The 57,671-nt window shown below is 73.9% G+C and carries 43 protein-coding genes (1 of these 43 running past the window's edge); 23 read left to right on the top strand and 20 right to left on the bottom strand.

Annotation, left to right across the window (positions count from 1 at the left end; all coding sequences use genetic code 11):
• The 4 genes from ABT095_RS27360 to ABT095_RS27345 form a co-directional block, all read left to right on the top strand.
• A protein-coding gene (locus ABT095_RS27360) for a cupin domain-containing protein (protein WP_350532183.1) crosses the window boundary here: on the top strand, positions 1-265 show its 3' portion. The gene continues 38 nt to the left of window position 1, outside the view; 265 of the gene's 303 nt are visible here — the last part of the coding sequence; its start codon lies beyond the left edge, outside the window; its stop codon occupies positions 263-265.
• A 51-nt stretch (positions 266-316) separates the two neighbouring features.
• A complete protein-coding gene (locus ABT095_RS27355) occupies positions 317-1,399 on the top strand; it encodes a hypothetical protein (protein WP_350532182.1) in 1,083 nt (360 codons plus the stop codon).
• An 81-nt stretch (positions 1,400-1,480) separates the two neighbouring features.
• Positions 1,481-2,449, top strand: a complete 969-nt coding sequence (locus ABT095_RS27350) for an alpha/beta fold hydrolase (RefSeq protein WP_350532181.1) — start codon at positions 1,481-1,483, stop codon at positions 2,447-2,449.
• Between the two features lie 4 nt (positions 2,450-2,453).
• Complete coding sequence (locus tag ABT095_RS27345; protein ID WP_350532180.1) at positions 2,454-3,227, top strand: SDR family oxidoreductase; 774 nt, start codon at positions 2,454-2,456, stop codon at positions 3,225-3,227.
• A gap of 15 nt (positions 3,228-3,242) precedes the next feature.
• On the opposite strand, the gene ABT095_RS27340 is transcribed toward ABT095_RS27345, so the two are convergent.
• The 7 genes from ABT095_RS27340 to ABT095_RS27310 form a co-directional block, all read right to left on the bottom strand.
• On the bottom strand, positions 3,243-4,061 hold the full coding sequence (locus ABT095_RS27340) for a hypothetical protein (protein ID WP_350532179.1): 819 nt from the start codon (positions 4,059-4,061) through the stop codon (positions 3,243-3,245).
• Positions 4,058-4,288 (bottom strand): hypothetical protein, encoded by a 231-nt coding sequence (locus ABT095_RS27335; RefSeq protein ID WP_350532178.1) that lies wholly within the window; start codon positions 4,286-4,288, stop codon positions 4,058-4,060. The genes ABT095_RS27340 and ABT095_RS27335 overlap by 4 nt, the downstream gene beginning before the upstream one ends.
• Positions 4,289-4,434: 146 nt before the next feature.
• A complete protein-coding gene (locus ABT095_RS27330; RefSeq protein ID WP_350532177.1) occupies positions 4,435-6,240 on the bottom strand; it encodes a non-ribosomal peptide synthetase in 1,806 nt (601 codons plus the stop codon).
• A 63-nt stretch (positions 6,241-6,303) separates the two neighbouring features.
• Positions 6,304-9,153 carry a condensation domain-containing protein gene (locus tag ABT095_RS27325; RefSeq protein ID WP_350532176.1) on the bottom strand — a complete coding sequence of 950 codons (2,850 nt, stop codon included), beginning with the start codon at positions 9,151-9,153 and terminating at the stop codon, positions 6,304-6,306.
• Positions 9,154-9,241: 88 nt separating this feature from the next.
• On the bottom strand, positions 9,242-10,480 hold the full coding sequence (locus ABT095_RS27320; RefSeq protein ID WP_350532175.1) for a cytochrome P450: 1,239 nt from the start codon (positions 10,478-10,480) through the stop codon (positions 9,242-9,244).
• Between the two features lie 99 nt (positions 10,481-10,579).
• A complete protein-coding gene (locus tag ABT095_RS27315) occupies positions 10,580-11,371 on the bottom strand; it encodes a hypothetical protein (RefSeq protein ID WP_350532174.1) in 792 nt (263 codons plus the stop codon).
• Between the two features lie 30 nt (positions 11,372-11,401).
• Complete coding sequence (locus tag ABT095_RS27310; protein WP_350532173.1) at positions 11,402-12,637, bottom strand: cytochrome P450; 1,236 nt, start codon at positions 12,635-12,637, stop codon at positions 11,402-11,404.
• Between the two features lie 184 nt (positions 12,638-12,821).
• On the opposite strand from ABT095_RS27310, the gene ABT095_RS27305 reads away from it, so the two are divergent.
• On the top strand, positions 12,822-14,045 hold the full coding sequence (locus ABT095_RS27305; protein ID WP_350532172.1) for an RNA-guided endonuclease InsQ/TnpB family protein: 1,224 nt from the start codon (positions 12,822-12,824) through the stop codon (positions 14,043-14,045).
• A 135-nt stretch (positions 14,046-14,180) separates the two neighbouring features.
• On the opposite strand, the gene ABT095_RS27300 is transcribed toward ABT095_RS27305, so the two are convergent.
• Entirely contained in the window at positions 14,181-14,354 is a 174-nt protein-coding gene (locus ABT095_RS27300) for a hypothetical protein (RefSeq protein ID WP_350532171.1), read from the bottom strand.
• A 186-nt stretch (positions 14,355-14,540) separates the two neighbouring features.
• Here ABT095_RS27300 and ABT095_RS27295 point away from each other — a divergent pair, with 186 nt between their 5' ends.
• The 8 genes from ABT095_RS27295 to ABT095_RS27260 are packed head-to-tail and all read left to right on the top strand — an operon-like array spanning position 14,541 to position 25,614.
• The gene (locus ABT095_RS27295) at positions 14,541-16,364 is read left to right on the top strand and encodes a fatty acyl-AMP ligase (protein ID WP_350532170.1); all 1,824 of its coding nucleotides are present in this window, start codon (positions 14,541-14,543) and stop codon (positions 16,362-16,364) included.
• Positions 16,361-18,091: an acyl-CoA dehydrogenase family protein gene (locus tag ABT095_RS27290; protein WP_350532169.1), complete on the top strand. Its 1,731-nt coding sequence runs from the start codon at positions 16,361-16,363 to the stop codon at positions 18,089-18,091. Before ABT095_RS27295 ends, ABT095_RS27290 begins: the two co-directional genes overlap by 4 nt.
• A 32-nt stretch (positions 18,092-18,123) precedes the next feature.
• Complete coding sequence (locus tag ABT095_RS27285; RefSeq protein ID WP_350532168.1) at positions 18,124-18,420, top strand: acyl carrier protein; 297 nt, start codon at positions 18,124-18,126, stop codon at positions 18,418-18,420.
• On the top strand, positions 18,420-21,548 hold the full coding sequence (locus ABT095_RS27280) for a type I polyketide synthase (protein ID WP_350532167.1): 3,129 nt from the start codon (positions 18,420-18,422) through the stop codon (positions 21,546-21,548). The genes ABT095_RS27285 and ABT095_RS27280 overlap by 1 nt, the downstream gene beginning before the upstream one ends.
• Before the next feature lie 16 nt (positions 21,549-21,564).
• Complete coding sequence (locus tag ABT095_RS27275; RefSeq protein WP_350532192.1) at positions 21,565-22,593, top strand: 3-oxoacyl-ACP synthase III family protein; 1,029 nt, start codon at positions 21,565-21,567, stop codon at positions 22,591-22,593.
• Positions 22,590-24,476 carry an HAD-IIIC family phosphatase gene (locus ABT095_RS27270; RefSeq protein WP_350532165.1) on the top strand — a complete coding sequence of 629 codons (1,887 nt, stop codon included), beginning with the start codon at positions 22,590-22,592 and terminating at the stop codon, positions 24,474-24,476. The genes ABT095_RS27275 and ABT095_RS27270 overlap by 4 nt, the downstream gene beginning before the upstream one ends.
• Positions 24,473-24,769, top strand: a complete 297-nt coding sequence (locus ABT095_RS27265; protein ID WP_350532164.1) for an acyl carrier protein — start codon at positions 24,473-24,475, stop codon at positions 24,767-24,769. Before ABT095_RS27270 ends, ABT095_RS27265 begins: the two co-directional genes overlap by 4 nt.
• Positions 24,766-25,614 carry a 4'-phosphopantetheinyl transferase family protein gene (locus tag ABT095_RS27260; RefSeq protein ID WP_350532163.1) on the top strand — a complete coding sequence of 283 codons (849 nt, stop codon included), beginning with the start codon at positions 24,766-24,768 and terminating at the stop codon, positions 25,612-25,614. Before ABT095_RS27265 ends, ABT095_RS27260 begins: the two co-directional genes overlap by 4 nt.
• Here the strand turns inward: ABT095_RS27260 and ABT095_RS27255 are convergent.
• A complete protein-coding gene (locus ABT095_RS27255) occupies positions 25,586-26,566 on the bottom strand; it encodes a hypothetical protein (protein ID WP_350532162.1) in 981 nt (326 codons plus the stop codon). The genes ABT095_RS27260 and ABT095_RS27255 overlap by 29 nt on opposite strands.
• 233 nt (positions 26,567-26,799) lie before the next feature.
• Between ABT095_RS27255 and ABT095_RS27250 the strand changes: the two genes are divergently transcribed.
• Positions 26,800-27,042 carry a hypothetical protein gene (locus ABT095_RS27250; protein WP_350532161.1) on the top strand — a complete coding sequence of 81 codons (243 nt, stop codon included), beginning with the start codon at positions 26,800-26,802 and terminating at the stop codon, positions 27,040-27,042.
• Here the strand turns inward: ABT095_RS27250 and ABT095_RS27245 are convergent.
• Positions 27,039-27,764 (bottom strand): 4'-phosphopantetheinyl transferase family protein, encoded by a 726-nt coding sequence (locus ABT095_RS27245; RefSeq protein ID WP_350532160.1) that lies wholly within the window; start codon positions 27,762-27,764, stop codon positions 27,039-27,041. The genes ABT095_RS27250 and ABT095_RS27245 overlap by 4 nt on opposite strands.
• Before the next feature lie 416 nt (positions 27,765-28,180).
• Here ABT095_RS27245 and ABT095_RS27240 point away from each other — a divergent pair, with 416 nt between their 5' ends.
• Positions 28,181-30,856: a helix-turn-helix transcriptional regulator gene (locus ABT095_RS27240; RefSeq protein WP_350532159.1), complete on the top strand. Its 2,676-nt coding sequence runs from the start codon at positions 28,181-28,183 to the stop codon at positions 30,854-30,856.
• A gap of 191 nt (positions 30,857-31,047) precedes the next feature.
• Entirely contained in the window at positions 31,048-31,995 is a 948-nt protein-coding gene (locus ABT095_RS27235; protein WP_350532158.1) for a polyprenyl synthetase family protein, read from the top strand.
• Between the two features lie 181 nt (positions 31,996-32,176).
• Here ABT095_RS27235 and ABT095_RS27230 read toward each other — a convergent pair whose 3' ends face one another.
• From ABT095_RS27230 to ABT095_RS27200, 7 genes are all read right to left on the bottom strand, one after another.
• Positions 32,177-33,871 (bottom strand): AMP-binding protein, encoded by a 1,695-nt coding sequence (locus ABT095_RS27230; protein ID WP_350532157.1) that lies wholly within the window; start codon positions 33,869-33,871, stop codon positions 32,177-32,179.
• Complete coding sequence (locus tag ABT095_RS27225) at positions 33,871-36,108, bottom strand: helix-turn-helix transcriptional regulator (RefSeq protein ID WP_350532156.1); 2,238 nt, start codon at positions 36,106-36,108, stop codon at positions 33,871-33,873. Before ABT095_RS27225 ends, ABT095_RS27230 begins: the two co-directional genes overlap by 1 nt.
• A 169-nt stretch (positions 36,109-36,277) precedes the next feature.
• Entirely contained in the window at positions 36,278-38,824 is a 2,547-nt protein-coding gene (locus ABT095_RS27220) for an AfsR/SARP family transcriptional regulator (RefSeq protein WP_350532155.1), read from the bottom strand.
• Between the two features lie 20 nt (positions 38,825-38,844).
• Positions 38,845-39,858 (bottom strand): AfsA-related hotdog domain-containing protein, encoded by a 1,014-nt coding sequence (locus tag ABT095_RS27215; protein ID WP_350532154.1) that lies wholly within the window; start codon positions 39,856-39,858, stop codon positions 38,845-38,847.
• Positions 39,859-40,027: 169 nt separating this feature from the next.
• Positions 40,028-40,978 carry an AIR synthase related protein gene (locus ABT095_RS27210; RefSeq protein ID WP_350532153.1) on the bottom strand — a complete coding sequence of 317 codons (951 nt, stop codon included), beginning with the start codon at positions 40,976-40,978 and terminating at the stop codon, positions 40,028-40,030.
• A gap of 143 nt (positions 40,979-41,121) precedes the next feature.
• Positions 41,122-41,706 (bottom strand): DegT/DnrJ/EryC1/StrS family aminotransferase, encoded by a 585-nt coding sequence (locus ABT095_RS38890; protein WP_502885024.1) that lies wholly within the window; start codon positions 41,704-41,706, stop codon positions 41,122-41,124.
• Positions 41,707-41,742: 36 nt separating this feature from the next.
• A complete protein-coding gene (locus ABT095_RS27200) occupies positions 41,743-42,612 on the bottom strand; it encodes a glycosyltransferase (protein ID WP_350532152.1) in 870 nt (289 codons plus the stop codon).
• Between the two features lie 63 nt (positions 42,613-42,675).
• Here ABT095_RS27200 and ABT095_RS27195 point away from each other — a divergent pair, with 63 nt between their 5' ends.
• Positions 42,676-43,029, top strand: a complete 354-nt coding sequence (locus tag ABT095_RS27195) for a zinc ribbon domain-containing protein YjdM (RefSeq protein WP_350532151.1) — start codon at positions 42,676-42,678, stop codon at positions 43,027-43,029.
• Positions 43,030-43,093: 64 nt separating this feature from the next.
• Here the strand turns inward: ABT095_RS27195 and ABT095_RS27190 are convergent, their stop codons facing one another.
• Entirely contained in the window at positions 43,094-44,896 is a 1,803-nt protein-coding gene (locus tag ABT095_RS27190) for an ABC transporter substrate-binding protein (protein ID WP_350532150.1), read from the bottom strand.
• Between the two features lie 363 nt (positions 44,897-45,259).
• On the opposite strand from ABT095_RS27190, the gene ABT095_RS27185 reads away from it, so the two are divergent.
• A complete protein-coding gene (locus tag ABT095_RS27185; RefSeq protein ID WP_350532149.1) occupies positions 45,260-45,991 on the top strand; it encodes a GNAT family N-acetyltransferase in 732 nt (243 codons plus the stop codon).
• 49 nt (positions 45,992-46,040) lie between these two features.
• Here the strand turns inward: ABT095_RS27185 and ABT095_RS27180 are convergent, their stop codons facing one another.
• Entirely contained in the window at positions 46,041-48,518 is a 2,478-nt protein-coding gene (locus ABT095_RS27180; protein ID WP_350532148.1) for an RICIN domain-containing protein, read from the bottom strand.
• A 182-nt stretch (positions 48,519-48,700) separates the two neighbouring features.
• On the opposite strand from ABT095_RS27180, the gene ABT095_RS27175 reads away from it, so the two are divergent.
• On the top strand, positions 48,701-49,705 hold the full coding sequence (locus tag ABT095_RS27175; protein ID WP_350532147.1) for a LacI family DNA-binding transcriptional regulator: 1,005 nt from the start codon (positions 48,701-48,703) through the stop codon (positions 49,703-49,705).
• 32 nt (positions 49,706-49,737) lie between these two features.
• Positions 49,738-50,262: a hypothetical protein gene (locus ABT095_RS27170; RefSeq protein ID WP_350532146.1), complete on the top strand. Its 525-nt coding sequence runs from the start codon at positions 49,738-49,740 to the stop codon at positions 50,260-50,262.
• A 62-nt stretch (positions 50,263-50,324) separates the two neighbouring features.
• On the opposite strand, the gene ABT095_RS27165 is transcribed toward ABT095_RS27170, so the two are convergent.
• Positions 50,325-51,917 carry a M4 family metallopeptidase gene (locus tag ABT095_RS27165; RefSeq protein ID WP_350532145.1) on the bottom strand — a complete coding sequence of 531 codons (1,593 nt, stop codon included), beginning with the start codon at positions 51,915-51,917 and terminating at the stop codon, positions 50,325-50,327.
• Positions 51,918-52,241: 324 nt separating this feature from the next.
• Between ABT095_RS27165 and ABT095_RS27160 the strand changes: the two genes are divergently transcribed.
• The 3 genes from ABT095_RS27160 to ABT095_RS27150 form a co-directional block, all read left to right on the top strand.
• Positions 52,242-53,201, top strand: a complete 960-nt coding sequence (locus tag ABT095_RS27160; protein WP_350532144.1) for a LysR family transcriptional regulator — start codon at positions 52,242-52,244, stop codon at positions 53,199-53,201.
• A gap of 197 nt (positions 53,202-53,398) precedes the next feature.
• A complete protein-coding gene (locus tag ABT095_RS27155; RefSeq protein WP_350532143.1) occupies positions 53,399-55,987 on the top strand; it encodes a collagenase in 2,589 nt (862 codons plus the stop codon).
• A gap of 133 nt (positions 55,988-56,120) precedes the next feature.
• A partial coding sequence (locus ABT095_RS27150; RefSeq protein ID WP_350532142.1) for a carboxylesterase/lipase family protein occupies positions 56,121-57,671 on the top strand: 1,551 nt, incomplete at its 3' end.

Raw genomic sequence — 57,671 nt, 5'->3', positions numbered from 1 at the left:
GCCGCAGGCCTGGCGTTCCCGGTTGCTCGGGGAGTTCGGGACGGCCCGGCTGAAGGTGCTGCGGATGGACGAGCTGCCCGTGGTGGAGGAGGAGCACGCCGAGGCCGAGGCGCTGCTGGTGCTGGACGGGCGGTTGGAGCTGGTGGTGGCGGGCGAGGCGGTGACGGTGCGGCCGGGCGAGCTGTACGTGGTCCCGGCCGGGGTGCGGCACGCGGTGGCACCGGGCAGCGGCGGGACGCTGCTGCTCGTCACCACCGATGACTGATGATCCGTTAAATCGGATGACCATGGGCGGGCCGGCTGCCAGGATGCCCGGATGGACGAGATCATCCGCGCCGCAGGTGCCCTGCTGGGTCAGCCCCTCCGGGACCCGGTCGACCTGGGCGGCAGCCCGCGCAGCAGCGTGCTGCGCTGCCGGACGGCCGAGGGCGGCAGCGTGGTGGTCAAGTCCTTCGCCGACGACGAGGACGCCCGGCGGGCCTACTCCGGCGAAGCCGCCGGGCTCTCGCTCGGCCTGGCCGGGCCGGAGCTGCTCGCCGCCGACCCCGTGCAGCGACTGCTGGTGATGGCCGATCTCGGCACCGCGCCGACCCTGGCCGACCTGCTGCTCGGCCAGGACCCCGAGGCGGCCGAGCGCGGCCTGCTGGAATGGGCCGTGGGCCTCGGCCGGCTGGCGGCCGGTTCGGTGTCCCGGCGGGCCGAGTTCGCCGAGCTCTGGCGGCGGCACGACCAGGGCCTGCCGAGCTGGGGCGACGACCCGTGGAGCCTGCGGAACATCGACGGCTTCCTCGACCTGCTCGCCGAGCTGGGCCTGACCGCCCCGCCGGGGCTCGCCGAGGAGCTCACGCTGGTCGGCACCGCCGGCGGCGAGCGCTACCCCGGCTTCACCCCGGGCGACACCTGCCCCGACAACAACCTGATCACCCCGGACGGCCTGCGGCTGATCGACTTCGAGGCGGCCTGCTACGAGTCCGTCTTCCTGACCGCCGCCTACTGCCGGATGCCGTTCTCCAGCTGCTGGTGCGTCTACCGGCTGCCCGCCGGCCTCGCCCGCCGGATCGAGGAGACCTACCGCGCCGAGGTGGTGACGCAGTACCGGGATCTGGCCGAGGACACCCTCTGGCAGGCCGGCATGGCCCAGGCCACGGTGGTCTGGACGGTCGACTCGACCCTCCATCTGCTGCGCCGCGCCCTCCCCGAGGACGGCCCGATGCACCGCACCCGCCGCCCCGTCCCCACCCGCCGCCAGGTGCTGCGCCACCGCTGGTCCCACGCCGCCGCCGAACTGACCGGCTACCCGGCCTTCACCGCCACCGTGCGGCTGCTGCTGGCCGAGACCGCCGCCACCTGGGACGCCCCTGAACTGCCGGGCTACCCGGCGTTCGGCGGGAAGGCCTGAGCCGAGAGGTCTGCGGAACTCGGAGCGGTTACCCGGTCGTTCGGTGAGTGTCGGGACCATCGCACGGACGGGGAGCGTGAGTTGAACGACGCGGTCGAGCACAGGCAGGTCGAGGTGAACGGGGTGCGGCTGCACCTGGCGGAGCAGGGGGAGGGCCCGCTGGTCCTGCTGCTGCACGGGTTCCCGGAGAGCTGGTACTCCTGGCGGCACCAGTTCGCGCCGCTGGCGTCGGCCGGGTACCGGGTGGTCGCGCCGGACCAGCGCGGGTACGCCCGCAGTGCGCAGCCGGAGGCGGTGGGCGCGTACACGCTGCTGCACCTGGTGGGCGATGTGACGGCCCTGATCCGGGAGTTGGGCGCCGAGCAGGCGGTGGTGGTCGGGCACGACTGGGGTGCGATCGTCGCCTGGGCGACGGCGGCGCTGCGGCCGGACTTGGTGCGCGGGGTGGCCGGGCTGAGCGTGCCGCCGTTCCCGGTCGGCGGGCCGCCGCCGCTGCGGGCCCTGCGGCAGGCGTACGGGGAGGGCTTCTACCAGGCCTACTTCCAGGAACCGGGTCGCGCGGACGGCGAGTTGGCAGCCGACGTGACCTCGAGCCTGCGGCGCATCCTGTGCGGGGTGCAGCCCGACGGCGTGCCGCGCCCGTGGATCGTCCCCGAGGGCGGCAAGCTGCTCGACACCGTCCCCGAGCCCGAGCAACTCCCGCACTGGCTCACCGAAGCGGATCTCGACGCCTTCGCCGCCGACTACGCCCGGCACGGCGACCGCGCCTTCACCGGAGGCCTCAACTGGTACCGCAACCTGGACCGGAACGCCGAGCTCCTCGCCCCCTTCGCCGGGTTGACGGTCGAAGTCCCCGCTCTGTACGCGGCGGGCGAGCAGGACCTGGTCAACGCGATGGTCCCGCCGGAGGCACTGGCCCACCTGCTCGGCCGCCTGCCGAAGCTGCACCGCCACCTCCGCCTCCCGGAGACCGGCCACTGGACCCAGCAGGAGCGCCCGGCCGAGGTGAACGCGGCCCTGCTCGACTTCCTGCGGACCCTGGAGGGTTAGGAGCATGCGGCACAGCAGGACGGCCCTGGTGACGGGCGGCTCGCGCGGGATCGGGCGGGCCGTCGCGCTGCGGCTCGCCGCCGACGGGGCGCTGGTCGCGGTGCACTACGGCGGCAACGAGGAGGCGGCCGCGGAGACCGTGGAGTCGATCGCGAAGGCGGGCGGCCGGGCGTTCGCGGTTCGGGCCCGGTTCGGCGAGGAGGGCGCGCTGGACCAGCTGTTCGAGGGGCTCACCGCCGGGCTGGCCGCGCACGGCGAGGACGGTCTGGACGTCCTGGTCAACAACGCCGGTATCCACCTGACCGGTTCGATCGAGCAGATCACCGAGGAGGAGTTCGACCGGGCGATGGCGGTCAACGTGCGCACGCCGGTCTTCGTGATCCAGCGGGCCCTGCCGCTGCTGCGCGACGGCGGCCGGATCGTGAACGTCGCCTCGGCGGCCACCCGGGTCGGCTCGCCCGTCCAGATCGGCTACACCGTGAGCAAGACGGCACTGCTGGGCCTGGCCGCCCCCCTCGCCAACGGCCTCGGCCGGCGCGGGATCACCGTGAACACCGTCAACCCCGGGGTGATCCGCACCGACATGACCTCCGACTGGACGGGCGACCCCCAGGCGCTGGCCGGCCTGGCCTCGATCACCGCCCTGGGCCGGATCGGCCTCCCGGAGGACGTCGCGGACGTGGTTGGCTTTCTCGCCTCCCCCCAGGGCCGCTGGATCACCGGCCAGACCGTCGACGCCTCCGGCGGCACCTACCTCGGCCCGATCCCGCAGGGGTGACCCGTGCGCCCGCGGCTACGGGAACAGCTTCTGGAAGGTCGTCGCCGTCAGCTGAAGGCCGGGGCCGGTGAGCTCGTACGCCGGCAGGCCGGGCGCCGCCGCGCTCGCCGGGTACCCGGCGCCGCTGTCGTCCAGGACCGTCCGCCCGTTCTTGCCCGCGACCGTCCAGTCGACCTCGATGGAGTAGGTGCAGAAGCAGACGGTGTCGTCGGTGGTCAGCCGGAACACCTCCGGCTCGGACGGCAGGACCTTGAACGGGAAGGTGACCGGTGGGTGGGGCGAGGCGTCCGGGCCGCCCGGGTCGGGCTGGGCGTAGATCGGCGCGTCCGGCCGGTCCAGGGTGGTGCGGAACGGCCGGGCGGCCTGGCCGACGCCGCAGCCCCCGGTCTTGATCAGGATCCCGGTGGTGGGCAGCGGGTCGCGGTGCAGCGGGTGGATCTGCAGGCCCGTCAGCAGGACGGCCTCCTGGGAGGAGGACTGGACGGAGACGTCCACCGCGGCCGGCCCCACCAGCCGCTCACCGGTCTCGTCGCCGGACTCGAACTGCTGGGCCGTCACGGCGAAGTAGTTCACGCCGGTGCAGCCCGCACTGCTCCGCTCCCCGGAGATGTGCACGTCCGGTGGCAGCACGGCGTTCCCGGGGTCGAGCGGGTGGGTGACCACGACCCCGCTCGGCGAGCCGCCCGGGCGGGCCGCGGCCGTCCCCTGCACGTTACGGGTGCCGCAGACGGACTGCCCCGAGCAGCTGTTCTCGGTGCAGGCGTTCAGGTTCAGCAGGCCGGCGAGAGCAAGGAACGCGAGGGCAGCGGGTCTGCGGCCGCCCACCGCGGTCACGGCTGCCCGCCGACGGTCACCGAGATGGTGGAGGGAGCGGCCGAGGGGATCGGCGTGGAGGAGGTCGGCTGCACACCGACCTGGTTGCTCTGACCGCAGACGGAGTGGTCGCTGCAGTGGTTGTTGTACCCCGCCTGGACGGCGAAGAGCGCCCCGACGATGGCGACGATCCCGCCGATCAGGGCGAGCAGTACCTTGCGGAGATCCTTGCTGTCCATGATCGCCACGGCGTGGCCTCCAGCTCCCTCGGCGGCAAGGTACTGGTTATCAGATGAACAGTCACATATGGAGATTTACCGTCAACTTGGTGGAATTGAGCACCGTGGGACGCCTGGGGCCCCGCCGGTCCGGCGGGGCCCCAGGGGGTGCGGGGTCAGTCGACCCGGGCGGTGTCCAGGACGGTGGCGAGGTCGCGGATGGTGGGGGCGTCGAAGATCTCCGCGAGGCGCAGGCGGGTGGCGAACTGCTGCTCGAGGCGGCCGGCCAGCTGGGCGGCGGTGAGGGAGGTGCCGCCGAGGGCGAAGAAGGAGATGTCGCGGGGGACGGCGGCGATGCCGAGGATCTCGCGGAAGAGGTCGGCGAGCAGCTGCTCGGTGGCGCCCTGGGGGGCGTCACCGGTGGCGCCCTGGGTGCGCAGCCGGACGGCGAGGGAGCCGAGGGTGTGGCGGTCGACCTTGCGGTCCTCCAGGACGGGCAGCTGGTCGAGGCGGTGGATCTGGCCGGGGACGAGGTAGCCGGGCAGCCGGGCGGCCAGCGCGGTGCGCAGCTGCTCCTGGGGGAGGGCGCCCACGTAGAAGAGGGTGAGGTCCTCGCAGGAGCCGTCCGGGCCGGTGAGCGGCACGACGGCGCAGCTGCCGACGCCCTCGGTGGTACGGGCGGCCTGCTCGACGTCGTCCAGCTCGATCCGGAAGCCGCGCAGCTTGACCTGCCGGTCGGCCCGGCCCTCGAAGTGGATGACACCCTCCGGCGACCAGCGGCCCAAGTCCCCGGTCCGGTAGGCCAGGACGGGCGCGCCGCCGGGCCCGAGCGGGAGGGTGACGAAGCGCTCGGCGGTCAGCTCCGGGTCGTCCAGGTAGCCGAGGGCGAGGCCGGCTCCGGCGAGGTGGAGCTCGCCGGTCTCGCCGACCGCGCAGGGCCGCTGCTCGGGCGAGAGGATGTGCACGGCGGTGCCGGGGTAGGGGCGGCCGATCGGGACGCCGGCGCTCTCGTCGCAGTCGGCGAGGGTGACGAGGTGGCCGGTGGCGGCGATGGTCGACTCCACCGGGCCGTACATGTTGTGCAGCGGGATGCCGGGGTGGCGGGTCAGGAAGCGGTGGGCGTGGGTGGCGGAGAGCCGCTCGCCGCCGGTGCCGAGCACCTTGAGGCCGGTGAAGGCGTCCAGGTCGCTGTCCACCACCAGGTGGAAGACGGCGGTCGGCAGGAAGACCGTGTCCACGCCCTCCTCGGCGATCAACTCGCGCAGGCGGCGGGCCAGTTCGAGCGAGTCCTGCTGGATGATGATCGTGCCGCCGCCGAGCAGCACGGCCCAGGAGTCCAGCCCGAAGGCGTCCCAGGTGGCGGCCAGGGACTGCGGCATCACGGCGCCCTCGCCGACCGGCGCGAAGGCCCAGTCGTCGAAGAGGCGGACGTTGCCGCGGTGCGCGGTGAGCACGCCCTTGGGGGTGCCGGTGGAGCCGGAGGTGAAGAAGACGGCGCTCGGGTCGTCACCGGTGACCCGCACCGGCCCCGGGCGGCGGCCGGCCTCGACGCTCTCCAGCGCGGGCGGCGCCCAGACCGGCTTCGCCCACGGGCCCGCCTCGGTGGTCACCAGGACGGGGCCGCCGAGGCGGGTCAGCAGCGAGTCCAGCCGGGGCCGGGGCCAGCGCGGGTCGAGCGCGGCGTACGCGGCACCGCGCCGCAGCACGGCGAGCAGCACGGCGAGGAACTCGGGCGAACGGGGCATCAGCACCGGCACCAGGGTGCCCGGGCCGACGCCCTGCCGCTCCAGCTCGGCGGCGTAGGCGTGACTGGCCTCGGCCAGCTCGGCGTACGTCACCCGGCGCTCGCCGTGGCGGACGGCGACGGCATCGGGCCACCGCTCGACGCACCAGTCGAACAGCTCGTGCACGGTCTCGCCACGGGTGGGCGGGTGGGGAGCCGGATTCCACTCCGGCGAGGGGCGGACGGCAAGGTCGGCCACGGCTGGGTCCTCCTGGGCGCAAGGGCGAAGAAAAGGTGAGCGGGCCCCACAGGGCAGGGGCGGTCAGGCGGCGCGGACGACCGCGGCCATCCGGGCGGCGAGGGCGGTGGGCGTCGGGTGCTCGAAGGCGTCGGCCAGGCGCAGCCGGACGGCGGTGCGCTCCTCGATCTTCTGGACCAGCTGGGCGGCGAGCAGCGAATGGCCGCCGCTGGTGAAGAAGTTGGCCTCGGCGTCGAGCTCCGGGCGGCCGATCAGCTCGCGCCAGAGGGTGACCAGCAGCGGCAGGTGCTCGCCGTCGGTGTCGCCTGCCGCATCGAGCGCCGCGGCGGCCGCGGCGGGCAGGGCGGCGTGGTCGAGCGAGCCGTCCGGGGTCGTCGGCAGGGCGGCCAGCACGGCGATCCGGTCAGGCACGGCGGCGTGCGGGAGCCGGGCGTGGGCGAGGTCCTGCAGCTCGGCGACCAGCTGCGGGTCGTCCTGGCGCAGGCCGGGCACGCGCTGGACGAGCGCGGTGAGCTGCTGCCCGGCCAGTTCGAGCACGGCGGCGGCCGCCACGGCGGGGTGCTCGGCCAGCAGCTCCTCGATCTGCTCGGGCTGGACGGCGCCGCCCTTGCGCCGCAGGCGGCGGTCGAGCTCGCCGAGCACCTCCAGTCCGCCGTCGCGAGTCCAGCGGGCCAGCAGGCCGGTGGGGGCGAGGGCGGAGTCGGTGCCGACCAGCAGTTCGCCCCGGACGCCGAGCGGGAGCGCGGAGCCGTCGGGCGCGGTGACCTGGGCCCGGACACCGGGCAGCGGAATGAACATTCGTTCCGGAGCGGTCGCGGCACCCCACCAGCCGCGCACCGCGTGCGTGCGGGCGCCGGCCGAGAGCAGCCGTTCGGCGAGCGCCCGGCTGGGGGCCGCGCCGGTGACCACGGCGGGGCGGTCGAGCAGCCGGCCCTCGACGGCGCCGAGCAGCTGCCACCACTCGGTGGCGGAGGCCTGCAGCAGCGCGCCGGGGTGGGCGGCCAGGGTGTCCGCGAGCCCGTCGCCCGGCAGGATGATCCGCCCGCCGGTGGCCAGCGGCAGCCAGACCTCGAGCAGCGCGCTCTCCGCTGCCAGCGGCGAGCGCCACAGCGCGTCCACGGGGGCGGCGAGCAGCTCGGAGAAGTGCGAGAGGGCGACCGCGACATGACGGTGGGTCAGCCGCCCGAAGGCCTCGGAGGCGGGGTCCGGCGTGCTGGTCAGTGGCTCCGGGAATCCGGCCTCGGCCGGGTCGATCAGCGGCAGTCGGTCACCGTCGCCGTTCTCGGCCAGCACCAGCTTGACGTCCGGGTCCACCGCGTCGGCGTCGAGCACCCGGTACGAGCCGCCGGCCAGCCACACCCCGAGGGCGGCCGAGACCAGGGCCGCGCCCGGCCTGCCGCACAGGCCCACGGTGTCCGCCGCGCCCACCCCGTGGGTGGCCAGCTGGGCCCGGGTGGCCAGGGCGGCCTGCCAGAGCTGACGGTAGGTCACCGGGCGGCCGGGCTCCTGCACCGCGACGGCCTCCGGCGTGGCGGCGACCCGCGCGGCCAGCGAGGGCACCAGGCCCGGCCCGTCGGCGGCGGGCGCACCGGCCGCGTCGAGCACCGCCCGGTCGGCGGCCGACCAGGCCGGCACGGCCGCGAGCGGCAGCTCCGGCGTGGTGCCGAGGCCGGTGAGCAGCTCGTCGTAGCGGTGCAGCAGCAGCTCGACCTCCTGGGCGCTGTGCACGTCGGTGGAGTAGATCGCCTTGACCTCGTAGCCCTCGCCGATCGGGACGATCAGGAATTCGAGGTCGAACTTGCTGCTGCCGGTCTCGACGATCTCCAGCCGGCCCGGCATCCCGCCGATCCGGTACTCGCGGGTGCCGCGCCCGGGCAGGAAGTTGAAGACGTGCCGGAACAGCGCCGAGCGCCAGGTGGCCTCGATCCGGGGCGCGTCGGCGAGCAGCACGTCCACCGGGGCGTCGGCGTGCGCGACGGCCTCCAGGAAGGCGTCGCGGACTTGGCGGACGAAGTCCTTGAAGCCGAGGCTCAGATCGACGCTGGTGCGCAGCGGGAGGATGTTGACGTGGTAGCCGATGGTCCGCTGGACCTTCTGGTCCCGGATGTTGACCGGCAGGCCGACGGCGAAGTCCGGGCCGGCGCCGTGCCGGGCGAGCAGCAGGAAGTACGCGGCGAGCAGTACGACGGCGTCGGGCGCCCGCAGCGCGCGCTGGGCGCCGCGCAGCACGGCGGAGGCCTCGGCGGAGAGGCTGTGGGTGACGTGGTCGCCGGCCAGGGTGCCGGAGCCGCCGGGCCGGCTGCCGAGCCAGAGCTCGCCGCTGTCCGGGTCGAAGCCGTCCAGCTGGGCCTTCCAGAAGGCGAGGCTGCGCTCGTCGGGGCGGCGCTCCTCGAAGGCGGGCACCTCCTCGACCGGGACGGCGGCGAGGTCCTGGCCGCCCGCGGCCAGGTCGTAGACGTGGGCCAGCTCCTCCAGGAAGACGGTGCTGGAGGTGGAGTCGAAGACCAGGTGGTGCACCGCGAGGCAGAGCACGTCGGCGGTCTCGGTGGAGAACAGGGCCAGGCGCACCAGCGGGGTGCCGTCCAGCGGGAAGGTCCGGACCACGAACTCCTGCAGCACGGCGGTGAGTTCGTCGTCCGAAAGGGTCCGGGCCAGCAGCGGCAGTTCGGCCTGCTCCGGGGAGAGCACCGACTTGCGCAGGGCGGTGGCGTCCGCGTGGTAGACGGTGCGCAGCACCGGGTGGCGGCGCAGCAGCGCGTTCACCGAGGCGAGCACCAGCTGCTGGTCGAGCCGCCCCTCGACCCGGACGGTGGCGCCGGGCACGTTGTTGACGTTGCTGCCCGGCACCAGCCGCTCCAGCAGCCACATCGCCTCTTCCTTGCGCGTGACCTGCAGATTCTCGCGAGGGTCCATGTCCCCGTTCTCCGTCTTCAGTGAAAGGTGGTCCCGAAGGGCGTTCGGGGGTTCAGCGGGCGGCCACCGCCCGGCAGGCGGCCACCACTCAGCGGGCGGCCACCGGGAAGCTCCGCAGGCCGCGCGCGGAGGCGGAGACCCAGCGGTCCACCGGTCCGGTCCGGCGCAGCTCGGGCAGCCGGCCGACCAGGGTGCGGAAGGCGACCTCGCCCTCCATCCGGGCCAGCGGGGCGCCCAGGCAGTAGTGCGGGCCGCCGGAGAAGGCCAGGTGCTCGCTCTTGGCGTTGCGGTGGATGTCGAAGACGTCGGGGTCGGGGAACACCTCGGGGTCGCGGTTGGCCGCCGCCGTCACGACGGCGATCAGCGCACCCTCGGGCAGGGTGTGCCCGGCGATCTCCACCTCCGAGTGCGCGACCCGGGTGGCGAGTTGGGCGGGGGAGTCCCAGCGCAGGGTCTCCTCGACCACGCCGGCGGCGAGGTCCGGGTCCTTGCGGAGCATCTCCCACTGCTCGGGGCGCTCGAGCAGGGCCAGGGTGCCGTTGGCCACCAGGTTGGTGGTGGTCTCGGTGCCGGCCACCGCGATGATGCCGCAGACGCCGATCGACTCCGAGCGGGTCAGCAGCCCCTCCTTCTCGGCGCTGACCAGCCGGCTGATCACGTCGTCACCGGGGTCGGCGGCGCGCAGCTCCATCATGTCGCTGAACACCTCGTACAGGCCGTCCACCGCGAGCTGCAGCTCCTCCGTCTGCTCGGGCGAGACGAAGCCCTCCAGGACCAGCGCGGAGCCGTGGCAGCAGCGGTCGAACTTCTCCCGGTACTCGTCCGGGATGCCCAGCAGGCCGCGGATCAGCGCGATCGGCAGGTGCTTGGCGAAGTCCTGGACCAGGTCGAAGCCGCCCTCCAGGTCGAGCCGGTCGAGCAGTTCGTTGCAGACGTGCTCGACGTGCGGGCGGTAGCCGGACATCATCTTCGGGCTGAACAGCGGGATGGACAGCCGGCGCAGCCGGGTGTGGTCGGGCGCGTCCAGCTTGAGGAAGGAGTCGTCGAGGGAGGAGAACTGCGGCGCCACCCGGGAGCCGTCGGCCCGCCGGGTGCCGAAGCGCGGGTCGCGCAGGATCTTGTTGCCGAGCGTGTGGTCGGCCGTGACCCAGGTGCCGGTGCGGCTCAGGTGCAGCGGGCCGCGCGCGCGGACCTGCTCGAACAGCTCGTACGGGTCCTCCTGGCCGCGCAGCAGCAGCGCGTACGGGTCGCCGAGCGCGCCCATGTACCAGATGAACCGCGAGGTCTGGAGGTACTCTTCCATCTCCTGCGCCGTCGGGGCGGGCATCGGGACTCCTTACGACAAGCGGAATGTGAAGGGCCGAAGCGCCGAGGCTCCCGCGGGGGTCGGGGGCCTCGGCGCTCGGGATCTGACGCTGGGGAGGAGTCAGATCAGGAGCTCGGACACCGTCTTGGCGACTTCGTTGTCGCGGAGCAGGTCCGAGTGGTCGACGTCGAAGCGGTACTCGGCGAGCACCTCTCCGGGGCTCTCCTCGAGGGCGGAGGAGCAGATCACCGTGGTGGCCGAGAGGTCGTACCTGCCGGTGAACTCGGCGGCGGCGATCAGGTAGGAGACGTAGCCGCGGAACCAGGCGACCAGCTGCCCGCCCATGTCGGCGTTCAGGCCCAGCTTGGTGAAGGCCTTCTCGCCCAGCTCGGCGTAGATCCGGACGATCTCGGTGCGGAAGACCTCGAGGTCCTCGCCGTTACGGGCGGCGGCCTCGAAGCCGGCCTTCTGGGCCTCGACCACGTCGGTCTCGGCGAGCGAGGCGGTCAGGCTCTCGATCACCTTGAAGAAGCCGAAGTGCAGGATGGTCCAGGCGGTGGAGGGGGTCGGGTCGAAGAGCACCGGCCTCGGCGCCTCGGCCTGCCACTGGGCGATGCCGTCGGCGATCGCGCTGGCGAAGGCGCTGGAGGCGCAGTACCCGAGCACGGCCTTGACCGGGCGGCCGCTGGCCTTGACCTCGTCCAGCCAGCGGTTCAGGTAGTCGGCGCTGGTCAGCCCCTCCTCCTCGCCGACCGGCGGGGCCAGGGTCTCCCAGATCGACACGCCCGCCCCGAGGTTGGCGGCCAGGTCGCGGAAGCCCGCCTCCCGGCGGCCGTTGACCGAGTAGTCGATGGCGAGCACCAGCTCGCCCTCGCCGCTGTCGTTGAGGATGTCCCAGGATTTGGTTGCCATGATTCCGTCCAGATTGCGTGTGAAGGGCGGTTACGCCGACACCGGGAAGCGGTGCAGGCCGCGGATCGAGGAGGCCATCCGGCGGCGCACCGGGCCGGCCTGGTGCAGCGTGGGCACCCGGTCGACCAGGACGCGGAAGCAGATCTCCGCCGCGGTGCGGGCCAGTGCCGCGCCCAGGCAGAAGTGGATGCCGGTGGAGAAGGTGAGCGACTCGGGGCCGCCCTCGCGGGTGAGGTCGAATCGGTTCGGGTCCGGGTAGGCCTTCGGGTCGCGGTTGGCTCCGCCGGTGAGGATGACCACCGAGTCGCCGGCTTCGATCCGGGCGCCGGCCAGCTCCACGTCCACGTGGGCGACCCGGCTGATCAGCTGGTTCGGCGGGTCGTAGCGCAGCGTCTCGTCGACCACCTTGGTCGCCAACTCCGGGTCTGCCTTGAGCAGTTCCCACTGGTCGGGGTGCTCGAGCAGGGCGAGCACGCCGTTGCCCATCAGGTGCGAGGTGGACTCGGTGCCGGCGATCGAGAGCAGCCCGAGCACGCCGATCACCTCGTCCATGGTGACCCCGCCCTCGCGGTAGGCCGTCAGGAGCTCGCTCACCACGTCGTCACCGGGCTGCTCCATCCGCAGCTCCACCAGCTCGCCGAGCACGGCGCGCAGGTCAGCGACGGCGGCCTCCAGCTCCTCGTACTGCTCGGGCGAGGCGAAGCCCTCGAAGACCCGGCCGGTGGTGGTGCAGTTGCGGTCGAAGCGCTCGGCGACGTCCTCGGGGACTTGGAACAGGTCGCGGACCAGGGTGTTCATCAGCGGCCGGACCAGCTCGTCCATCAGGTCGAACGGCTTGGTGGTGTCGACGGCGTCGAGCAGCCCGTGGCAGAGCTGCTCGATCCGCTTCCGCTGCCCGTTGAACCGGCGGGCCCCGAAGAACGGGGTGACCATCCGGCGCAGCCGGGTGTGGTCCGGCGGGTCGAGCTTGAGGAAGGAGTCGTCCATCGAGGTGAACTGGGCCAAGTCCCGGGTGCCGTCCGCCCGCCGCACGCCGAACCGGCGGTCGCGCAGGATGCCCAGCGACAGCGCGTGGTCCGCGGTGACCCACGGGCCGACCTTGCTGCGGTGGATCGGGCCGAGCTCCCGGGCCTGCTCGCAGAAGCGGTACGGATTGACCTGACGTAGCAGCAACTTGGCGTACGGATCGCCGAGTTCGCTCATCTGCCACACAAAGGTGGCGGTCTTGGCCTGTTCCTGGAGCTGGTCGCCCGCCGGAATAGTCATCTGAGCCTCCAGGGAGACCCTGGCCCTCGGGCCGGGGGGAATCGGATTGCCCGCGACGGGGCACCCCCTGCCGGAGGCCGGGGAGGATCGGGAATGGCTGCACCGCCACCGGCGCAGTTCTATGTCGCACCAGGTGGCTGATTGCTGATCATTGATCACAGACGGTGGTGATAACGTGTGACCTGTGGCGACCACCCATGTGAAGCGGGCGTTCAAGTACCGCTTCTGCCCTACCGATGCGCAGGCGGCCGAGCTGTCGCGCACGTTCGGGTGCGTGCGGAAGGTTTACAACATGGCCTTGCAGGCGCGTACTGAGGCTTGGACGATGCGGCAGGAGCGGGTCAGCTACAACGCCACGAGTGCGATGCTGACGGCATGGAAGAAGGCTGAGGAACTGGCCTATCTCTCCGAGGTGTCCTCGGTTCCGTTGCAGCAGGCGCTTCGGCATCTGCAGGGAGCGTTCACCGACTTCTGGCAGAAGCGGGCGCAGTACCCGAAGTTCAAGAGTAGGAAGAAGTCCCGCAAGAGCGCGGAGTACACATCGTCCGCGTTCCGATTTCGACAGGGCCGGTTGACGCTGGCCAAGATGGACGAGCCGCTGGCCATCGTGTGGTCCCGCCCGCTTCCCGAAGGCGCTCGACCGTCCACAGTGACGGTGTCGCAGGACGCGGCGGGACGCTGGTTCGTCTCCGTGCTCTGCGAAGACCGCCCGACGATGCCCGAGCCGGTCAACCCGGCTGTGGGCGTCGACGTCGGGATCACCAGTCTGGTGACGCTCTCCACAGGGGAGAAGATCACCAACCCCCGGCACGAGCGCAGTGACCGGGAGCGTCTGGCCAAGGCGCAGCGGAGCCTCGCCCGCAAGGCCACGGGCGACGGCGCCAACCGGGCGAAGGCCCGGCTCAAGGTCGGCCGGGCGTACGCCCGGATCGCTGACCGGCGCAGGGACTTCCTGCACAAGCTGACCACGCGGCTCGTTCGTGAGAACCAAACGATCGTGATCGAGGACCTGACCGTCCGGGGCATGCTCAAGAACCGCGCACTGGCTCGTGCTGTCGGCGACGCGAGCTGGTCCGAACTGCGGTCCATGCTGGAGTACAGGGTCGGCTGGTACGGACGGGACCTGGTCGTGATCGACCGCTGGTTCCCCTCGTCCAAGTTGTGTTCCACCTGTGGCGCCGTCGCCGAGAAGATGCCGCTGAATGTCCGTGAGTGGACGTGCTGCTGCGGGGCGACCCATGACCGGGACGTGAACGCAGCGCGCAACATCCTGGCCGCCGGGCTGGCGGTTGCAGCCTGTGGAGACGGTGTAAGACCTCAACGGAGTACTCCGGGTAGGCGTTCGTCGGTGAAGCAGGAAGTAGTCCCACCGCAGCGCGCTCGCGCAGCGGCTCAGCTGCGAGGCTGAGGGGAATCCCCGTCCTGGCGGGCGGGGGGAAGTCAACAGGGGTTCCTTCGCCTGTTGTGAGCCGTGGTGCTGCGCGGTCCTTCGGTCGGCCCTCCGGCTGGAAAGCTAACGGCGCGCTGTGCGGGGTGACCACCCCTAGCGGGGCCCCGCGGACCCCTCAGGGTGACGAGAATCGGGCTCAGAACGGCGCACGGTCAGCTTGCCGCGCCCGTGCTGGGCCCCGGTGGCGGCCAGCGAGGGGCCGAACGCGGCGTCCGCCTTGACCGCCTGCAGTTCGACCGTCCTCGCCCGGAGATCGGTGTCGGACATGCTCCACCCCATCTGGTTCGGTCGTGGCCGGGTTACCGAGGGAGAGGATCACCCGGCCGCCGCCGGGCCGGGCACCCCTGGCCACCCCTGTTCGAACTTGGGTGTGACATTTAAGGGCCCCTTTAGCGCTGATGCCGGAGGATCACGATCCGACAGCGGACGAACAGCACTGGGGGGTATGCCGCGATGGCCGCACCGCGATTCGACACGTTCACCGAGCTGCTGCGCGCCCGGGCGGCCGAGCACCCGGACCGGGACGTCCACGTCCACCTGCGCGACGCGCCGGGCGGGCCGGCGGCCGAACACCTGACGTACGGACAGCTCGACCTGGAGGCCCGGCGGATCGCCTCCTGCCTGCAGGCGATGGGCGCCACCGGCCGCCCGGTGCTGCTGATGCACGCCTCGACCACCGGCTTCCTGACCACCTTCGCCGCCTGCCTGTACGCGGGCGCGATCGCCGTCCCCGCGCCGATGCCCGGCGACGGCGGCCACGGCAAGCCCGGCAAGCGCCTGCACCGGACCACCTCGGTGCTCCAGGACACCGGCGCCCGCCTCGTCCTGACGGACAGCGAGGGGGCGCCCGAGGTCTCGCTCTGGCTGGCGAGCACCGACCGGCAGGACGTGGTCTGCCTGGCCGTCGACCTGCCCGAGCTGGGCGACCCGGCCCACTGGCGCGAGGCCGCCGCCCACCCGGACGACCTGGCCTTCCTGCAGTACACCTCCGGCTCGGTGGCCGAGCCGCGCGGCGTGATGGTGAGCCACCGGAACCTGCTGGCCAACCAGGAGTCGCTGCGCACCCTGCTCGGCACCACCGAGGCCGACCGCTTCGGCAGCTGGCTGCCGTACTACCACGACATGGGCCTGATCGCGCACCTGCTGCACCCGGTGCTGCTCGGCAGCATGTCGGTGCAGGTCGACCCGGAGTCCTTCATCCGCCGCCCGCTGCGCTGGCTGCAGGCGATCGAGCGCTACGGCGTGACCGTGGCCGGCGGCCCCAACTTCTGCTACGACCTGTGTGTCCGGCGGATCGGCGACGAGCAGCTGGCCGGGCTCGACCTGAGCCGCTGGCGCCTGGCGCTCAACGGCGCCGAGCCGGTGCGGGCCGAGAGCCTGCGCGCCTTCGCCGAGCGCTTCGCCCCCGCCGGGCTGCGCCCCGAGGCGCTCTTCCCCGCCTACGGCCTGGCCGAGGCCACCCTGGTGGTCTCCGGCGGCCGGCCCGGCACCGCGCACCACGAGCGGGTGGTCAGCCAGGCCGCGCTGGAGTACGACCAGCTGCTGCCCGCCGCGGCCGACGCCCCGGCCCGCACCCTGGTGGGCTGCGGACAGCCGGTCGGCCTGAGCGCCCGGATCGTCGACCCGATCACCCGCCTGGTGCTGCCGGACGGCGCGATCGGCGAGATCTGGCTGCGCGGTGACAGCGTGGCCCGCGGCTACTGGCAGCGCCCCACCGAGAGCGAGCTCACCTTCGGCGCCGTGACGGCCGACGGCGAGGGCCCCTACCTGCGCACCGGCGACCTCGGCACGCTGGAGCACGGCGAGCTGTACGTCACCGGGCGGCTCAAGGAGGTGGTGATCCTCAACGGCCGCAACATCTACCCGCAGGACATCGAGTGGGCCGCCCGCAGCGTCAGCCCGGTGCTGACGCTCGGCGTGGGCGCCGCCTTCGCGGTGGAGGCCGGGCGCGAGCAGCTGGTGCTGGTCCAGGAGGTCAGGTCCACCGGCGCCGACCGGCAGACGCTGCGCCAACTGGCCAACTCCATCCAGGCGTTGATCGGCCGCGAGTTCAGCATCCCGGCCGGCAACGTGCTCCTTGTGCCGGCCGGGACGGTGCGGCGCACTACGAGTGGCAAGGTCCAGCGGACCGCGATGCGCGAGCTCTTCCTGTCCGGCGCGCTGCGCGGCGAGTACGAGGTGCTCAGCCCGCCGGTGCACGAGCTGGTCCGCTCCCGCGCGCTGGCGCTCGGCGACGACCTGCTCTCACCGCTCACCGCCGAGGGGGCCCGCCCGTGACCGTTGCCGCACCGAGCACCGAACTCTTCCACCGGGCCGAGGAGTTGGAGGAGAAGCTCGGCGACCCGACCGACCCCGGCAACCCGCTCGGCTTCGCCGCGCTGATGCGGGCCGACCGGGCGGCCGTGCCGTTCACCGAGGGCGAGGCCGCGCTCGACGCGCTCGCCCTGCACCACGAGTTCGTCCCGCGCGCGCTCGGCGGCCGGCTGGAGCGGATGGACCACCTGGTCCGGATGCTGCGGCCGGTCTTCCGGCGCGACGTGGGCCTCGGCATGGGCTACGGGATGCTCAGCTACATGGCGGCCAACGACGTCTGGACCACCGGCACCGCGCACCAGCAGCAGTGGCTGGCGGGCCGGATGCTCGGCGGCGCCCGGGCCACCATCGCCCAGCACGAGACCGCGCACAGCAACGACTACGTCCGCAGCCAGATGACCGCCCGCCAGGTGCCGGGCGGCTTCCGGCTGGACGGCGCCAAGCCGGTGATCTCCAACCTGGAGCGGGCCGAGGCACTGGTGCTGTTCTGCCGCACCGACCCGGCGCCGGGCAGCCGCAGCCACTCGGTGCTGCTGCTCGACCCAGCCGAGCTGCCGAGCGAGCACGCCACCGTCCTGCCCCGGCACCTGGCGGTGGGCCTGCGCGGACTGCGCTTCGCCGGGCTGGAGTTCCGGGACTGCCCGATCCCGGCCGAGGCACTGCTGGGCGAGCAGGGCAGTGGCATCGCCACCGCGCTGCGCTCCTTCCAGATCAGCCGCACCGTGGTCAGCGCCGTCGCGGTGGCCGCCGTGGACACCAACCTGCGCACCGCGCTCAGCTTCGACCAGGAGAGCCGCGCGAGCGGACGGCGCACCGCGGGCAACGACCAGGCCACCACCGCGGCCGCCTTCACCGGAGCCTTCGTCAACCTGCTGCTCTACGACAGCCTCGCGGTGGTCGCCACCCGGGCGCTGCACCTGCGCCCGGCCGAGACCAGCGTCTACTCGGCGGCGCTCAAGTACCTGCTGCCGCAGCTGCCGATCGCCACCATGTACGACCTGTCCGTCGTGCTCGGCTCCGGCTTCCACACCGAGGAGGGCAGCCGGGGGATCTTCCGCAAGCACATCCGGGACGTGCCGGTGCTCACCCTCGGCCACGCGGGCACGGTGGCCTGCCAGGCCACCGTCATCCCGCAGCTGCCCCGGCTGGCCGCCCGCTCCTGGTTCCAGGAGGAGCCGGCGCCGCCCGAGCTGTTCCGGCCGCACGGGCCGCTGCCGCCGCTGGACACCGCGGCGCTCAGCCTGGCCTGCGGGCGCGACAGCCTGACCGCCGCACTCGTCACCGCCGCCGAGCGGATCCCCGGGCAGGGCCCGGCCGAGCGCGCGCTGCGCGAACTGGCCCTGCTGCTCACCGGGGAGCTGCGCGAACTGCGCGAGCGGGTGCTCGCCCTGACCGGCGACGGCCGCGCGCTGCCCGGCGGCGCCGCCTGCTTCGCGGTGCTCGACCGGTACGCGCTGCTGCTCGCCGGGGCCGCCGTGCTCGGCGTCTGGCTGCACGCCCAGGGCGGGGACGACCCGTTCCTGGCCGACGCCTCCTGGGCCGCCGCCGCCCTGCAGCAGGTCGCCCGCCGGCTCGGCGCCGCCCCCGTCGAGCTGCCGGCCGAGTGCGCCCTGCGGATCGGCCACGAGATCCAGCTGCGGCACGCCACCCGGCGCAGCTTCGACCTCTTCAACACCCCCGTCCCCGGCTGACCGGGCCCGGGCCCTCCCGAAGGAGACTCGACATGACCACCTCCACGCACCCCGCCGCCGCCCTGCTCGTCGACGGCGGCCGACCGCTGCAGGACTGGCTGCTGGAGCGGCTGGCCTGCTACCTGGAGCGCCCGGCGGCGGCCATCGACCCCGACGAGCCGCTGGCCGAGTACGGCATGGACTCGGTCTGCGCGCTCAGCCTCTGCGGTGACCTGGAGGAGGTCTTCGGCCTGGAGGTGGACCAGACGCTGCTCTGGGACCACCCCACCGTCCGCTCGCTGCTCGGCTTCCTCGCCGAGGAGCTGCCCCGGACGGCGGGGCTGAGCTGATGGCCGCCACGGGGGAGGCGGCCTCGGCGGCCAGGGGGCTGGCCATCGTCGGGATGGACTGCGCGTTCCCCGGCGCGGCCGGCCTGGAGGCCTACTGGGAGCTGCTGCTGCGCGGCGGCCGGGTCGTCGGCGAGGTGCCCGCGCAGCGCTGGGACACCGCCGCCGTGCCGGGGGCGCCCGCGCTGGGCGGCTTCCTGGCCGACGCCGACGTGTTCGACCACGAGTTCTTCACCGTCACCCCGCGCGAGGCGGCCGTGATGGACCCGCACCACCGGCTGCTGCTGCAGTGCGCCTGGCGGGCTCTGGAGGACTCCGGCCGCCCGCCGGGCCGTCGCGGACCGGCCGACGACACCGAGGTCGGTGTCTACGTCGGCGTGATGGGCGGCGAGTGGGGCCGGCTCACCCTGGGCGACCCGGCCGCCGTCACCCCGCAGCTCGGCGCGGGCACCAGCGCCGGGATGACCGCCAACCGGCTCTCCTACCACCTCAACCTCACCGGCCCCAGCATCGCGGTGGACACCGCCTGCTCCTCGGCCCTGGTGGCCGTGCACCTGGCGGCCAACGCGCTGCTCGCCGGGGAGTGCGACACCGCGCTCGCGGCGGGCGTCAACCTCCAGCTCACCCCCACGCTCAACCAGGTCTACGCCCGGCTCGGGCTGGCCGCCCCCGACGGGCTCTGCAAGCCCTTCGGCGCGGGCGCCGACGGGATCGGGCGCAGTGACGGGCTCGGCGTGGTGGTGCTGCGCCGCCTCGCCGACGCGCTGGCCGCCGGGCAGCGGGTCTACGCCGTGCTCCGCGGCACCGCCGTCAACCAGGACGGGCGCAGCAACGGCGTGACGGCGCCCAACCGCTGGGCCCAGCAGCGCGTCCTGGAGGCGGCCTACCGGCGGGCCGGGGTCCGCCCCTCGGAGATCACCTTCGTGGAGGCGCACGGCACCGGTACGGCGCTGGGCGACGCGATCGAGTGCGCGGCGCTCGGCGCGGTGCACGGCGTGGAGCGGCCGCGGCCGGTGGCGATCGGCTCGGTCAAGGGCAACCTCGGGCACACCGAGGGCGCCGCCGGGATCGCCGGGCTGATCAAGACCGCGCTCGCCCTGCACCACCGGATCGTGCCCGCCAGCAAGGGCGCCGACCAGGTCAACGGCCGCCTGCGGCTGGCCGAGCGGGGCCTGTCGCTGCTGCGCGCGCCCCTGCGGCTGCCGGCCGGCGAGCAGCTCGCCGGAGTCTCCAGCTTCGGGATGGGCGGCACCAACGCGCACGCCGTCCTGGCCAGTGCCCCGGCCCCGGCGCGCCCGGCCGCCGCCCGGCGTGGCGCGGCCGCGCCCGGGGTGTTCACGCTGACGGCCGACTCGCCCGAGGGGCTGCGGCGCAACCTCGCCGCGCAGGCGGAGGCGATCGGGCGGCGGCCCAAGTCCGGCGCCGCCGCGCTCTGCTGGAGCAGCAACCGGGCCCGCACCACGCTGCCGTACCGGTACGCGACGGTCGCCCGGGACAGTGCCGAGCTGGCCGCCGAGCTGCGGCGCGCCGCCGAGGGCGGCGCCGAGGCGCTGCCCCGGCCCTGGGACCAGCCCGTGGTGGCCTTCGTCTTCACCGGCCAGGGCTGCCAGTACCCCGGCATGACCGCCGGTCTCCACCGTGAGTCGCCCTCCTACCGCCACCACCTCGGCGCGGCGAGCCGGGCCCTGGCCACCCGACTCGGCTTCTCCGTCGAGGAGTTGATCACCAGCGGCGCCGAAGCCATCCACGACCCCCTCACCTCCCAGCCCGCCCTCTTCGCCGTCGGCTACGCCCTCGCCCACACCCTGATCGACCTCGGCCTGCGCCCCGCCGCCGTCACCGGCCACAGCCTCGGCGAAATCGCGGCCGCCACCGTGGCCGGGGCCCTCCAACTCGAGGAGGCCGCCGAGCTGGTGGTCGAACGAGCCATCGCGATGGACGCGACCCCGGCCGGCGGCATGCTCGCCGTCCGCGCCTCGCTCACCCAGCTGGTGGAACTGCTTGCAGGCGAACCGGAGTTGGCGATCTCCGGGCTCGCCGAACTCGCCGGCGCCGCCACCGGCGGATCATCGCCGGGAAGCCGGGCGGCGACCGCCGGAGTTGCGCCCCGCGCGCCCCTGGGCGCTGCGTCGGCCACGACGCGGACGCTCGCCGCATCGGTCGGCGCCCAGCCCGAGTTGGCGGTTGCCGCCGTCAACGGGCCGCAGGACGTGGTGCTCTCCGGGAGCTGCGCCGCACTCGCCAGGGTCGAGGCGCTGCTCACCGCGCGCGGAGTGCGGAGCCGGCCGTTGCGGGTGTCGCGGGGGTTCCACTCGCCGCTGATCGCGCCCGCCGCCGATCGGCTGCGGGCGCTGGAGCTGTGCCCGGCCGCGCCCACCGTACCGCTGTACTCCACCTGGCGCGGGCGGCTGCTCGGGGCGGAGCCGATGGACGGTGCGTACTGGGCCGGGCACGCGGCCGAGCCGGTGCGGTTCGCCGATGCGCTCGGTGCCCTGGCGGCCCAGGCCCGGCCCACCCATCTGGTCGAGATCGGCCCCAAGCGGTTGCTGCTCCCGCTGGTACGGCGCGGCGGCCTGGCCCCCGGCGCCGAGCTGCTGCACCCGGCCCCGGGCGCCGAGGCCACCGGCCGGGAGCTCGCCGAGACGGCGGCCGCGCTGTTCCGCTCCGGGCTGGACCCGGAGTGGGACGCGCTGTACGAGGCGGCGGACCGCCGCACCGAGCGCCTGCGGCCGTACGTCTTCGCCACCGAGCACCGCTTCCGCTGGAGCGGGGCCTGCGGCGCCGCCGCCCCGGCCGCGGTCCGCCCGCTCGCGTCGGTGGGCCGCCCGCTCGGGTCGGCAACCCGCGCGGCGGAGCCCGCGGCCGGCCGGCCGCTCCCGCCGCTGCTGGCCGCCGTGATCGAGGCCGTCACCGAGCTCGGCGGCTACCCGCAGGGCCACGTGGTCGGTACGGCCCGGTTCTACGAGGACCTCGCCTTCGACTCCGTGATGACCGTCCAGCTCAAGGACCGGCTGGAGAGCAGGCTGCCGCAGCTCGGCACGGTGCCGATGCGCGAGCTGCTGCCGGCGCTGCGCACCGTCGAGTCACTGACGGAGTATCTGGCCGGTCTGCTCACCGAGCAGGTGGCCTGAGGGAGATGGGGACATGATGAACGGGGGACGGATGTACCTGGGCGCGGTCGGGACGGCGCTGCCGGGCGAACCGGTGGGCAACGCGACGCTCGGCAAGCTGCTGGGCGTCAGCGACGAGTGGATCGACATCTTCGTCGGCACCGAGACCCGGCACTTCGGCCGGGACCTCGGCACCGGTGAGGTGCTGCGCACGCTGACCGACCTGTGCGCCGAGGCCGGGGCACAGGCGATGGCGGCGGCCGGCCTGGAGCCGGCCGACATCGAGTTCCTGGTGCTGGCCACCGCCACGCCCGACACCCTGCTGCCGACCACGGCCACCCAGACCGCCGACCTGCTCGGCCTCGACCACCTGCCGGCGTACCAGCTGCAGGCGGGCTGCTCCGGCGCGGTGCAGGCACTCGACCTGGCCGGCGCCCTGCTCGGCGCCGGCCGGCGCACCGGGCTGGTGATCGGCGGCGACGTGACCCACCGCCACCTCGACCTCGACCGGGACCTGACGGACCTGACCGCCGAGGAGCTGGTCAACTACCTGATCTTCGGCGACGGCGCGGGCGCCGCCGTGCTGAGCACCGAGCCGATCGGCGAGGCGGTGGAGATCAAGGCCGTGCTCAACCGCTTCGTCGGCCTCGGCCGCCCGCCCGGCCAACTGGTCGACTGGTACGGCGTCAGCGACCGGCACTCGCCGCGCCGGATGCTGACGGAGGACTACAAGGAGATCGAGAGCAGCGTGCCGGAGCTGGCCGCCGAGGCGGTCTGGGACTTGCTGGAGCTGACCGGCTGGCAGGCCGAGGAGGTGGCCCACCTGCTGCCGCCGCAGCTCTCGGGGGCGATGACCGACCGGATCGTGGCGCGGCTCGCGCTGCCCGGCGCCCGCGAGGTCTCCTGCGTCCGGGCCACCGGCAACACCGCGAACGCCCTGCCCTTCCTACAGCTGGAGCTGCTGCTGGACGGTTTCGGCGAGGGGGAGCGGGCGCTCGCGGTGAGTATCGAGTCCAGCAAGTGGATCAAGACCGGGTTCGCCCTGGAGAGGGCCGGCCGGCGGTGAGCGGGCTGATCGCGCGGCTGCGCGAACTGCGCGCCGAGGGCCGCCTGGAGAGCGACTGGCACGAGATCCCGGCCCTGCTCGCCGAGGAGGAGGGCCTGGTCACCGGCGAGATCGACCCGGCCCGGGCCGGGCGCCTGCTGGCGGCCGTCGACCCGGCCGCCGTGCTGGCCCGCGACCCGCGGGCCCGGGCCGTCACGGTGGCCGTCACCGGCCGGTCCACCGTCGGTGAGCTGATCGACCCGCTCACCGCCGAACTCGCCCGGCACGGCCTGCTGCTGAACCCGCTGCTCGGCGACCACGGCGCCTGGCTCGCCGACCTGGGCAGCCCCGCCGGGGCCTTCGCGGGCACCGAACCCGACCTGGTGGTCTGCGTGCTGGACGCGGAGGCCGCCTTCGGCGCGCTCCCCACCCCCTGGCGGGTGGCCGACGTCGAGCAGGCCGCCGCCGAGCTGCTGCGCCGGATCGAGCGGCTGACCGAGGAGCGGACCACCGGCGGCCTGCTGGTGCTGAACACCCTGCCGCTGCCCGCCTGGTACCCGAGGCAGCTGGTCGACTTCCACGCCAGGGCCCGGCTCGGCGCCGTCTGGCGCGAGTTCAACGCCAGGCTGCTGCGACTGGGCGAGCACCGGGCGGACGTCGTGGTGATCGACCTGGACCCGTTGCTCGCCGAGGGCGGCCCGGTCTGCGACCCCCGGCTGGCCTGCTACGCCGAGGCCAGGCTCTCGGCCCCGCTGCTGGCCGCCTACGCGCGCGAGGTGGCCGCCGTGGCCCGGGTGCTCACCGGTCGGCTGCGCAAGGCGCTGGTGCTCGACCTCGACCAGACTCTGTGGGACGGCGTGCTGAGCGAGGACGGCCCCGAGGGCATCGCCGCCGCCGGTACCCTGCGCGGCGCGGCCTTCGGGCGGCTGCAGCGCGGCGTGGCCCAACTGGCCTCCCAAGGCGTGCTGCTGGCCGTCAGCAGCAAGAACGACGAGCAGCCCGTGCTCGAGGTGCTGCGCGAGCACCCCGATCTGCTGCTGCGCGCCGAGGACTTCGCGGCGGTGCAAGCCAACTGGCGCCCCAAGGACGCCAATCTGCGGGAGATCGCCGAGCAGCTGGGCCTGGGGCTGGACGCGCTGGTGTTCCTGGACGACAACCCGGCCGAGCGGGCCCAGGTGCGCCACGGCGCCCCGGGGGTCGCCACCGTGCCGATCGACGAGGAGCCCGCGCTGCACCTGGACGCGCTGCTGCGCGACGGCTGGTTCGCCACCCTGCGCCTCACCGAGGAGGACCGCGAACGCCCGGCCCGCTACCGCGCGGAGCGGCTGCGCAGGGAGTCCGCGGAGCAGCTGAGCACCCACCGGGAGTTCCTGTACGATCTTGCCTGCTGGGTGGAGATCGGCCCGCCGCGCGGCCACGAGCTGGCTCGGCTGGCCCAACTGACCCAGCGCACCAACCAGTTCAATCTGACCGGCGCCAGGCTGCCGCAGGCGGAGCTGGCGGCCCACGCGGCCGGTCCGGACGGGGACCTGCTGCTGGTGGCCCGCAGTGGCGACCGGTTCGGCAACCACGGCCTGGTGGGCGCGCTGCTCGGCCGCCGGGCCGAGGGCGTGCTGCACCTGGAGAACGTCTGGCTCAGCTGCCGCGTGCTGGCCCGGGGCATCGAGGAGGCCCTGCTGGCCACCCTGCTCGGCCGGGCCCGGGCGGAGGGCCGGTCGGCGGTGCACGCCCGGTACCTGCCCACTCCCAAGAACCACCGCGCGGCCGGGTTCTACCCGTCGCTCGGCTTCAATCCCACCGCGCAGGCCGGCCCGGGCGTCGGCTACCGCCACGACCTGCGGAGCGTCCCGGAGATCCCGGGCCACCTGCAGCTGAGGACCCCCACCCCGGAGGCCGCACGATGACAAGCACGACCCACCGGCCGGTGACCCCGGCCGGCCCGCCCGGAACGGCCGGTCCGGCCGCCTTCCTCGACCTGGCCGCGTTCCTCGACCTGGTCGCCGACGACCTGGGCCTGGACTTCGGCCCCGGCGCGGCCACCGCCCCGCTGGCCGAACTGCCCGGCTGGGACTCGGTGCACCTGCTGCGACTGGTGGTACTGATGGAGCGTGAGTCGGGCCGGCGGATCCCCGTCCGACGGGTGCTCGAGGCGCAGAGCCTCACCGAGATCCACCTGCTGATGGAGGACCAGGCATGACCGCCCCAGGCAACTCGCCGCTCGGCCCGCCGCTCGGCGAGCCGGTCGAGGTGACCGCCGGTCCGCGCGACTGGGAGCGGGTCCGGGCCGATCTGGTCGCCCACGGCACCGCGCTCGCCTACGCCCGGCTGAGCGAGCTGCACAAGGAGCTGCCCGACGGCGAGGCCCTGCGCACGCTGCTCGGCCGTGACTGGTCCCGCTACCTCGAACTCGCCCACGCCGAGGTCCGCGAGCGCTACGCCGCCTCCCGGGTGCTGCTCAAGCACGCCGCCGGAGCCGTGCTCGGCGGGGATCCGGGCGCCCTCGAGCTGGCCTACGGTCCGACCGGCCGCCCGTACCTGCGCGGCTGCGACCAGATCGACATCAGCCTCAGCCACACCCAGGACCTGCTGCTCGTGGGCCTGACCACCCGCGGCCTGATCGGGGTGGACGCCGAGCGCACCGACCGCCCGATGTACGGCAGCGGGCTCGGGCGCCACGTCTGCACCCCGTACGAGCTGGTGATGCTGCGCAACCTTCCGGAGGAGGAGCGCAACACCAGTCTGGTGCGGCTGTGGACACTCAAGGAGGCGTACAGCAAGGCGATCGGCCAGGGCATGCACTTCCGGTTCACCGAGTTCGGCTTCGGCCCGGACGGCAAGCCGGTGCGGGTGCAGCGGCCGGACGGCACGGCCGGCACCGGGCGGGAGTGGGCCTTCCGCACCTTCGTGCTGGAGAGCGGCTACACCGTGAGCACCGCCGTCTACGACGCCGGGTTCGGCACCCTGACGGACACCGAGATCACCACCATGCTCGACCAGGACTGCGTGGAGGCGATCACCGAGGCCCTGGAGGGGGCGGACTGAGCCGCACAGCCGCGTTGTAGCCCGCCTGGAAGCGACTGGTGGCCTCCAACTCCTCCGTGATCTCGGAGATGTGACGCCGGCAGGTGCGTACCGACATGCCGAGCCGGCGGGCCACCATCTCGTCCTTGTAGCCGAGCACCATCAGCCGGATGATCGACTGCTTGAGGTCGTCCGAGGTCGCGGCGGCCTTCTGCGACTCCACCACGAAAGGCGTCGCGCTGTCCCACATGAACTCGAAGACCGAGCAGAGGAAGGAGACCAGGGTCGGCTCGCGCACCACGGCCGCGCCGGGCCGACCGGGGTCGGCGCCGCGCTCGGGCAGGAAGACCAGCTCCCGGTCGTAGATCAGCATCAGGTCGATCAGCTGGTCGGCGGTGCGCACCTCGGCCCCGGCGGCGGTCACCTCGCGGACGTACGAGCGGGTCGCCAGGTCGCTGCGCGCGGTGTGCTGGTAGATGGTGCGGACCTTCACCCCCCGGTCCAGGAACTGCATCGTCACCTCGCGCGCGGAGGCCAGCGACTCGGCCGGGCGGGCGCCGCCGGGCTGCACGGTGAGGACTTCGGTGCGGCAGCGCTTGCCGACCTCGTCGATCAACGACTGCACCATGGCGCCGTCGGTGATCAGGTCGAAGGCCTCCAGCCGGTTGCGCTGGCGGCGGCCCTCGAAGTACGCCGGCATCAGCGAGAGCAGCTTGGTGCGCACACTGGTGACCGCCTGCTGAAGCTCGGTGATCTCCTGCTCGGCGGGGGAGACCAGGTCGGCGGCGGCCACGTCCGGGCCGACCGGCACCAGCACCTCGGGGTCGCCCGGCATCGGCTGGAGCAGGTTCAGGCTCCGCAGGGTGGCTTCCGACCTGACAGATTCCTCGGCGCTGAGGCCGAGTTCCTTGCCGATCTGCTCACGGTTGAACAACCCTAGTTCCACGGCCTTGCGGTACGCCGCAGCGCTCATGTCATCGAGCTCTGCAAACCCGAACCCAGCGTTACCGCCCCGTGACATTCCGCCCCCGCGATGTTCCCGTAACTTGCTGCAGCGCAACTGTACGCCAGCGGCATTTCTTTGCGGTCCCCGCCGAAAGTCGGGCAGTGTGAGCTGCGCCGGACAGGGGATCGGGCCCCGCCGGCAAACGGTCGCTGACCTGGCCGTCCGGTCAGTAAATGGGGGATGTCATGGAGGGGACTTCGATGAGCAAGGCACGTGCCGCGGTGGCCTTCGCCGTACTGGGAGTTTGCACCGCCGTGGGCGGCGGCGTCGCCGCTGGCGCACAGCACGGGGGTGCGGAGCGGTCGAGCGTGGTCGTCGCGGACGACCGCTGGCCGCTGGACGTGGCCTCGCGCGTCGTGAAGCCGCTGGACGACGACCGCTGGCCGCTGGACGTGGCCACGGGTGTCCTCAAGCGGACGGACGACCGCTGGCCGACGGTCTAGACCGCGGTCCGGACCGCCGTCCGGGTCGTCGTACCCGCTCCCCGTGGCGCTGCCGCGGGGAGTGTCGTGCTTTCCAGGGCGATCGCGCTGAGCAGCAGGCCGCCCTCGGCGAGCCAGCGGCCGTGGAACTCCCGGGGGTCGGTGGCGAGCCGGGCGCCGGCCGGGAGCAGGATCTGCGCGGCGAAGCCGCCGCCGTCGGGGTCGACCGTCACGAGTGCGTCGCCGAAGTCCAACTCCCGCCCGACATAAGGGAACCAGGTCTTGTAGACGGCCTCCTTGAGGCTGAACAGCAGCCGGTCCCAGCGGGTCTCGGGCCGCTCGGCGAGCAGCCGGCGCACCCAGCGCCCCTCGGCGGGGAGGGCGATCGAGTCGAGGATGCCCTCGGGCAGCGGCTGGTTCGGCTCGGCGTCGATGCCGATTGAGGCGTACGCCGCCGAGCGGGCCAGTGCCGCACCCCGGTAGCCCGCGCAGTGGGTGAGGCTGCCGACCACCGACGGCGCCCAGCGCGGCGCACCGCGGTGACCGGGCAGCACCGGCGCGGGCGGCAGGCCGAGCTCGGCCATCGCGCGCCGCGCGCACCAGCGGACGGTGGTGAACTCCTCGCGGCGCTTGGCCACCGAGTCGCGGATCAGCTCCTCCTCCTCGGGGTAGAGCACGGCCGACCGCGGGTCGGCCAGTGCCTCCGCCGTGGCGACGCCGGCGGGCAGCAGGTCAGCGAGCATGGGGCCCCACCTCTCTCGGATCCGAGCACCCGGCGGGGCAGTTCTTCCGCCGGTGCCCGCCACGCTCCCCGAGCCCCGCCCGCCACCGCGACGCCGCAGGCCGCCAGGCCCGCGATCACGCCCGGCGGGGGCCGTCTTCCTCCCTGCCTGCTGCCATCCGCCGCCCCGCCGCCCGCCCGCTTGCCGGGCGGCTGCCTGCCGCCGGGGGCACCTTGCCATCCGCCTGTCATACGGGCGGGGCGACTGTGTCAGGTCGGGGACTGGCTGCCATGCAACTTGCGGTCACCGGGGCGGGCGCTTCAGGCGCACTAGACTCGTCAGCAGAAGCAGTGATCAGAGGCGGTTTGCCGGTAAATCCCTTGCCCTGCAAGGACGTTGGCCGGAATTCGGGGAACAAGCCACGGGGGGTGCCAGCGGTGCTGGTTCAGCGTGAGTCGAAGCTCGCTCAGTTGGAAGAAGCGCTCGACAGCTGTGTGGACAAGAATGCGACTCTGGTGCTGATCGAGGGCGCCGTCGGCTGCGGCAAGAGCGAGCTGCTCGAGGTGGTCAGTGCCAGAGCCGCCGAGCGCGGCCACCTGGTGCTGCGCGCGATCGGCACCGCCGCCGAGCGCGGCCTGCCGCTGGGCGTGGTGAGCCAGCTGGCCGCCGGTGCCCCGCAGGGCACCCTGCCCGACCCGGCCGGCGCCGCGCAGCCCGGCGCGGTGGAGGCGATGCACGCCTTCGCCCGCGCGGTCGGCGCACTGAGCGAGCAGGCGCCGGTGGTCGTCTGCGTGGACGACAGCCACCAGCTGGACGAGCTCTCCGGCCGCTACCTGCTGCACCTGGCCCGGCACACCCGCTCGATGCGGGTGCTGATGGTGCTCGCCGAGTCGCTGCACGAGCGCGCCGACGACCCCATGTTCGGCACCGAGCTGCTGCGCCAGCCCAACTTCTCCCGGGTCCGCCTCGAGCGGCTCGACCACACGGCGGTCAGCCAGCTGCTGGTCGGCCACGGGCAGGCCGAGGCCGACCGGGTGTACCACGCCAGCGGCGGCAACCCGCTGCTGCTGCGCGCCCTGCTGCAGGACCCCGGCACGGAGGCTGGCGGCCCGTACGCCCAGGCCGTGCTCGCCAGCTTCCACCGCTGCGGGCCCGCCACCGTGCGGCTGGCCGACGGCCTGGCGATCCTCGACGGCGCCTGCGGGCCCGAGGTGATCGCCGAGCTGCTCGGCACCAGCCTCGGCGCCGTCCGCCAGGGGGTCAGGGCGCTGGGCGCGGCCGGTCTGGCCGACGGGCTGCGGCTGCGCCACCCGGCGGCCCGGGCGGCGGTGCTCGACCGGATGGACCCGACGGCCCGTCAGGAGCTGCACCGGCGCGCCGCCCGGCTGGCCCGCGAGCACGACCTGTCCGTCCTGGTGGTCGCCGAGCAGCTGCTCGCCGCCCGGCACACCGAGGAGGAGTGGGCGCTGCCGGTGCTGCGGGCGGCCGCCGACCAGTTCCTCGCCGACGGCGAGCCGGCCCGGGCCACCGCCTGCCTGGAGCTGGCCCACCAGGCCTGCGCCGAGGACGCCCAGCGCACCGCGCTGCGGATCCGGCTGGCCGAGGTCGCCTGGCCGCTGGACCCGGCCGCCGGCGAGCGCCAGCTCGCCCAGCCGCTCGCCGCACTGCGCGAGGCCCGGCTGCCCGGCTCCCAACTCGCCCCGCTGGCCCGGCTGCTGACCGCCCAGGGCCGGGTCCAGGAGGCCTCCGAGGCGCTGGCCGGCCTGGCCGTGGAGCAGCCCGAGCCGGGCCGCCCCGCCGTGGGCCGGACCGACCCGCTGGACGGCCTGACCGCCTTCCCGAACTGGAGTGCGACCCGCGTCGCCGCGCCCACCGGCGAGCCCGGCGCCCCCGCCCGCCGCCCGGCCCCGCGCTGCGACCCCGCCGCGCTGTGGGCCCTGCCCGAGCACGGCGACGAGACCGCCGTCGCGCACAGCGCCGAGATCTACCTGCGCGGCGCCTCGCTCACCGAGGGCACCGTCGAGCCCGTCCTGCAGGCGCTGCGCACCCTGCTGCACCTGGGCGGCCCGCAGCAGGCCGTCCCGCTGTGCGCGGCCTTCGCCGAGCAGGCCCAGCGCCGCGGCGCCCCCGGCTGGCACGCCGCGCTGACCGGCCTGCAGGCCGAGGGGCTGCTGCGACTGGGCGACCTGGCCGGCGCGGCCGCCAAGGCGGGCGCGGTGCTGGCCGCGATGCCGCAGTGGAGCGAGAGCATGCTGCTGAGCGGGGTCGCCGGCACCCTGATCCGCGCGCACACCGCGATCGGCCGCCCCGAGGAGGCCGCCGCCGTGCTGAGCCGGCTGGTGCCCGACGAGCTCGGCGCCAGCGTCCACGGCCTCGGCCGGCTGCGCGCCCGGGGCCGGTACTTCCTGCTCACCAGCCGCTACCACGCCGCGCTCGCCGACTTCCTGGACGTCGGCCGGCAGGCCAAGCGCTGGGGCCTGGACCGCCCCCGGGTGCTGCCCTGGCGCACCGACGCCGCCGAGGCGCTGATGCGCCTGGGCGAGATCCACCAGGCCGAGCGCTTCATCGCCGACCAGCTGGCCGGCCCCGACGGCAAGGACCCCTGGGTGCGCGGCTGCTCACTGCGGGTCCGGGCCCAGCTGCGCGAGCCCAAGGAGCGCCACGCCCTGCTCGGCAAGGCCATCGAGGAGCTGCACAAGTCCGGCGACCGCTACGAACTGGCGCTCGCGCTGGCCGACTTCGGCCAGGTGCTGAAGGAGACCGGGGATCCGGGCCGGGCCGCCATGGTCAACCGCCGGGCCTGGCACCTCGCCCAGCTGTGCGGTGCGGAGGCGCTGCGCGAGCGGATCATGCCGGGCCACGTCGAGGAGCCCGCCGCCCCGGTGGCCGCCCCGCCCGCCCCGCAGCCCGACCTGCTGGCCAGCCTGAGCGACTCCGAGCGCCGGGTCGCGGTGCTCGCCGTGCACGGCCACACCAACCGGGAGATCGCGGTCAAGCTCTACATCACCGTCAGCACGGTCGAGCAGCACCTGACCCGGGTCTACCGCAAGCTGAACATCGCCGGCCGCCAGGCCCTGCCGATGGACCTCCAGCTCGGCCTGGCCGAGGTCTGACCGGCCGGGCCCGCTATGGCAAGCGCATAGCAAGCCCCCACCGCCGGCCCCGCCGCGATGGCAGAGCCCTGGCTGATCCGGCCCCTCCCCGGGGCCGGATCACCCCTGCCGCGACCGGAACCCTGGACCGGGGCAGGCGGGTCCTGGAAGGCTCGGTCCTGACAGCCGAGCCGACCGATGGAGGGTCAGTGATGACCACAAGCCCCAAGCACCGGGCCGCCGCCGCCCTGCGGCACACGCGTGACCTGATGCTCGGCCAGGTCGACGAGCTGCTGGCCGAGACCGTCTGCCGCGAGCACCGCCGCCGCCGGGCCGAACCGCAGGCCGCCACCCTGGTCAGCGGGATCGGCGAACTGCTGCAGGCCAGGGGCGAGCGGCTGCGCCCGCTCGTCCTGCTCACCGGCTACCTCGCCGCGGGCGGCGACCCGGCGGATCAGGCGGCCGTCCGGGCCGCCGCGGCCCTCGAACTGCTCGACGTCTGCCACGCCGTGCGCGAGGACGTCCGGGAGAACGCGGTGCTGCGCCGCGCCATGCCGACCCTGCACATCAGCCACGCCGCCGAGCACGAGCGCAACGGCTGGCGCGGCGAGGCCCGCCGCTTCGGCGAGTCCACCGCCGCGCTGGCCGGGGACCTCGCGCAGGCGCTCGGCGACCGGCTGGCCGCCGGGCTCGCGCCGGAGGCCGCCGAGCTGTGGGCCGACTTCCGCACCGACCGGATCATCGGCGCCCAGGCCGAGGCGATCGCCGCCACCGAGTACCTCGGCGACCCCTGGCCGGGCCGCTGCATCGAGGGCTGCAGTGCCTCCTGCGGAGCCGGCTGGTACGCCCTGCACCACCCGCTGCTGCTCGGCGCCACCCTGGCCGGCCGCCCCGACCTGGCCGCCGCGTACCGGGACTACGCCGCCGCGGTCCACCCCGCCTGGCGCCTGCGGGGTTTCCTGGACGGCGGCCCCGGCTACGACGCCGACGCCCAGTTCCTGCGCGAGGTCGTCTTCGGCTCCGAAGGCCGCCGCCAGGCCGAGACCACCATCGCCGACCTGGTCACCCGCGCCCTCACCGGCCTCGCCACCGCCCCCCTGACGGACGGCTGGCACCACGAGTTCGCCGAACTCGCCCACCTGGTCACCAGCGACCACTGAGCCCCGGACCGCCCCCGAGGCCCGGCGCCGCCGCAGGCGAGACGCAGGACGCCGGGCGGCCGTCGGCCGAGCTCGTGCCGGGCGCCGGGTCCCCCAGCTCCGACCGCTCCGATACCGCCCGGCGTCCGAGCAGCCGTCAGGGTCGCTTGTTGTCCGTCCTCCTCGGTCCGTCCCGGCGGGCTCAGTTCGGGGCCGGTCGCGGGACGCCCGGGCGGAGGCGGTCGAGCCAGCCGCGCAGGACGTCCTTGCGGATGGCGCCCTGTGCGTCGCGGGGCAGTGAGCCGACCAGTTCCAGCCGGGTCGGCCGGAAGGCCTCGGCCAGGCCGCGGGCGGCCAGGTGTTCGCGGAGGGCGACCAGGCCCGGCGGGGTGGCGCGGGCGGCCGGGACGACCACCGCGCAGGGGAGTTCGCCGTACTCCTGGTCGGTGTACGAGATCACGGCGGCCTCCTGCACCAGCGGGTGTGCGAGCAGCCCCGCCTCCACCTCGGCCACCGGCACCATGAAGATGCTCCCGGTCCGCTCGCCCGCGTGCGCCACCACCCGCAGCCCGCCGTGGCCGTCCGCCGCCGCGCTGTCCCCGGTGTCCAGCCAGCCGCCCCCCTGCTCCCAGGTCACCTCCGGCGCCGGGTCCCCGTGCGGCCAGCGCGCCAGGCACAGCTGCGGGCCACGCGCCAGCAGCCGCGAGGGCTCGCCGCCCAGGGCAGGCCCTGGGGCGAGTTCGAGACCGGCGGGCAGCAGTGGGGTGCCGCCGGCCGCCGGGTCGGCCAGGGTGCCCATGCCGAGCTCCGGTGCGCCCCACATGGTCCGCACCGGCACCCCGAAGGCCTCGGCCAGTTCACCCGGCAGCTCGGGCGGGGTGCTGGTCCGCCCGCCGCACAGGACCAGCCGCAGCCGGTCCAGGCTCCTCGGCTCCTGCCGCCAGGCGGTCAGCAGCTCGGCCCAGTAGACCGGGGCCGCGTACACCTGGTCGACCCGGGCGGCCGCCAGCAGCTCCAGGCAGCGGGCCGGGTCCCAGACGTCCTGGTAGACGCCGGTGCCGCCGACGGCCAGCGGCCAGAAGACGGTGTAGATCAGCGAGGCCAGCGAGGTGAGCGGCAGCGGGCAGAAGAACGCCTCGCCGGGCCGCATCCCCGGCCCCTGCGGGTCGAGCTGGGTACTGGCGTTGGCGTAGAGGGAGTTGGGGGAGTGCAGCAGCGAGCTGAACGAGTCGGCCAGGCCCATCACCGTGATCAGCAGCGCGGCCCGGTCGGGGCCGCCGGTGGCCAGGAGGTCCGGCAGCCGGGTGTGCCGCTCGTGCGGGGTGCGCAGGAAGTACCGCTCGAAGTCCACGGCCCCGGTGGCGGCGGCGTCGCCGATCACCACCCGGTGGCGCAGCCACGGCAGCCCGGGGGCGAGTTCGGCCAGCGCCTCGGAGTGGGCGAACCCGTCCCAGGCCTGCGGCACCACGCAGACCCGGGCGGCGCTGGCGGCCAGGATCCGGCCCAGGCCGTGCGCCCGTACGGTCGGCAGCACCGGTACGGCCAGCGCGCCCAGGCGCAGGCAGGCCAGGGTGAGCGCGGCGGTCTCCCACCAGTTGGGCAGCTGGTACGCCACCGGGTCGCCCGGGCCGATCCCGAGCGAGGCCAGGGCGGCGGCGAACCGGTCGACGTGCAGCGCGAGTTGGGCGTAGCTCAGGGTGGTGATCCGCTGCCCGGCGGGCCGCTGCGAGCGGTCCGCGACGATCGCCGGGCGGGCCGGGTCGAGCGCGGCCGTCCGGTAGAGGTCGTGCAGGAAGGTCTCCTCCCGCCACCACCCCTCGGCGCGGAACCGCTCCGCTACCTCCGCGGGCACCCGCAGGGCGGATGCCGCGGCCGCGAGTTCCATCGTCTCCCGCATCAGGTCCACCGCCCCGCCGACCAGGCGACCTGCACCCGGGAGGTGCAGTTCAGCCGGCGCATCACCTGACGGACGTGGTTGACCACGGTCCACTCCGAGATCTCCAGCCGGGCCGCGATCTGACGGTTGGTCAAGCCCTCCGAGATCAGCATCGCCACCTGTACCTGACGCGGTGTCAGTCCGTGCCCGCCCTCGCTCTCCGCCGGTGCCTCGGCCCCGCCCGGATCGGTGTCGGGCGCCGGGGTGGAGAGCGCCTCGGCCACCGCACCCGCCGGCGAGAGCCGACGGCCCTCGACCAGGGCGGTGGCCAGCGCGTGCCAGGTCAGCCTGGTCTCCAGGCCCGTCAGCGCCTCGGCCAGGGTGGCCGCGCGCGCCTCGGTGAGCCGGGCACCCATCGCCTCGCGCAGGGTGGCGGCCACCGCGAGCAGGCGCACCGCGCGCGGCTGCTGCTCGAGCCGCAGGCGGCTCAGGTTCAGCGCGAAATCGTCCAGCAGCACCGGCAGTTCGCCGCGCTCGCCGACCGCCTCGGCCAGCCGCAGGCACTCCCGCAGCGCCCGGTCCGCCACCAGCGGCTCGCCCTCCTCGACGGCGAAGGCCGCCGCCTCGCGCAGTACCTGCGCCAGGCCCCGGCTGTCCCGCCGCCGTCGGCAGCTCTCCTCGGCCCGGTCGAGCAGCTCGCGCGCCTTGCGCCGCTCGCCCTGCGCCCGCAGCACCCGGGCGAGCGCGGCGGCCGCTTCGGCCGCCGGGCCCGCCGCTCCCACCGACTCCAGGGTGGCCAGCGCCGTCACCAGCACGGTCTGCGCCCCGGGGAGATCGCCCGCGGCCAGCAGCGCCTCGCCCAGGTGGGCGGAGAGCAGCGCGGTGAGCCGCCGGTCGCCCAAGTCCTTGGCCAGGGCCAGCGCCCGGCGGTGCCGCAGCACCGCGTCCTGCGCCTCGCCCAGCGCGGTGGCGAAGGCGCCCGCCAGGTCAACCAGCCGAGCGCGCAGCGCGGTCGGCAGCGCCGGGCCGTCCTCGCCCGCCAGCCGGTCCCCCCACTCCAGCCCCTCGCGCAGCCGCCCCTGCACCTGCCAGGGCAGCCGGCAGGCGAGCAGCAGCCCGGCGGCCGCCTCGCGGTCCCCGCGCTCCTCCAGCCGCCGCAGCGCCGCCTCCACCTCGGGCGTCTCCACCGCCAGGGTGCGCAGCCAGCGGGCCTGTTCCGTCCCGGCCAGCCGGGGTTCGATCCCCGCCAGCAGTCTGCGGCACCGCTCGGCGTGGGCGTCCTGCAGCTCGGCCAGCCGCCCGGAGTCGGCCAACTCGTCCAGCAGGTACGAGCGGACGGGCTCCGGCACGGCGAACCGCGGCTCGCCCTCCCGCTGCCCGGCGACGGTGACCAGGTTGCGCTCGATCAGCGCCTCCAACGCACCCTCGCCGCTGCGGCCGACGGCGGCCAGGCCGAAGCCCTGCCGGTGCACCGCCGCCTCCGCCAGCAGGGCGTCCGCCTCGGGGGTCAGCCCCCGGCAGCTCCAGGCGGCCAGCGCCGCCAGCGAGCGGTGCCGCTCCGGCGCGGTGGCCGGGCCGCCGGTCAGTCCGGTGGTGCGCTCGCGCAGCCGGGCGGCCAGCAGCTGCACGGGGAAGAGCCGCAGCCGCTCGGCCGCGAACTCCACCGCCAGCGGCAGCCCGCCGAGGCGGGCGCAGACCTGGCCGACGGCGGCGGCGTTCTCGGCCGTCAGGTCGAAGCCCGGCGTCGCGTCCTGCGCCCGGCGTACGAACAGCGCCACCGACGGCACCTGGCCCAGCAGCTGCGGGTCGTCCTCCCCGGGCTCGGGCGTGGCGAGTGGCTTCACCGGGGCCAGCCGCTCCTGGTAGACCCGCAGCGGCTCGAGGCAGGTCGCGAGCACCACCAGCCCCGGCCGTTCGGCCAGCAGAGCGGCCAACTCGGCGGCGTCCGGCCGGGCTTCGTGATCGCAGCCGTCGAGCACCAGCAGGCTGCGGCCGCCGTCCGCCGCAGGCCCGGCCGTCTCGGCCAGCGGCACCCCGGGGAGCGGCTCCGCCCACCGGACCTGCGCGAAGCCGTCCGCCACCAGCGGCACCACCCGGGCCGCCAGGGCACTCTTGCCGACCCCGGCCGGCCCGGTCAGCGTCAGCAGCCGCACCGCATCGCCGCGCAGCCGCGCGGCGAGCTGCAGCAGCTCCAACTCCCGCCCGACCAACTCGCCCCCGTCCGGCAGGGCCTGGCCCTGCCACTGTCCGCCGGACATCCGGCCCCCCTCCGTCATGACACCACGTCCGTTCTTCGTCCACACACCGGTGGCCGAGCTGCCGTGCGCCGGACCGCACCGTCCAGGGGCGCGAGGCTCTGTTCGTCAACCGCGTGCGCCGCCGGCCAGGCAGGGCCGGCGGCATCCCGCCGCGCACACGTCCGCCGCCTCACCGCTGTCCGCCCCGCCGGCTCGCCGCCGTCGCCGTCCCGGCCGGGCGGGACGGCGGCAGGCGCCAGACGCCCGGGCGGAGTTCGACGCCGGGGGCGGCTGTGGGGCCGGTCAGGGAGCGCAGGGAGCGGCGGGCGTACGCCTCCAGACGGCGGTCCCGGAGGATGCCGGCGAGGTCGAGGCATTCGGCGAAGTGGCCCGCAGCGGCGGACGGGGCGTCGTGGGCCAGGGCGAGCAGCGCCAGCACCCGGTTCGCCTCGTACCGCCCTCGGCTGTGCCCCGGGCCGGCCGCCGCCGTCAACGCCGCGCCCAGCAGCTCGGCAGCGGCGCTCAACCGGCCTTCGTCCAACTCCAGTTGAGCCAGCCCGACCAGCGTCAGCGCGTACTCCTCGGGGGCGTCGACCGACTGCGCGAGGGCCCGGGCCCGCAGGTAGTACTCCCGGGCCTCGGCCGACCGGCGGCGCTGCCAGGCCAGGTCGCCGAGCGAGCGCGACAGCCGGGCCTGCGCGGCGAGGTCGGCGCAGCGCTCGGCGGCGTCCAGCGCGAGCCGGTGGGTGCGGGCCCAGTCGGTCCAGGCGGCGTCCCGCTCCAGCAGCGGACCGGCCGCCTCGGCGAGCCGGACGGTGTACTGCCAGTGGTCATGCTGGTACGCCGTCCGGGCGGCCCGCACCAGGGCGGCCGCCCGGACCGGGGCGTCGAGCTCTCCGGCCGATCCGGCCGCTGCCAGGTAGGCCGCGCACATCCGCTCGGCGGCGGCCGCCAGCTCCCCGGGCGCCGAGGTCTCGGCCAGCCGGCCCGCGGCGAACAGCCGCAGCAGCTCCGGCAGGCGGTAGGCCACCCCGGTCGGCGTGCGGTACGCCTCCAGCAGGCTAGCGTCGACCAGCTCCTCCACGGCGCGCAGTGCGGCCGGGCGGTCCGCGCCGAGCAGTGCGGCCGCCATGGCCAGGTCGAACTCACCCGGGGGCAGCAGGCCGAGCAGGCCGAGCACCTCCTGCTCGGCCGCGCCCAGCTGCTGACTGGTCGTCAAGAACCTTCCGCGAAGGTCAAGGTCACCGATCCGGAGCCAGTCAAGCCGCTCCGCCTCGGTGTGCAGCTGGCGGGCGAGCCACTTCGGGCTCCAGTGCGGCCGGGCGGTCAGCAGCTCCGCCGCGATCCGCACGGCCAGCGGCAAGTGGCCGCACAGGGAGGCGAGTTCGTCGAGCGCGGCCGCGTCGCTCTGATCCTGCGAGCCCCGGGCGGTGAGCAGCCGGCGCGAGTCGTCCGCGGCGAACACCCCGAGCACCAGGCCCCGCAGCGCGGCCGGCCCGCTCGGGCCGGTGAGCCCGGCCAGGCGGCGGCGACTGGTCACCAGCAGCGCGCTCCCCGGCGGCACCGGCAGCAGGGAGCGGATCCGCCCGGGCCCGGCGGCCCCGTCCAGGATCAGCAGTACCCGGCGCTCGGCCTGCCAGCCGGGGGCCGGTGCGGCGGACTCCGCGGGCACCAGCACCCGCCCGTCCGGGAAGAGGTCCCCGAGCCGGTGCGCGGCCTGCACGGCCAGAGCCGTCTTGCCGACCCCGGGCGCGCCGGAGAGGATCACCGCGGCGCCGCCGCCCACCCCGGGGCGCAGCAGGCGCTCCAGTTCGGCGAGTTCGGTGCGCCGCCCGGTGAAGAGCGGGTCGGCGGGCGGCAGCCGGGAGCCGAGCGGGCGGCGCGGTGCCTCGGCGGAGGCCGGGCCGCTCCCGGACTCGCCGTCGCCCGCGCGGTGCTCGGCCGTGCGGGCCGGCTCGCCGCCGTCGGCGCGCAGCAGCGCGGTGTCCCCGCGCAGGATCCGCAGGTGCAACTCCCGGAGCCGGGGCCCGGGTTCGACGCCCAGCTCGGCGCGGAGCGAGGAGCGCAGCAGGCCGAACACCCGCAGCGCCTCGGCCTGGCGGCCGGAGCGGTAGTAGGCGGTCATCAGGTGGCCGTGGAACTCCTCGCGGACGGGGTGCTCGGCGACCAGCGACTGCAGTTCGGCGACCAGGTCACGGTGGCGGCCGAGCCGGAGTTCGGCCCGGACCCGCTCGTCCAGCGCGGTGGCCCGCCGCTCGGCGAGGCGCCGCCCGGCCTGCTGCAGCAGCAGCCCGGGCGGCAGGTCGGCCAGCAGCGAGCCGCGCCAGAGCCCGGCGGCCTGCCCGCACAGTTCGGCGGCGGCCGCGAAGTCGCCTGCCCCGGAGGCCTGTTGGCCCTGCAGCAGCAGCTCCTCGAAGCGCAGCACGTCCAACGTGGCGGCGCTGGCGCGCACGGCGTAGCCGGGGGCCCTGGTCTCCACCAGGTCGCGGCTGCCCACCGGGTCGAGGGTGCGCAGCAGCTTGCGCAGCTGGGAGATGTAGACCTGGAGTGTGGTGGTGGCGGTGCGCGGGGGAGCGCTCGGCCAGAGCTCGTCGATCAGGTCCTCCGCCGAGACGACCTGGTTGGCGTGGACGAGCAGGGTGCCGAGCACCACCCGCAGCTTGGTGGCGCCGGGGCTCACCGGCCGGGCCTCGGGGCCGGCCAGGAGCTCCAGCGGACCGAGGATGTTGAACTTCATCGGGATCGCCGCTTCGCCGCTCAGAGGTCCTGCACGACGGTGAGCCGGGCCTCGGCCACGGCGCGCCGGTGCTGGGTCACCGTCAGGGTGACCGGTACGGCGGGGCGGCCGTGCCCGTCGTGGCCGCGCGGGCCGGGCACGGCGATGCAGCGCAGCGGCAGGTCGAGGGAGGCCTGGGCGCGGAAGTCGACCTCGGAGGCGGCCAGGGTGCAGCGCCCCGGGTCGAGCCCGGCGCTGCGGCCGGCCGCCAGCACGGCGGACTGGCGCAGCGCCTCGAGCAGGTGCAGCCCGGTCAGTTCGCCCTGCAGGCCGACCACCACCGGGCTGACCCCCTCGGAGAGCAGCCAGGTGGAGTACCGGCCCCGGGCGTCGGTGGCCGGTTCGCTGACCACCACGTTGTCCGCCCGGCCCCGGCCCACCTCGGCCGGCCGGGCCGGGTGCGGGTGCCCGTCGGGCCGGTCGGCCAGCTCGGGCGTCTCGCGCAGGACGCGGCGGCTGGTCTCCAGGTGCTTGCGGTAGAGCTTGGGCATCAGGAAGATCAGCCCGGCCGAGCCGCGCCCGCAGGGCACGTCGTCGATCCGCAGCTCGAGCCGGAGCTCCAGGCAGCGCGGCACCTCGTTCATGATGTTGGCCGGCACCGCAGTGATCTCGGTGGCGATCCGTCCGGCGCCCTCACCCGCGCCGGAGCCCAGGGCGCGCCAGGCGGAGAGCTCGGTGAGCTCCAGCGAGAAGCGGTGGATGAGACCGGTGCGGTCCTCGGGGATGCCGAAGTAGTGGTGTCCGACGAAGGCGCCGATCTCGGTGACGGCCTCGGTGGCCAGTTGCGCGTCGTGGAAGTACCCGGGCCCGTCGTTGAACAGCGGGTGCCGTACGGGCAGGTCGCCGACCAGGACGAAGTGCTCCTCGCCCAGACTCGGGGCGTCCAGCAGGTAGTGCTCCCACGAGGAGGGACAGTGGATCAGGTGCCGTGCGCCTTCGTCGTGCGGGTAGTGCGGCGGGCGGACCGGTGTGGTCTGAATGTGCTGCACTGTCATGGCATCTCCTTGTCCCGGTCCATGGTGGGCGGGTCGGCGGACGGGCGGCCAGCCGTGGACGGTGGTAACTAGCTGAATGGCAACTTGTGCACCGAGGACTTCGTTGCTACGGCCGTGCTCGGACTACGAACTGTCGGACCGCCACCCCTAGGCCCCCCTCACCCGGCGCCTAGCGCAGCCGTACCGGCCCGGTGGTGCGGGGCCGTTCCAGCGGGCGCGCCGTGCCGTCGCCGTCCACCACTTCCACCAGGGCCAGCTGACTGCCCGTCACCTCGCCGATGTCGCAGGCGTACTGGCCCTGGGCGTGGGTGCGCAGCCGGCGCAAGGCCTCGGCCCGGTGTTCCGGCGGTACGAACAGGCAGAGGCTGGCCGCGCTGTCGGCGTGCAGCGGGTCGATCCCCTGCAGGCCGAGCGCGATCCGGGTCTGGTGGCGGACGGGCAGTGCCGAGCGGGTGATCCGCAGGGTCAGGCCGCGGGCCGTGGTGCAGGAGTCGAGCACGGCGGCCAGGCCCCCGGTGCCGACCGCCACGGCGTACCGGGCCTGCGGCACGACGGCGGCGGCCAGGGCCGTCAGCGGGGCGCAATCGCTGTCCACGTACTTCTCCAGGCCGGGGGCGCCGCGCAGCGTCAGCACGTGTGCGGCGTGGTCCCCGAGCGGGCCGGAGAGCAGGATGCGGTCGCCGGGGCGGAGTGCGGCGGGCTGCGGGGCCGGGTGGCGGTGGACGCCGAAGCCGGTGGCGGTGACGAAGACCTGGTCGGCCTCCCCGGCCCGGACCACCTCGACGTCCGCCGAGGCGATCGCCACGCCGGCCTCCCTGGCGGCCTCGCGGATCGAGCGGACCAGCCGTCGCAGCAGCCGCACCGGCAGCCCGGCCTCCACGATGAGGCCGAGCGCCACCCGCCGGGGTTCGGCCCCCGCCGCAGCCAGCTCGTTGACCACCCCGCAGACCGCGACCCGCCCCACGTCGCCGTTGCCGAAGAACGGCGGGTCGACCACGAACACCCCTGTCCGCACGGCGAGCCGCCCGTCCGGCAGGTGCTCGTCCACGGCCGGTCCGGCGCAGTCCAAGCCCTCCCGCACCAACTGCTGGGCCGCCGGTCCGAGCGTCACCTGCTGCACGGCGGGCTCCTCTCCGACCCGGGAATGCCCATCTTTGGATGAACATGGAGCATCCTCCCGCGGCCGGTCGCCGCCGGCACCCTTCGCGCAGGTGTTCAGGGGCGTGGTTAGGGGGGCCGCCGTACCGCCGTCCCGGTCCGGGGTCAGCCGGCGGCCGGCCCGGCGGCGGCCATGACGGCCTGCCAGGGGGTGGGGTCGAAGATCAGCGCGATCGAGACGATCCGGCCGCCGCGGAGGCGGAAGTGCTCGGCGGTGTGCTGGGTGATGCCGACAGGCCGGTGGGGCTGTCGGAGGTGGGGAACGGGCTGCGGAAGCCGAAGCCCTCGCCGACCAGCGCGGCGGCGGCAGGGACGTCGCCCCGGAAGCGGGCTTCGTGGTAGGCGCGGACGGTGTTGCTGGGGCGAGGTGAGCGCGCTGACGGCCAGCAGGTTGGCCGAGGAGCCCGAGTTCACCAGGTGGGCCTTGCGGGCGCCGAACAGCCTGGCGAACTCGCGCTCGAACTTCGCGCTCAACTCGCCGGAGACGATCCGCAGCTCGAGCGCGGCCGCCACCAGGGCGACCCGGTCCTCCTCGTCCAGCACCGCGCCGGCGGGCAGCAGCGGGGTCTGCCCGGGGATGAACGGCCGGGCGGTCTCGGCGAGTTGGTGGTACTTGCGGGCGGCGTCGAGGAGCTCGGCGCGGGCCTGCGTCCGGGCGTCGTCCAGGGTCAGGGTGCTGGTGGCGTTCATGCGAAGTCCCTTCGGCGTGGTCGTGGCGGTCAGCGGTCAGCGGGCGGCGGCTTCGAGCTGGGCCATGGCCTCCCCGGCGGGCGGCTGCTCGGCGAGCTCCTGCCGCAGACGGCGTGCGGTGTCGCGGTAGTCGGTGTTCTCGGTCAGGGTGCGCAGCGCCGCGGCGAGGGAGTCGGCCGTGACCTGCTCCGGGTGCAGGCAGAGCCCCGCGCCGACCTCGGCGATCCGGTCGGCGTGCTGGTACTGCACGCACATCTGCGGCAGTGCGAGCGAGGGCAGCCCCAGGGCGAGCGCCGCGAACGCGCTGCCCGCGCCGCCGTGGTGCACCACCAGGTCGCAGCCGGGCAGGATCGCGCTGAGCGGCAGCCCGCTGAGCACCCGGACGCCCTCCGGCAGCCCGTCGTACGCCAGCCGGGCGCTGCCGGCGATCACCACCTCGGCGTCCAGGCCGCGCACCCCCGCCAGGACCGAGGCGAGTACCGTGGCGTGGTCGCCCATGATCGGTACGTTGCCGAGGGTGACGCAGATCCGGCGGCGCTCCGGGGCGCCGAGCAGCCACGCCGGCACGACGCCCGAGCCGTTGTAGGGGGCCCAGCCGAACTTCACCAGCGGCCGGTCGTGGTCGCGCACCTGCAGGCTCGGCGGGCAGACGTCGATCTCCCGCCACGGCTCGGGCACCCCGGCGTCCAGCCCCCACTTGCGGTGCAGCGGCTCGAGCGCGCGGGCGATCGGCGCGTCCAGCTCGGCCGGGGCCGCCAGGCCCCAGCCGTGCAGCACCGCCGGGATGCCCAGGCGCGCCGCCGCGAGGGGGCCGGCGTACTCCCACCCGGTGTGCACCAGCAGATCGGGCCGCCAGGCCTGGGCGATCCGCACCATCGCGGCGGTGTGCCGCTCGCCGAGCGGCACGTAGCACTCGGTCCACCGGTGCGTGCCGTCAAAGTGAAGAGTTTTGCAACTTATACTCTTCGTATGAGCGAGAACCTTCCCCCGTGTCCGGTCTGTGCCTGTGAGTACACCTATGAGATGAACGACCTGCTGGTGTGCCCGGAGTGCGCGCACGAGTGGGCTCCCGGTGAGGGGGCTGCCGCGGCGGGCGCCGGGGAGCGGGTCGTCAAGGACTCGGTGGGCAATGTGCTCAGTGACGGGGACACCGTGACCGTGGTCAAGGCGCTGAAGGTCAAGGGCAGTGCGTCCGGGATCAAGGCCGGCACCAAGGTGCGCAACATCCGCCTGGTCGACGGGGTGGACGGGCACGACATCGACTGCCGGATCGAGGGATTCGGTGCGATGCAGCTCAAGTCCAGTGTGGTGAAGAAGGCCTGACGGGCCGTCAGAAACGAAGGGCTGGGACTCCGATGAGTCCCAGCCCTTTCGAGGTGCTACCGCACTACGGCTTCACGTACAGCCGCGTCGGGTCGATGTTGCAGAAGAATCGGTGGTACTCGGCGCCGCCGACCTTCGAGCCGACCATCTGCACCTGCTTGTAGTACACGGTCGGGACGGCCGGCACCACGTCCCGGGCGATGTAGTCGCTCAGCCGCATCCAGGCCGCACCGGCCTTCTGCTCGTTGGTGATGTTCGAGATCCGGTCGATCTGGGCGTTGACGTAGGCGTCGTCGACCATCGAGTGGTTCGAGGAGCCGTCGGCCACGGTGCGGCCGTCGAAGACCGGCGGGATGACGGTGGTGCCGCTCGGCCAGTCGGCGCCCCAGGCGGAGCCGTACATGTCGAACGCGTTGTCCACCCGGCCGACGTTGTCGTAGTAGTTGCGGCCGGGGATGGCCACCCGCTCGACGCTGAAGCCGGCCTTGGTGAGGGCGTCGGCGATGGCGGCCGAGTACTGCTGGCCGGCCGGGCTGTCGACGAAGGCGTACCGGATCTTCGTCCCGACCTTGTTCAGGCTCTTGAGGATGTGCAGGGCGCGCTCCGGCTGGCCCTCGGGGTGGGCGACCTTGCCGAGCGGGTCGCTCTTGCGGTAGCCCGGCATGGTCGGGCTGATGAAGCTGCCGGCCAGCTCGGCGCCGTAGGGGCCGCCCTGGGCGTCGAAGACGGCCTTGGTCGGGATGGCGTAGGCGAGCGCGCGGCGCAGCCGGACGTCGGTGATGCGCTTGGTGTTGAAGTTCACCTGGTTGACGTAGGACTGGTACCCGCTGAGCGTCCGGGCGGCCTTGGCCGGGTCGGCCATGATGCCGCCGATCGCCGCCGGGGCGACGGAGTTGGTGAAGGAGAGGGCGTCCTGGTCCTCGCCCGCGTCACCGGCGATCCGGTTGGTGGAGTCCACGCTGGAGACGTTGAAGGAGATCTGGAACTTGTCCGGGTACTGGTGCCGGGCCGAGTCCGAGGCCGGGTCCCACTGCTGGTTGCGGACCAGCGTCATCGAGACGCCCGGCTTGAACTCCTGGATCCGGTACGGGCCGGAGGCCACCGGGGCCAGGTCGTAGGCCTCCTTGGTGTCCTTGGCCTTCGGCACCGCGCTGTACCCGGCCAGGGCGAGCGCGTACGGCAGGTCCGGCTGCGGCTTCGGGAAGTGGAAGACGATGGTCTTCGCGTCCGGGGTGGCGAGCAGCGAGTCGGGCAGGTGGGTGCCGTCGTACGGGCCGTTCGGGAGCAGCTTGCGGTAGTCGGTGCCGCTGGTGTTGGCCAGCCACTGCTGGAGGTAGGTCGGGCCGGCGTCGATGAACGGCGCGAACAGGCGCTCGACGGTCTGGCGGATGTCGGCCGAGGTGATCGGCGTGCCGTCCTCCCAGCGGATGTTGTCCTTGAGGGTGTACGTCCAGGTGCGGCCGCCGTCGCTGAGCCGCCCGCTGTCGGTGGCGAGGTCGCCGACCACGGAGTAGTTGCCGTTGTTGTCGAGGCGGTAGGTGGTCAGGCCGCGGTCGATCAGGGTGGCCAGCTGGGCCTGGTTGTTGACGTAGACCTGGGCCGGGTCGAGGTGGCCGAAGGTGTCCTGCTGCAGCACGTCGAGGGTGCCGCCGCTGGTGGCGCCGGGCACCGGCTGGGCCGGCCCCTGGGATCCCGCCGCATTGGCGAACGGCACCTGGTCCGAGGTGCCGGTGGTGGCGGCCACGGCGGTGGAGGCGCCGACCACGGTGGTGCCGGTCAGCAGCAGCGAGCCGATGGCGAGCGCGGCCAGGGCGGGGTTGGCTCTGAACATACCGGTCATGCCGTACATGTCGGTCTTGCGGGTCATCGGGCTCTCCTTGGAGACGGCGTGAGGGTGTGGGGATGTGGACAGCCCGTGCAGAGGGTGTGTCCGGTCGGCCGGAGGCGGCGCGTGAGGGCGCCGCAGTTAGCGTGAACACGCTGAGTAGCTCTGGCAGTTGGTATCGAAATTGTGTGCGCCCCGTGCTGATCAAGACGTTCCCAGCCGGGAGGAGGGCCGGTCAAGCGTCGGAGCTCGATGCTGCGGGCCTCTGATGGCTCATAAATGTGCAAGGAACCTGACGGTGTAGGAGATATGACGCGCCGTTATCTCCGAAGGCCCGCACACTGCCGTAACCTGCGCCTTTCTGCGCATGGGCCTGTCAAAGAGGGACGAAGGAGAGGTCGGCCGATGACGGCACGGGAGATTGGGGCGGCGCCGGACGGCCGGCCGGTGGTCACGTACCTGCGGGGCGTACGGGAGGGGCGGCCGTGGGCGGACCTGCTGGAGGTGGTGGGGCCCGATCCGGTGGGGTACGTGCTGACGCAGCTGCGCGGCTGGGTGGTCTCCGGGCCGGTGGAGCTGGGGGAGGCGCTGCTCCGGGAGGGGGCCGTGGCGCTGCGGCACGCGCACACGATGCGCGGGGCGGCGGTGCAGGTCGGGGCGGCGGTGCAGGTCGGGGTGGCGCTGCCGGACGGCTGCCACGCCGCGCCGTGCGACCGGCCCGCGGCCGAGGTGTTCCCGGCCTGGCGGGCGGCCTTCCCGCCCGGCCATCCGGACCACTACGCGGGCGGCGACGAGCAGGCGCTGGCCGAGCGGCTCGGGCCGCTGCTGAGCGGCGGGCTGCTTGGCCCGGTGCTGCCCTCGAGCCGGCTGGCGGTCGGGCCGGACGGTCAGGTGGTGGCGGGCGCGGTGCTCACCGACCGGGGCGGGCAGCCGTTCGTGGCGGAGGTGTTCCGCGACCCGGCGCGGTCGGCACGGGGGCTGGGGCGGGCGCTGCTGCGGCTGGCGCTGGCCGGGGCGGCGACCGACGGGGTGGCGGCGGTCGAGCTGGTCGTGAGCGCGGCGAACCCGGCCCGCGCGGTGTACGAGTCCTTGGGGTTCACCGTCACCGACACGGCGTTGACGGTGATCGTGCCATGAGCCGGTCCGGCCCCGGGCGGGCTGCCCGGGGCCGGGGTCGGCGGGTGGGTCAGGAGACGGTCCAGTGCTGGAGGGCCGAGCCGGTGTCGGCCTGCTGGGTCACCAGGGCGCCGTCCTTGGTGCCGGCGGTGGTGAGCAGCAGGCCGCTCCTGACGGAGGTGAAGGTGTAGCTGCCGTCGGCGAGGCGGTTGGCCTGCCAGCTCTGGTTGGAGCTGCCGGTGCAGGCCCACTGGATGACCGCGGCGCCCGCGGCGGTCGAGCCGCCGCTGACGTCCGCGCAGAGCTTGGACTCGGTGTTGGCCAGCTGGTAGGAGCCGTCCGGCTGCCGGGTGAGGACCCAGCCCTGGTTGGCGCCGCCGTTGGTCCGCCAGGTGATCAGCTGGGTGCCCTGGGCGGTCGAGTGGCCCGGGTCGTCCAGCGCCTTGCCGCCGGTGGCCAGCACGCGGGTGCCGCTCAGTGCCCCGTTGACCGTCCAGCCGAAGCTCGCCGAGCCGGTGGCCGTGCCGGAGGAGGCGGTCACCGTGACGGTCGAGCTGCCGGCGGCGGTCGGGGTGCCGGTGACCAGGCCGGAGGCGCTGATGCTCAGCCCGGCGGGCAGGCCGGTGGCGGTGAAGGTGAGCGGCTTGCCGAGGTTGTCGGTCGCGGTGAGCTGCAGCGAGACGGCCGTGCCGACCGTGCCGGTGCGGGCGCCGGGGCCGGCCACCACCACCGTCTCGGCGGCGCTGCCGGTCGGGGTGAGGCTCAGCGTCTGCTCGGCGGCGGTGCGGCCACCGCCGACCGAACTGCCGCTGGTGTCGGTCCAGTTGCGGCCGGGAGTGGTCTCGGCGAGCCGGCCGGAGGCGGCGGACAGGCCGATCACCAGGCCGCTGTACCGGTTGACCAGCCGGACGGCGCCGCCGCCCGACGGCAGTACGAACCACTGCTGGCCGACGGCGGCCGTCCCGCTCACGGCCGCCGTGACGGTCGGCCTGCTGCCCCAGGCCCGGGAGCCGGTGAGCGTCGCGTCGACGCCGAGCAGCTGCCCGGTCGCGGCGTTGGCGATCCGGTAGGACCCGTCGCCGACGGCCTGGAAGCTCCAGGACTCCAGCGCCGAGCCGGTCGCGGCGGCCAGCGAGGTGGTGGCCGGGCCGCCGGAGACCTGGGCGAGCACCCGGCCGTCACCGCTGGCCACCCGGTAGGTCCGGCCCGGGTCGACCGGCGGGGCGGCGGGGGAGGAGGAGTCGATGGTGAGGTTGGCGTACTCGCCGTCGGAGGTGGCGCAGGCGATCGAGCAGTACGAGCGGAAGCTGCGGCCGACGATCGTGGAGCTGGTCCGGTTGGCGCTGTCCACGAACCAGCGGTACCAGGAGCCGGAGGTGTACGAGCCGCTGTCCCCGATCAGGGTCCACTTCTGGGTGGCCAGGTCGTCGGTGACGTAGAACCGCTGCGGCGCGGTGCCGGTGACCACCTCGGGCTCGCCCAGGTACAGCCCGAGCTGGGCGTCGTAGGTGATGTTCATGATGAACAGGTCCGACTTGGGCGGGAGTTGGCCCGCGGCGACCTGCTGGTCCACGGTGCCGGTGGTGCTCGGGCGGTAGTCGGCGGCCACCGGGGTGTACCCGTTCGCGTTGTTCGCGTCGACGGGCACCATGTTGCTCTCCAGGCCGCCGACGCCGGGCTGGGTCCAGGCGCCGTCGTACCACTTCTGCCAGGTGCCGGTGGCCATCTTGCCGGAGATCGGGGCCCGGGCCACGTGGGCGAGGCCGCCGTTGCTGCCGCCGACGCCGCCCTTGGGGATGATCCGGGAGCCGTAGTAGACGTAGAAGTAGCCGGAGGCGGTGTCGACGTACAGGCGCTGGTCGCCGTCCCCGTAGTCGTAGGTCTGGTTGGGGAAGGCGGCGGTGTCGCCCCGCGTGGTGCTGTAGGGCGAGGTGATCGCGTGGCCCTTGATCGCCCAGGTACGGCCCTGGTCGGTGGAGACGGCGTAGTCGATCGCGTCGTAGTGCAGTCCGTCGCCGAAGGGCTGCGGGGTGAACTCGTTGTGCACCAGGCCGACCCAGTTGCCGGTGTCCGGGTCGACCCAGGTGCCGACCAGGTCGCAGAAGTTCTTCTGCGAGTAGCCGGAGCCGCTGCCGGCGGCGGTGGCGGTCAGGCCGGTCGGGCTGTTGTCGCAGCGCCAGGTGGTGTCGTTGTTCCGGTCGCTGCTGTTGGCCGGGTTCACCGCGTCGCTGACCGCGGACCTGGTGGCGCTGTCGAAGTCGGTGCCGGAGTAGAACTCCCAGTAGCGCGGGTCCTTGGCGCCGTACAGCGAGGCGGACTGCTGGAACCAGAAGGTGCCGTCCTTGTCGAGGTAGGCGGCGGCGGGGGTGTCGGTGGGGTAGGCGTAGGAGCCGGTGGTGCCGACGGTCACGGTGTACGTGGGGGCGGCGGGGGCCGGGGCCTTCGCGGGTGGGGCGGCCAGTGCGCCGCCGCCCGCGAGGGCGGCCAGGACCGTGGTGAGGGTGGTGGCGAGGGCGGTGCGGGCCAGCCTTCGTCGAGGAGTGGACACGGGTACTCCTTCTTGGGGGATGGCTGGCACGCTAGGGGCTTTTTGACCGGTAAAACAAGGGTCCTGCCGAGATCGGTTCCAAGCAGTGAAACCCTTGGGATGAGAGAGACTTGACGGTGGTGGAGGGGCGGGCTACGTTTCGTTGGCCTATGGTTTACCGGTCCAATAAGAGGGACAGCCCGATGGTGACAATGCAGGACGTGGCCGAGCGCGCCGGAGTCACCAAGCAGACCGTCTCCAACGTGCTCAGCGGCCGGGTGGCCGTCCGCCCGGCGACGGCGGCCCGGGTGCGGGCCGCGATCGAGGAGCTCGGCTACACGCCCAACCTGGTGGCCCGCTCGCTGGCCACCGGCAGCACCCGCACGGTCGGCCTGTTCGTCCCCACCGTGGGCGGGTCGTTCTACGCCGAGCTGATCGAGGAGGTCGAGGACGTCCTCGAGGAGCACGGCTACCACCTGCTGCTCTGCACCACCCGCCTCGACGGCGAGCGGGCCCGGCGCCACCTGGCCAGCCTGACCAGCCGCTCGGTGGACGCCCTGCTGATCGCGGGCGACCGCGACCTGATCGACCACCTCCCGCTGCTGGCGGGCGCCGCCTTCCCGGTGGTGCTGTGCGCCTGGGAGACGGAGGTGCCGGACCGCTTCCCGGTGGTCACCATCGACTACGAGCGCGCCGGGTACCTGGCCGGGCGGCACCTGCGCGAGCTCGGCCACCGGCGGGTGGCCGTGCTGGCCAGCCCCGCCCACACCGTCCGGATCGAGGGCTTCCGGCGCGCCTTCGCCGCCGACGGGATCAGCGTGCCGGACGACGCCGTGCACCTGGCGCCCGAACCCACCCTGGCCGGCGGGGTCGCGGCGGCCACCGCCGCGCTCGCCGCCGACCCGGCGGTGACCGCCGTCTTCGCCACCCACGACATCCTCGCCCTCGGCGCACTCGAGGCGGCCCGGACGGCAGGCCGCCGGGTGCCGGCGGACCTCTCGGTCATCGGCCACGACGACAACCCCGAAGTACGGCTCGCCCGCCCGGCGTTGACCAGCATCGCCCTCCCCAGGCGGGAGATGGCCCGCCAGGCCGTCGAACTGCTGCTGCGCGCCGTCACCAAGACGGGCAGCGCCGCCAACTCGCTCCAACTGCTGCGCCCCGAACTGGTCGTCCGGGACAGCACCGCCCCGGCGCCGGGAGCCTGAGCGCGGCAGGCCGGGTGGATATGCTCCGGTCCATGACCGAGCAGGGCAGTTCTGCGGGATGGCACTGGACCGCCGAGACGGCGGGCGACGGTGCACACCGGTTCTGCCGGATCCGGCTGGTGCTGCCGTGCGGTGTGATCGGGGACCCGTACGCCTGGTCGGTCGTCGGGCTGGTCCAGGGCGAGATCGACGACCTGCTGGACCGGCTCGCACCACAGCCGGCGCTGCCCGGCGCGGCCGGCCTCGGCGCCTCGGCGCTCTTCGCCGGCCTGCACAGGTGGCACGAGGGTGGTCCCCGGCCCGCGTTCGCCACGGCGGGCGCCGGTCCGCGCGGCTTTCGCGCGCTGCCCGCGGCCACCGAGATCTTCGACGGCGAGGAGGCCTGGCTGGTCCGCTCGGGCGCCGCCGCCCTGCTGCTGTGGCGTGACCACGCGAGCGGGCTGGTCCGGGAGGCCGCGGTGGATTTCGCCGCCTGGCTCGCCGGGTGGCGGGCCGTGCGCGAGGCGGTCGGCCAGGACGGCCGGGGCAGCGTCGCGCTGACCGTCGGGGCACTCTGACGGCCGCCGCACGCCGACGGGCAGCCACCCCCGCACCAGGGTGACCGCCCGTCGACGGACCGTCAGGAGACGCTGACCGCGCTCCAGGCCGCGGCCACCGCCTTGTACTCGGCGCTGGTGGCGCCGTACAGGTCGGTGGCGGCGCTGAGGGAGGCCGCGCGGGCGCCCTTGTAGGTGGTGGTGGAGGTCATGTAGACCGTGAGCGCGCGGTACCAGATCGCGGCGACCTTCTGGTTGCCGATACCGGTGACCGTCGAGCCGTTGCAGGTCGGGCTGTTGTAGGTGAAGCCGTTGATGGTCTTGGAGCCGCTGCCCTCGCTGGCGAGGTAGAACCAGTGGTTTCCGACGCCCGAGGAGTTGTGCACGTCCAGGCGGCCGACCGTCTTGCTCCAGCAGTCGGCCGAGGCGCCGTCGAGGGAGGGCTTGTCGAAGCGGCGCAGCCACGGCGGGGTGGACTGGTCGCTGAACAGGTAGTCCGGGGTGTCCACCTTGTTGTTGGCGTACCACTCGACCATGGTGCCGAAGATGTCGCTGGTGGACTCGTTGAGCCCGCCGGACTCGCCGCTGTAGCGCAGGTTGGCGGTGGCGCTGGTGACGCCGTGGGTCATCTCGTGGCCCATGGTGTCGAGGTCGACCTGCTCGGGGTCGGTGGTGCCGTTGCCGTCGCCGGTCATCATGCAGAAGCAGGCGTCGGACCACTGGGCGTTGTCCCAGTTGGTGCCCACGTGGACGAAGACGGTGGCGCCCTTGCCGTCGTTCTTGATCCCGTTACGGCCGAAGGTGTTCTTGTAGTAGTCGTACGTCCAGCCGGTGTTGGCGTGCGCGTCGACGGCGGCGGTGGCCCGGTCGGTGGAGAACTTCTTGCCGTCGCCCCAGACGTTGTCGGCGTCGGTCAGCAGCGTGCCCGAGGTGGCCTTGACCGAGCTGGCCGAGAGGTTGTGCGCGTCCCGGGTGCTGTGGCCGCGGACGGGGTCGATCAGCGCGAAGGTGCCGTCGGCCTGCTGGGTGGTGGCGAGGGAGATGTCACCGGTGTACTCGGAGTGGCCGGTACCGGTCGCCTGCTCCTCGGTGGAGTAGGACTCGATCTCCGCACCGGAGTTGGCGTCGGTGACGACCACCTGGCCGGCCGGCTCGCCGTGCGGGCCGACCCCGGCGACGGTGGTGCGCCAGGCCAGGCGGGGGGTGCCGTCGGCGGCCCAGACGATCAGCTCGGGGGTGCTGGTGGCCTGGTTGATGTGCGGGGCGGCCTGCAGCGCGTGCCCGGCGCTCTGCTGGGCGGCCACGGCCGGCACGGTGGAGGTGACCTTGGCCTCGTGCGCGGCGGCCTGGGAGGAGCCCTTGAACCGGCCGTGCGAGTCCTGGTGCACGACCAGGTCACCGCCGACCACGGGGAGTCCGCGGTAGGTGCGGTCGAAGCGGACGTGCTGGGTGCCGTCGGCGTCGATGATGACGTCCTTGACCACCAGCGCCTGGTCCGCGCCGAAGCCGAAGGCCGAGGCCTTGTGGGCCACGTTGGCCTTGGCGTGGGCGATCGCGGCGTCCCGGACGGACACGGCCGAGGCCGAACCGGTCTGGAAGGACACCGCGACGAGGGCGGCGCTGACCGCGAGGGCGCCGGCCGCGAAGGGACGACGCCGAGAGGAGGAGGGGCTCACTCTGACTCCAAGTGGGGTAATGGAGGGACAAGCTGCACAGAGCTTGTCGGTGAGCCGCCAAACTGGCCATCACTTAGGCAAAATCTTGACCAACCTGTAGCCAACTCCGGTTGTAACTGGTCAGGTGAAGGTCGGTTCTGACGGGTCGCCACCCTGACCTGCGGGGCGGTGGCACGCCGCCCGACCCGGCTGGGGCTTGACGGGGCCGCGGAGCGGAGCAAAGGTAGGCGTCTTGACATGTCACGTGTGCCATTGCATAGCTCGCGGCCGCCACCTGCTCGCCGCCGGGCCGGAGGGTGGGGCCGCCGGGTCGAGGAGGGGTCCATGGAGTTGGAGCTGCGCCACCTGCGGGTGCTCTGTGCCATCGCCGACGCGGGGAGCGTGGGCCGCGCCGCCGTCCTGCTCGGGGCCTCGCAGCCGGCCACCAGTACCCAGTTGCGCCGGATCGAACGGCACCTGGGAGCCCCCCTCTTCGAGCGCACCGCCACCGGTGTCGCCCCGACCTGTTTCGGGGTGGAGGTGCTGGCCGCCGCCCGGGACTTGCTGACCAGGGCGGACGGCCTGGGCCGGCGCCCCGAGGAGGAGACCGGGCGGCCCGCCCGCGAGGTGCGGGTGGCCGCCACCAACTCGCCGATCCTGCCCGGCCTGGTCACCCGGGCCCGGCACCAGCAGCCCGATCTGCGCTTCGCGGTGAGCACCGTCTACCGCTCCGACGACCTGATCGACCTGCTGGAGCGCGACGACGCCGACGCCGTGCTGGCGGTCGACTACCCCGGCCGCGAGCTGCACCACTCCCCGGCCGTGGCGCTGCGGGGCATCGTGACCGAGCCGGGCTTCGTCGCGCTGCCCGCCCACCATCATCTGCGCCACCGCACCGAGGTCTCGCTGGCCGACCTCGCGGAGGAGGCGTGGTTCCTCAGTCCCGAGGACGGCGCCGGCTGGCACGCCGTCTTCTACGGGGCCTGCGCGGCGGCGGGGTTCACCCCCGTCACGGTGCACGAGTTCCTCGGCGGGCGTCTGGAGCTGCAGGAGATGATCGCCGCCGGTCTGGGCGTCGCCGTCGTGCAGGCCACCACCCGGCCGCTCGGCGAGGTGGTGGTCAAGCCGCTGGCCGGCACGCCGATCTGGATCCGGCACCTGCTGGCCTGGCGGGCCACCGGTGTGAGCGGCGAAGTGGTCGAGACGATGTACGGGGCCGCCACCGCCGCGTACCGGGAGCTGGTCGGCGTCTCGCCGCAGTTCCGCGCCTGGGCCTCCCGGACGTACCGGGCCACCCGACCGTAGTTGCCCCGTCACCTGCGGTTTCGTCCTACGTCTTGTCTTGGCAACGGTGTTATGACACCGCCTTCTCATGTCATATGACCTGTGACATTGTTCTGACCTGTCGACCGATGGCAGGATTCCTGACGGATCCCCCAACCCGTCACAGCTGAGCCCCTGTCAGCTACCCCCACCATCCCCCCACGTCAGAAGGATGCGCTGTGCGTATTCGCATACCCCTGCCCACGCTGATGGCGGGTGTGATCGCCTGTAGCGCGACCGCCGCCACCCTGCTGCCGACCCAGGCGCTGGCCGCGCCCGCCAAGGCACCCGCCGCCGCCAAGGCGCCCGCCGCCGCCAAGGCCCACGCCGCGCCGAAGCCGTTCGGCGCGGAGCTGCCGGCCGGGGCTCCGAACGAGGGCATCGAGACCGGCAAGCCGCTCTCCGCCTTCGATGTCAGCCAGAACGCCGTCACCCGGGCGCCCGGCACCGCCCTGCAGACCACGCCGCGCCCCTACCAGGCGCTCGCCCCGGTCAAGGCCGCCCCCCGCACGGGTGCGCACGCCCTGGCCGCCCCCGCCACCGCGCAGAGCTGCCTGGCCTCCGACTTCGGCAGCCGCAGCGGTGCGAACCTGGTCTCCTTCATCGAGGGCTCGACCACGGACTGCATGAACACGCTGTACAACGTGACGGGCACCGACGCTGGGAACATCTTCAAGGAATCCCAGATGCTCACCGTCGCCAACGCCTTCCAGCAGCTGGCGAAGACCTACCCGGGCGACAACTCGACCAGCATCCTGCAGCTCGTGATGTTCCTGCGGGCCGGGTGGTACGTGCAGTCCAACAACGCGAGCGCCGTGGGCAACTACGACGCCGCGCTGACCACCGCCAACGTGGCCGCCCTCGACGCGTTCTTCGCGAACACCAACGCGTACGCCGTCAGCGACAACAACGGCGCGGTGCTCTCCGAGGTCGTGATCCTCACCGACAGCGCCAACAGCCAGGGCCACTACCTCGGCACCTACAAGAAGCTGCTGGACGCGTACAACAACTCGTACAACGCGTACCCGAAGATGGTGAAGGCGGTCAACAACGTCCTCGCCACCCCGCTGTGGCGCGGCAACTGGAACCCGGCCTTCGTCAGTGCCGTCGCCGCCGACACCAGCATCGTCACCTCGGTGGGCAACTTCGCGCAGAACCACAAGGACCTGCTGAGCGGCCCGAACGCCTACCTCGACTCCAACGCGGGCAACGCGATCGGCCGGATGGCCGGTGACGGCGGCGCCGTCGAGACGGCCGTCAAGCCCGTCGCCAAGGCGATCCTCGACTCCACCCCGATCGCCTACCCGAGCGCGCTGCTCTACGTGCACACGGCCTACCAGGCCAACGCGTACGACCCGGGTGCCTGCTCCTACCTCGACATCTGCAACCTGCCCACCAAGCTGGCGGCCGCCCTGCTGCCGAACCAGCTGGTCTGCGACAACCGCACCATCAAGACCGCGAACCTCTCGCCGGCCGACCTGGCCGCCGTCTGCGCGAGCCTGCGCGGCGAGGACACCTTCTTCCACAACATGACGAAGGACCACGGCCCGGTCAACCCGTACGGCAGCACCGTCACGATGGCCGTGTTCGCCAACACCGCGGACTACCAGAACTACTCCTGGGCCATCTACAACAACGGCACCAACAACGGTGGCCAGACCCTGATGGACCCGACCGACCCGAGCAACCAGCCGGTCACCGTGATGTTCCTGAAGTCCTGGATCGACGACTTCCCGGCGAACGTGTGGAACCTCAACCACGAGTACACCCACTACCTCGACGGCATCTACGACATGAAGGGCAACTTCGGCAACTCCACGTCCGTGCCCTCCATCTGGTGGATCGAGGGTGTCGCCGAGTACGAGTCCTACGCCTACCGCGGCCAGACCGACACCCAGGCGATGAGCGAGGCGGCCAAGCACACCTACAAGCTGTCGACCCTCTTCCAGAGCAGCTACAGCAACGCGGACTCCGTCCGGACCTACCCCTGGGGCTACCTGGCGGTCCGCTACATGATGGAGAAGCACTACGCGGACATCACCAACATGCTCACCCACTTCCGTGCGGGTGACTACCAGGGCGGCTACCAGGTCTACAACGGGATCGGCACCGCCTACGACGCCGACTTCGACGCCTGGCTGAACAGCTGCGCCGCCGGTGCCTGCTACGCCGCCGGCCCGACCTCGCTCTGGACCCAGTCGGTGAACGGCCCGACCGTCACGCTGACCGACAAGTCCGTGGTCAACGCCAGCCCGAACCCGATCGTCGCCTGGCACTGGAGCTTCGGTGACGGCAGCACCTCCAACCAGCAGAACCCGACCCACAGCTACGTGAACCCGGGCTCCTACACCGTCGACCTGACCGTCACCGACAGCGCCGGCAAGTCCGCCAGCACCCCCGGCACGGCCACCGTGACCGTCGGCACCGGCACCACCCTGCCCACCTGCACCGACCAGCGCACCGACGCGATGGGCCAGAACTGCTCCCGCGCCGGCCGCACCGCCACGGCGGGCAACAGCGACTACATGTACATCTACCTGCCCGCCGGCACCACCACGCTGAAGGTCAACACCTCCGGCGGCACCGGCACCGCGTACCTGTACTACAACGACGCGACCTGGGCCTCCCCGAGCGCCTTCACCGCCTCCTCCACCAGCGCCGGCACCACCCAGTCGATCACCGTCAACAACCCGACGGCCGGCTACCGCTACATCAGCCTCTACGCCCAGACCGACTTCAGCGGCGTGACCATCTCCACCCAGTTCTGATCCATCCCGCCGAAGGGGGCGGTCACCGGGCGCCGGCCCGGTGACCGCCCCCTTCGGCCGTTCCGTGTGTCGGGAGACCCGGCACGGCGACAGTTCTCCTACGCTGGAGTCCTGTTGCCCAGGAGGTGGCCCGGTGGACGTGTCGACCAGGTACGGAACGGTGTCGGGGGTGACGGCGGGCGGGGTGACCCGATTCCTCGGAATCCCTTACGCCGCCGCGCCGTTCGGCGACAACCGGTTCGGCCCGCCGGTGCCGCCCGAACACTGGACGGGGGTGCGGGCGGCCGACGCGTTCGGCCCGACCGCGCCGAAAGTGCCGGTGCCGGGGGAGTTGGGCGCGCTGATCACGGACCCGGTGGTCCCCGGGGCGGAGTGCCTGAACCTCAACGTCTGGACGCCGGGGGCCGACGGCCCGCCCCGGCCCGTGCTGGTCTGGCTGCACGGCGGGGCCTTCACCAATGGCTCCTCGGCGGTGACCGGCTACGACGGAGCCACCTTCGCGCGCGCCGGAGTGGTCTGCGTGACGCTCAACTACCGCCTGGGGATGGAGGGTTTCGGGTACGTCCCGGGCGCCCCGGCCCCGGCCAACCGAGGTCTGCTCGACCAGCTCCGCGCTCTGGAGTGGGTGCGGGACAACATCGCGGCCTTCGGCGGCGATCCGGGTGACGTGACGCTCTCCGGCGAGTCCGCCGGGGCGATGTGCGCGCTCACCCTGCTGGCCACCGGCAGCGACCTCTTCCACCGGGTGGCAGTCGCGAGCGGCTCGGCCGAGCTCGGGCAGGCGGTGCCGGACGCCCTGCGCGTCACCGCCGCCGTGGCCGAACAGCTGGGCGTGACACCGGACTTCGCGGGCCTGGCGAGCAGCACCCCCGAGGCGCTGGCGGCCGCCCAGGCGGCGGTCGGCGCGGTGGTCGGGGGCACCGCCGACGCCGCACGCTTCGGCCGCAGCACGATCGCCGCCTGCGGGCTGGCGTACGTCCCGGTGGTGGACGGCGCGGTGCTGCCCTGCCGCCCGATCGAGGCCCTGCGGGCGGGGGCGGGCGCCGCGAAGCCCCTGCTGATCGGCACCACCACCGAGGAGTACCGCCTCTTCCTGATCGCCTCCCCGCTGGTCCAGCTCACCGACCCGGCCCCGCTGCGCGCCCGCGTCGAGGCCTACGGCGCCCCGCCGGGCAGCTACGACGACTACGCGGCGGGCGGCAGCCCCGCCTACCCGCGCGTGCGGCCCGCCGAGACGGCGGCGGCCCTGCTGACCGACCGGATGTTCCGGATCCCGTCCTACCGCGTGGCCGAGGCCCGGGCCGGCCTGCCCCCGGCCACGACCCACGTCTTCGAGTTCGGCCGCCGCAGCCCGGTCACCCCGAATCCGGTCGGCGCCCCGCTGGGCGCCTGCCACGGCAGCGAACTCCCCTTCCTCTGGGACGTGTTGGCCCTGCCCGACAGTCGCAGCTTCGTCGGCCCGGACGCGCCGCAGCCGCTGGCCGACCAACTCCACGGCCGCTGGCTGGAGTTCGCCACCACGGGCCGCTTGGCCGACTGGCCGCCGTACACGCCGGCCGACCGCACGGTGCTGGTCTTCGCGCACGACGACGGCCCCGGCACGGTGCTGGTCGAGGACCCGCGCGGGGCGGAGCGGCAGCTCTGGGGGGGGGGGGGGGGCCATGGGGTTGTGAACAACCGGGGC

This window comes from Kitasatospora sp. NPDC002227 (assembly GCF_040296285.1).
Lineage (GTDB): Bacteria > Actinomycetota > Actinomycetes > Streptomycetales > Streptomycetaceae > Kitasatospora.
The sequence above is the reverse complement of the archived record's forward strand: the minus strand, read 5'-3'. Positions and strand labels throughout refer to the sequence as shown.

What these genes read in the sequence shown, in the direction of transcription:
- ABT095_RS27355 (WP_350532182.1), top strand. Translation starts at nt 317, where the DNA reads ATGGACGAGATCATCCGCGCCGCAGGTGCCCTGCTGGGTCAGCCCCTC.
- ABT095_RS27345 (WP_350532180.1), top strand. Translation starts at nt 2,454, where the DNA reads ATGCGGCACAGCAGGACGGCCCTGGTGACGGGCGGCTCGCGCGGGATC.
- ABT095_RS27325 (WP_350532176.1), bottom strand. Translation starts at nt 9,153, where the DNA reads ATGGACCCTCGCGAGAATCTGCAGGTCACGCGCAAGGAAGAGGCGATG.
- ABT095_RS27320 (WP_350532175.1), bottom strand. Translation starts at nt 10,480, where the DNA reads ATGCCCGCCCCGACGGCGCAGGAGATGGAAGAGTACCTCCAGACCTCG.
- ABT095_RS27315 (WP_350532174.1), bottom strand. Translation starts at nt 11,371, where the DNA reads ATGGCAACCAAATCCTGGGACATCCTCAACGACAGCGGCGAGGGCGAG.
- ABT095_RS27310 (WP_350532173.1), bottom strand. Translation starts at nt 12,637, where the DNA reads ATGACTATTCCGGCGGGCGACCAGCTCCAGGAACAGGCCAAGACCGCC.
- ABT095_RS27300 (WP_350532171.1), bottom strand. Translation starts at nt 14,354, where the DNA reads ATGTCCGACACCGATCTCCGGGCGAGGACGGTCGAACTGCAGGCGGTC.
- ABT095_RS27295 (WP_350532170.1), top strand. Translation starts at nt 14,541, where the DNA reads ATGGCCGCACCGCGATTCGACACGTTCACCGAGCTGCTGCGCGCCCGG.
- ABT095_RS27285 (WP_350532168.1), top strand. Translation starts at nt 18,124, where the DNA reads ATGACCACCTCCACGCACCCCGCCGCCGCCCTGCTCGTCGACGGCGGC.
- ABT095_RS27280 (WP_350532167.1), top strand. Translation starts at nt 18,420, where the DNA reads ATGGCCGCCACGGGGGAGGCGGCCTCGGCGGCCAGGGGGCTGGCCATC.
- ABT095_RS27275 (WP_350532192.1), top strand. Translation starts at nt 21,565, where the DNA reads ATGAACGGGGGACGGATGTACCTGGGCGCGGTCGGGACGGCGCTGCCG.
- ABT095_RS27265 (WP_350532164.1), top strand. Translation starts at nt 24,473, where the DNA reads ATGACAAGCACGACCCACCGGCCGGTGACCCCGGCCGGCCCGCCCGGA.
- ABT095_RS27260 (WP_350532163.1), top strand. Translation starts at nt 24,766, where the DNA reads ATGACCGCCCCAGGCAACTCGCCGCTCGGCCCGCCGCTCGGCGAGCCG.
- ABT095_RS27255 (WP_350532162.1), bottom strand. Translation starts at nt 26,566, where the DNA reads ATGAGCGCTGCGGCGTACCGCAAGGCCGTGGAACTAGGGTTGTTCAAC.
- ABT095_RS27250 (WP_350532161.1), top strand. Translation starts at nt 26,800, where the DNA reads ATGAGCAAGGCACGTGCCGCGGTGGCCTTCGCCGTACTGGGAGTTTGC.
- ABT095_RS27245 (WP_350532160.1), bottom strand. Translation starts at nt 27,764, where the DNA reads ATGCTCGCTGACCTGCTGCCCGCCGGCGTCGCCACGGCGGAGGCACTG.
- ABT095_RS27235 (WP_350532158.1), top strand. Translation starts at nt 31,048, where the DNA reads ATGACCACAAGCCCCAAGCACCGGGCCGCCGCCGCCCTGCGGCACACG.
- ABT095_RS27230 (WP_350532157.1), bottom strand. Translation starts at nt 33,871, where the DNA reads ATGCGGGAGACGATGGAACTCGCGGCCGCGGCATCCGCCCTGCGGGTG.
- ABT095_RS27225 (WP_350532156.1), bottom strand. Translation starts at nt 36,108, where the DNA reads ATGTCCGGCGGACAGTGGCAGGGCCAGGCCCTGCCGGACGGGGGCGAG.
- ABT095_RS27220 (WP_350532155.1), bottom strand. Translation starts at nt 38,824, where the DNA reads ATGAAGTTCAACATCCTCGGTCCGCTGGAGCTCCTGGCCGGCCCCGAG.
- ABT095_RS27215 (WP_350532154.1), bottom strand. Translation starts at nt 39,858, where the DNA reads ATGACAGTGCAGCACATTCAGACCACACCGGTCCGCCCGCCGCACTAC.
- ABT095_RS38890 (WP_502885024.1), bottom strand. Translation starts at nt 41,706, where the DNA reads ATGAACGCCACCAGCACCCTGACCCTGGACGACGCCCGGACGCAGGCC.
- ABT095_RS27195 (WP_350532151.1), top strand. Translation starts at nt 42,676, where the DNA reads ATGAGCGAGAACCTTCCCCCGTGTCCGGTCTGTGCCTGTGAGTACACC.
- ABT095_RS27190 (WP_350532150.1), bottom strand. Translation starts at nt 44,896, where the DNA reads ATGACCCGCAAGACCGACATGTACGGCATGACCGGTATGTTCAGAGCC.
- ABT095_RS27185 (WP_350532149.1), top strand. Translation starts at nt 45,260, where the DNA reads ATGACGGCACGGGAGATTGGGGCGGCGCCGGACGGCCGGCCGGTGGTC.
- ABT095_RS27175 (WP_350532147.1), top strand. Translation starts at nt 48,701, where the DNA reads ATGGTGACAATGCAGGACGTGGCCGAGCGCGCCGGAGTCACCAAGCAG.
- ABT095_RS27170 (WP_350532146.1), top strand. Translation starts at nt 49,738, where the DNA reads ATGACCGAGCAGGGCAGTTCTGCGGGATGGCACTGGACCGCCGAGACG.
- ABT095_RS27160 (WP_350532144.1), top strand. Translation starts at nt 52,242, where the DNA reads ATGGAGTTGGAGCTGCGCCACCTGCGGGTGCTCTGTGCCATCGCCGAC.